38 protein-coding genes (1 of these 38 running past the window's edge) are annotated in these 57,671 nt (G+C 39.5%); 6 read left to right on the plus strand and 32 right to left on the minus strand.

The genetic code is table 11. The features are described from left to right. Positions 1 to 402 precede the first annotated feature (402 nt). The 7 genes from BMX11_RS06305 to BMX11_RS06335 form a co-directional block, all read right to left on the minus strand. A complete protein-coding gene (locus BMX11_RS06305) occupies positions 403 to 1,653 on the minus strand; it encodes a sulfate adenylyltransferase subunit 1 (protein WP_090882591.1) in 1,251 nt (416 codons plus the stop codon). A 73-nt stretch (positions 1,654 to 1,726) separates the two neighbouring features. Next, the gene (cysD, locus tag BMX11_RS06310; protein WP_090882593.1) at positions 1,727 to 2,632 is read right to left on the minus strand and encodes a sulfate adenylyltransferase subunit CysD; all 906 of its coding nucleotides are present in this window, start codon (positions 2,630 to 2,632) and stop codon (positions 1,727 to 1,729) included. A 220-nt stretch (positions 2,633 to 2,852) separates the two neighbouring features. Then, positions 2,853 to 3,572: a phosphoadenylyl-sulfate reductase gene (locus BMX11_RS06315; RefSeq protein WP_175474495.1), complete on the minus strand. Its 720-nt coding sequence runs from the start codon at positions 3,570 to 3,572 to the stop codon at positions 2,853 to 2,855. A 3-nt stretch (positions 3,573 to 3,575) separates the two neighbouring features. Next, a complete protein-coding gene (locus BMX11_RS06320; RefSeq protein ID WP_090882595.1) occupies positions 3,576 to 5,087 on the minus strand; it encodes a TSUP family transporter in 1,512 nt (503 codons plus the stop codon). Continuing rightward, positions 5,071 to 5,847, minus strand: a complete 777-nt coding sequence (cobA, locus tag BMX11_RS06325) for a uroporphyrinogen-III C-methyltransferase (RefSeq protein WP_090882597.1) — start codon at positions 5,845 to 5,847, stop codon at positions 5,071 to 5,073. The genes BMX11_RS06320 and cobA (BMX11_RS06325) overlap by 17 nt, the downstream gene beginning before the upstream one ends. 2 nt (positions 5,848 to 5,849) lie before the next feature. After that, a complete protein-coding gene (locus tag BMX11_RS06330) occupies positions 5,850 to 7,940 on the minus strand; it encodes a HEPN domain-containing protein (RefSeq protein ID WP_090882599.1) in 2,091 nt (696 codons plus the stop codon). An 877-nt stretch (positions 7,941 to 8,817) separates the two neighbouring features. Then, entirely contained in the window at positions 8,818 to 9,255 is a 438-nt protein-coding gene (locus BMX11_RS06335; protein ID WP_090882600.1) for an RrF2 family transcriptional regulator, read from the minus strand. 445 nt (positions 9,256 to 9,700) lie between these two features. On the opposite strand from BMX11_RS06335, the gene BMX11_RS06340 reads away from it, so the two are divergent. Further along, positions 9,701 to 10,735, plus strand: coding sequence for a metallophosphoesterase (locus tag BMX11_RS06340; protein ID WP_245738591.1), 1,035 nt, complete (start codon positions 9,701 to 9,703; stop codon positions 10,733 to 10,735). A 55-nt stretch (positions 10,736 to 10,790) separates the two neighbouring features. Then, positions 10,791 to 11,417, plus strand: a complete 627-nt coding sequence (locus tag BMX11_RS06345; RefSeq protein ID WP_090882602.1) for a M23 family metallopeptidase — start codon at positions 10,791 to 10,793, stop codon at positions 11,415 to 11,417. 618 nt (positions 11,418 to 12,035) lie between these two features. Here the strand turns inward: BMX11_RS06345 and BMX11_RS06350 are convergent. The 12 genes from BMX11_RS06350 to BMX11_RS06405 all read right to left on the minus strand — a co-directional run bounded on the left by BMX11_RS06350 (position 12,036) and on the right by BMX11_RS06405 (position 32,495). Further along, entirely contained in the window at positions 12,036 to 13,730 is a 1,695-nt protein-coding gene (locus BMX11_RS06350; protein WP_090882604.1) for an alkaline phosphatase family protein, read from the minus strand. 17 nt (positions 13,731 to 13,747) lie between these two features. After that, positions 13,748 to 15,685 carry a M60 family metallopeptidase gene (locus tag BMX11_RS06355; protein ID WP_090882606.1) on the minus strand — a complete coding sequence of 646 codons (1,938 nt, stop codon included), beginning with the start codon at positions 15,683 to 15,685 and terminating at the stop codon, positions 13,748 to 13,750. A 17-nt stretch (positions 15,686 to 15,702) separates the two neighbouring features. Beyond that, positions 15,703 to 17,436, minus strand: coding sequence for a LamG-like jellyroll fold domain-containing protein (locus BMX11_RS06360; protein ID WP_175474487.1), 1,734 nt, complete (start codon positions 17,434 to 17,436; stop codon positions 15,703 to 15,705). A 26-nt stretch (positions 17,437 to 17,462) separates the two neighbouring features. Beyond that, positions 17,463 to 19,136: a DUF5008 domain-containing protein gene (locus tag BMX11_RS06365; RefSeq protein WP_090882610.1), complete on the minus strand. Its 1,674-nt coding sequence runs from the start codon at positions 19,134 to 19,136 to the stop codon at positions 17,463 to 17,465. Between the two features lie 29 nt (positions 19,137 to 19,165). Then, positions 19,166 to 19,915 (minus strand): fasciclin domain-containing protein, encoded by a 750-nt coding sequence (locus tag BMX11_RS06370; RefSeq protein WP_090882612.1) that lies wholly within the window; start codon positions 19,913 to 19,915, stop codon positions 19,166 to 19,168. Between the two features lie 6 nt (positions 19,916 to 19,921). Then, complete coding sequence (locus tag BMX11_RS06375) at positions 19,922 to 21,466, minus strand: RagB/SusD family nutrient uptake outer membrane protein (RefSeq protein WP_139180133.1); 1,545 nt, start codon at positions 21,464 to 21,466, stop codon at positions 19,922 to 19,924. Positions 21,467 to 21,482: 16 nt separating this feature from the next. Further along, entirely contained in the window at positions 21,483 to 24,644 is a 3,162-nt protein-coding gene (locus BMX11_RS06380) for a SusC/RagA family TonB-linked outer membrane protein (RefSeq protein ID WP_090882921.1), read from the minus strand. 35 nt (positions 24,645 to 24,679) lie between these two features. Then, positions 24,680 to 25,720, minus strand: a complete 1,041-nt coding sequence (locus BMX11_RS06385) for a DUF5007 domain-containing protein (protein WP_175474488.1) — start codon at positions 25,718 to 25,720, stop codon at positions 24,680 to 24,682. 10 nt (positions 25,721 to 25,730) lie between these two features. Then, positions 25,731 to 26,405 (minus strand): fasciclin domain-containing protein, encoded by a 675-nt coding sequence (locus BMX11_RS06390; protein WP_090882618.1) that lies wholly within the window; start codon positions 26,403 to 26,405, stop codon positions 25,731 to 25,733. A 150-nt stretch (positions 26,406 to 26,555) separates the two neighbouring features. Beyond that, positions 26,556 to 28,154, minus strand: coding sequence for a RagB/SusD family nutrient uptake outer membrane protein (locus BMX11_RS06395; RefSeq protein WP_090882620.1), 1,599 nt, complete (start codon positions 28,152 to 28,154; stop codon positions 26,556 to 26,558). A 17-nt stretch (positions 28,155 to 28,171) separates the two neighbouring features. Continuing rightward, positions 28,172 to 31,165 (minus strand): TonB-dependent receptor plug domain-containing protein, encoded by a 2,994-nt coding sequence (locus BMX11_RS06400; RefSeq protein ID WP_090882622.1) that lies wholly within the window; start codon positions 31,163 to 31,165, stop codon positions 28,172 to 28,174. 931 nt (positions 31,166 to 32,096) lie between these two features. Beyond that, positions 32,097 to 32,495, minus strand: a complete 399-nt coding sequence (locus BMX11_RS06405; protein WP_090882625.1) for a hypothetical protein — start codon at positions 32,493 to 32,495, stop codon at positions 32,097 to 32,099. Positions 32,496 to 33,301: 806 nt separating this feature from the next. On the opposite strand from BMX11_RS06405, the gene BMX11_RS06410 reads away from it, so the two are divergent. Then, complete coding sequence (locus tag BMX11_RS06410) at positions 33,302 to 35,440, plus strand: PAS domain S-box protein (RefSeq protein WP_090882627.1); 2,139 nt, start codon at positions 33,302 to 33,304, stop codon at positions 35,438 to 35,440. Positions 35,441 to 36,004: 564 nt separating this feature from the next. On the opposite strand, the gene mobA is transcribed toward BMX11_RS06410, so the two are convergent. The 8 genes from mobA to cobA (BMX11_RS06450) all read right to left on the minus strand — a co-directional run bounded on the left by mobA (position 36,005) and on the right by cobA (BMX11_RS06450) (position 45,853). Continuing rightward, entirely contained in the window at positions 36,005 to 36,568 is a 564-nt protein-coding gene (gene mobA / locus BMX11_RS06415) for a molybdenum cofactor guanylyltransferase (RefSeq protein ID WP_090882629.1), read from the minus strand. Then, on the minus strand, positions 36,568 to 36,846 hold the full coding sequence (locus BMX11_RS06420; RefSeq protein ID WP_090882631.1) for an Rdx family protein: 279 nt from the start codon (positions 36,844 to 36,846) through the stop codon (positions 36,568 to 36,570). Before BMX11_RS06420 ends, mobA begins: the two co-directional genes overlap by 1 nt. A 185-nt stretch (positions 36,847 to 37,031) precedes the next feature. Further along, complete coding sequence (locus BMX11_RS06425) at positions 37,032 to 38,528, minus strand: rubredoxin (RefSeq protein ID WP_090882633.1); 1,497 nt, start codon at positions 38,526 to 38,528, stop codon at positions 37,032 to 37,034. Continuing rightward, complete coding sequence (locus tag BMX11_RS06430) at positions 38,525 to 42,037, minus strand: nitrate reductase (protein ID WP_090882635.1); 3,513 nt, start codon at positions 42,035 to 42,037, stop codon at positions 38,525 to 38,527. Before BMX11_RS06430 ends, BMX11_RS06425 begins: the two co-directional genes overlap by 4 nt. 43 nt (positions 42,038 to 42,080) lie before the next feature. Beyond that, positions 42,081 to 43,391, minus strand: coding sequence for an MFS transporter (locus BMX11_RS06435; RefSeq protein WP_090882637.1), 1,311 nt, complete (start codon positions 43,389 to 43,391; stop codon positions 42,081 to 42,083). A gap of 25 nt (positions 43,392 to 43,416) precedes the next feature. Further along, on the minus strand, positions 43,417 to 44,604 hold the full coding sequence (locus tag BMX11_RS06440; RefSeq protein WP_090882639.1) for a molybdopterin molybdotransferase MoeA: 1,188 nt from the start codon (positions 44,602 to 44,604) through the stop codon (positions 43,417 to 43,419). After that, positions 44,598 to 45,032 (minus strand): cyclic pyranopterin monophosphate synthase MoaC, encoded by a 435-nt coding sequence (locus BMX11_RS06445; protein ID WP_090882641.1) that lies wholly within the window; start codon positions 45,030 to 45,032, stop codon positions 44,598 to 44,600. Before BMX11_RS06445 ends, BMX11_RS06440 begins: the two co-directional genes overlap by 7 nt. Positions 45,033 to 45,082: 50 nt before the next feature. After that, positions 45,083 to 45,853, minus strand: a complete 771-nt coding sequence (gene cobA, locus BMX11_RS06450) for a uroporphyrinogen-III C-methyltransferase (RefSeq protein WP_090882643.1) — start codon at positions 45,851 to 45,853, stop codon at positions 45,083 to 45,085. 253 nt (positions 45,854 to 46,106) lie between these two features. Between cobA (BMX11_RS06450) and nirB the strand changes: the two genes are divergently transcribed. Genes nirB through BMX11_RS06465 form a run of 3 tightly spaced genes read left to right on the plus strand, consistent with a single transcriptional unit; the run spans position 46,107 to position 49,450 of the window. After that, a complete protein-coding gene (gene nirB / locus BMX11_RS06455) occupies positions 46,107 to 48,623 on the plus strand; it encodes a nitrite reductase large subunit NirB (RefSeq protein WP_090882645.1) in 2,517 nt (838 codons plus the stop codon). Beyond that, positions 48,608 to 49,003, plus strand: a complete 396-nt coding sequence (nirD, locus tag BMX11_RS06460) for a nitrite reductase small subunit NirD (RefSeq protein ID WP_245738592.1) — start codon at positions 48,608 to 48,610, stop codon at positions 49,001 to 49,003. Before nirB ends, nirD begins: the two co-directional genes overlap by 16 nt. Positions 49,004 to 49,036: 33 nt before the next feature. Then, positions 49,037 to 49,450, plus strand: a complete 414-nt coding sequence (locus BMX11_RS06465; protein WP_245738593.1) for a DUF3187 family protein — start codon at positions 49,037 to 49,039, stop codon at positions 49,448 to 49,450. A gap of 44 nt (positions 49,451 to 49,494) precedes the next feature. Here the strand turns inward: BMX11_RS06465 and BMX11_RS06470 are convergent, their stop codons facing one another. The 5 genes from BMX11_RS06470 to BMX11_RS06490 all read right to left on the minus strand — a co-directional run. Continuing rightward, the gene (locus BMX11_RS06470) at positions 49,495 to 50,184 is read right to left on the minus strand and encodes a Crp/Fnr family transcriptional regulator (RefSeq protein WP_090882647.1); all 690 of its coding nucleotides are present in this window, start codon (positions 50,182 to 50,184) and stop codon (positions 49,495 to 49,497) included. A gap of 662 nt (positions 50,185 to 50,846) precedes the next feature. Continuing rightward, positions 50,847 to 52,580, minus strand: coding sequence for a RagB/SusD family nutrient uptake outer membrane protein (locus BMX11_RS06475; RefSeq protein ID WP_175474489.1), 1,734 nt, complete (start codon positions 52,578 to 52,580; stop codon positions 50,847 to 50,849). 10 nt (positions 52,581 to 52,590) lie between these two features. Beyond that, entirely contained in the window at positions 52,591 to 55,680 is a 3,090-nt protein-coding gene (locus BMX11_RS06480; RefSeq protein WP_090882651.1) for a SusC/RagA family TonB-linked outer membrane protein, read from the minus strand. Positions 55,681 to 55,727: 47 nt separating this feature from the next. Further along, positions 55,728 to 57,347, minus strand: coding sequence for a RagB/SusD family nutrient uptake outer membrane protein (locus BMX11_RS06485; RefSeq protein ID WP_175474490.1), 1,620 nt, complete (start codon positions 57,345 to 57,347; stop codon positions 55,728 to 55,730). A gap of 81 nt (positions 57,348 to 57,428) precedes the next feature. After that, positions 57,429 to 57,671, minus strand: the final stretch of a protein-coding gene (locus tag BMX11_RS06490; RefSeq protein ID WP_090882655.1) for a SusC/RagA family TonB-linked outer membrane protein. It continues 2,775 nt past the right edge of the window; 243 of the gene's 3,018 nt are visible here — the last part of the coding sequence; its start codon lies off the right edge, out of view; its stop codon occupies positions 57,429 to 57,431.

The raw sequence follows: 57,671 nt of genomic DNA on the forward strand, positions 1-57,671 counted from the left end.
CCTGTAATCGCGCTTACTCTTGACAGAACTCATTCAGATCTCCCGGGGTAAAACAATCTACTTCCTATGGATGTGGCCCCTGTATTTACGTAATAGTCCCCGTGCAGTATTGGGCTTCTGTTTGTATGGCAACATCACCCGGACTAAATCCGCCTTATATACAGTTTCTGTTCGTAAGCCCCCATATTTGCCGCGGACTTCCTTCAGATTCGCAGTCACCCACGACACCCTTGTCTATAGCTAACACTTCCTACTGCAAAGCGTGTTCGGGACTCTAACCCTATAGTCGATTGCCATGCCCGGCGCACCATAAAAAAAGCAGGTATCCGTAGATATCCTGCTTTACTCATTACCCTCAATCCCTTAGGATATAAGGCTTCATTATATTTGGTTGTGGTTTACTTATTCAACTACAGCCCTGAACATCAACGCACCCACAGTAAGGTTTGTGCGGCTATCAACCAAAATTGCAGAACCGTTACTGCGGTTCTCATCATAAAGGTCGAAGGCCAATGCATCAGCTGTTTTCAATATTACTCTACCAATATCATTTAATTTAAATTCTTCCGCAGCATGCTTCTCTAAGGTATTGATATCTACCTTGTGAAGTATTTCGCTAATTTTTGTTTTAGTAACCTTGCTATTGTGCTGAATGAGATACATAATTGAGGTATCCAAAGCACGGGTATCCATCCAACATAAATCGGCCTCAATTAATTTAGATTCCTGTGGTAAGGCCGAAGCATTCACGATGGTATCTCCGCGGCTAATATCTACATCATCGCTTAAGTGAATGGTTACCGATTGGCCTGCATGAGCTTCTGCAGGTGCCTGATCAAAAAATTCGATTTTTTCGATGGTGGAGCATGCACCTGAAGGCAAAACAGTTACCCTGTCGTTTACCTTAAAAGTACCACTCAATACGCGACCTGCATAACCACGATAATCATGTAGTTCGTCTGTTTGCGGACGAATAACCCACTGAACAGGCATTCTGGCTTGTTGAGATTCGTCTAAATGATCGGTATCTACCTGTTCTAAAAAGTGTAACAAGCTTTCACCTTCGTACCAATCCATCCGCTCCGAAGGCTGAACAATATTATCGCCCTTTAAGGCGCTAACAGGTATATAAGTTACGTCTTGAAGCTTTAGTTGTTGGGCTAAAACCTTATATTTTTCTATGATGGCATCAAAAACAGTTTCACTGTAATCAACCATATCCATTTTGTTTACGCAAACAACGATATGCTTAATTCCTAGTAAAGAAACCAGATAAGAGTGTCTGATGGTTTGTTCTACCACACCATTTCTGGCATCTATTAAAATGATAGCTAGATTAGCCGTAGATGCACCAGTAACCATATTCCTGGTATATTGGATATGCCCAGGGGTATCTGCAATAATGAATTTACGCTTATCCGTTTGAAAATATTTGTAAGCCACATCAATGGTAATGCCTTGCTCGCGCTCTGCACGTAAACCATCGGTGAGAATAGCTAAATCAATTGTTCCATCATCGTTTTTATGGTTTGAGCTTTGCAATGCTTCTAACTGATCGGCTAAAATGGAATCTGTATCGTATAACAAGCGACCAATGAGGGTACTTTTACCGTCATCTACACTGCCCGCTGTGAAAAATTTTAATATGTTCATAATTGAAAATGATTGAATGAGTGAGGGTTTGAATTAATGAATTGACTCAAGACTAAAGACTCCCGACTCAAGACTAAAAATATCCTCCTTTTTTCCTATCCTCCATGGCAGCCTCAGAAACTTTATCATCCAAACGTGCACCACGTTCTGAAATCTTGGAAGCGCTGATTTCTTCAATAATATCATCTATTAAATCTGCATCAGATTCTACTGCTGCTGTACATGACATATCCCCTACTGTTCTGAACCGCACCTTTTTACTTACTACAATATCTTCATCATCCATATTTAAAAAGGGCGATGCAGCCATTAATTGTCCATTTCTGGTGATACAATCGCGCTGATGCGAAAAGTATATACTTGGCAATTCTATTTTCTCTCTGCGGATATAATTCCAAACGTCAAGTTCGGTCCAGTTGCTGATTGGGAAAACACGAACATTTTCCCCTTTATGAATTTTACCGTTGTAGATATTCCAAAGTTCGGGGCGCTGGCGTTTAGGATCCCATTGGCCAAACTCATCACGAACAGAGAAAATACGCTCTTTTGCCCTTGCTTTTTCTTCGTCTCTTCGCGCTCCGCCAATACAGGCATCAAATTCGTATTTAGCAATGGTATCTAATAAGGTAACGGTTTGCAGTGCGTTTCTACTGGCATTCTTTCCTTTTTGTTCTACCACCTTACCCTGATCGATTGATTCTTGCACAGAGCCTACAATTAGTCTTTCACCAATTCTTTCGATCATTCTATCACGATAATCGATGGTTTCTTCAAAGTTATGGCCAGTATCAATATGAACCAAAGGAAATGGAAATTTACCCGGGCGGAAAGCTTTTTCGGCCAACCGCACCAAAGTTATAGAATCTTTACCGCCAGAAAATAGTAAGGCTGGCTTTTCAAACTGCCCCGCTACTTCACGCAAAATGTGAATCGCTTCGGCCTCCAGCTCGTCTAAATAATCAAAATTATATGTACTCATTTCGTATTGTTGCAAGTTTACACTGAAGTTTTGAATGAGTGATGGAGTGAATGAGTGAATTATGCGCTATCCGGTTCCGATCTATTCTAATTCAGTATGTTATATTTATTTGTTGTTTTGTTTAATGTTTAACTGTTTAATTGACCAAACTGAGTAATCGTTAAACTGTTTAATTGTTGAGTTGGTGAGTTGAGAAAAGCCAACTGTCAACTGAAAACTGCTAACTCCCCACGCTCTTTACCTCAGTAGCATGCAAGCCACATTCCTTTTTACTTTGCTCTTCCCACCACCATCTTCCAGCTCTAAAATCTTCTCCAGGTGCAACAGCTCTTGTACAAGGAGCGCATCCAATACTTGGGAAGCCCTTATCATGAAGGGTATTATAAACGATGTTATTTGCTTTGATATAGTTTTTTACATCAGCTAAAGTCCAATCGAAAATCGGGTGGAATTTAACCAACTGATTGCCTTCGTCCCATTCTAAATCGTGCATATCTTCCCTGTTCGGACTTTGTTCCGCTCTAATTCCGGTAATCCAGATTTTATTACCTGTTAAAGCTCTTTTTAAAGGTTCAATTTTACGAATGTAGCAGCATTCCTTCCTGTTTTCTACCGACTCATAAAAACTATTTGGTCCTTTGGTATTCACCATATCCTGCAATAATTCATTATTAGGATAATAGGCATGGATAGGTTTATTATAAATTTCTAAAGTCCTGTTCCACACGTAGTAGGTTTCGGGGAATAGCCGTCCGGTTTCTAAGGTAAAGACTTTTATAGGAATATTATTGGCAAAAATGAGATGGGTTATGGCCTGATCTTCCCAGCCAAAACTGGTAGAGAAGATAATTTCACCGGCATATTTTTCTGCCAGGAGCTTTAATTTCCCAATTACATCTAAACCTTGCAGTTCATTTTTTATCTCTTCCAGATTCACCATCACCTAAAATAATTTCAATATAAATAAAATAACACTCCTTAAACTAACTCCCATTACAATAATCCCTACGGCCACCATAATGGTTTTTGCAGAGATTTTATTGGAAACCTTCGCTGCAATAGGAGAAGCTAAAGCACTTCCAATAATTAATCCAAGAACAGCTTCCCAATACTTTCCTCCCAACATGGTGAAAAAAGTAAGAGAGCTTAATGTTGCAATAAAAAAGCGGCTAATTTTCACTGTTCCTAAAGAAAACAGCGGATGTCTGCCACCGGCAATTAGACTAGACAATACGATTGATCCCCAACCACCACCAAAGGCAGCGTCGATAAACCCACCAACAAAACCTAAAAATCCGATTCTTTTAATCTTGTGTTCTGCTTTTTTTCTTTTGATGTTGAAGGCTTTCATTAAGATGATTCCGCCTAAGAATAAAGTATAAACCGCTACTACAGGTTTTACATAAGCGCTATAGTGCTCTAAGGAAGATAAAATGTAAGCACCCAGAACTGCTCCGATAATTGCGGGGATAATTAAAATTTTAAAAAGTTTCCAATTTACATTGCCCATGCGATAGTGCATCCACCCTGCAATACCATTACTCATTACTTCAGAAATATGAATGGCCATACTGGCTGATGCGGGAGGTAAACCCATGGCCAATGAAAAAGAGGCTGATGTTACACCGTAAGACATTCCGATAGCCCCATCTACCATGGCAAAAACAAACCCGGCACCTAAAAACCAATAAAATAAAGGATCGATATTGATAAAGAAGGTTTGAAACTCGGGTTCAGTATTCCATAACGTCACCCCTACTCCTCCAATAAACAATAAAGCAACCAGCCAAATCAGCCATTTCATGTTGGCCTCAACAAAGCTCTTTTTAGGGTTAACCAGGCTTTCGGTTACTTTATTCAGCTTTTTTACCTTAGCAGAAAAATCGCCATTTAAAGTTTGGCGTAATGCACTCATGTTTTGAAGTGTAGCATCTAGTTCTGCTGGAATTCCTTCACTTAAAATCTGTTTCAACCTTTTAGCAATGGTTGGAGATTTACCGTTGGTTGAAATGGCAATCTTTAAATCGCCCTTCTGCACAATAGATCCCAAGTAGAAATCGCAAAGATCAGGCTTATCGGCAACATTAATTAAGAGGCCTTTATCATGCGTTACCCTTCTTATTTCTTCATTTAAGATATTATTATTAGTAGCGGCAAAAACGATGTCGACATCCTGAAGATCAGACACATCGAAACTCTTTTGCTTTACCTTTATGCGAGGATAATCAGCAATAAGCTTATAAACCTCAGGAGAAACAATTTCGGCCACGATAGTAATCTGTGCCTGGCGACTATTACTGATAATAGCCGTTAATTTCTCCAAACCAATATTACCTGCTCCAATTAACAACGTACGCAACTTATTCAGTTTAACAAAAACCGGAAATAGCTGGTTACCCTTTTCTTCTTCTGAGAAAACGACTGCGTTGTTGTCTGGATTAGGCGATTGTTGCATATTGTTTAATAATGTTCTTAAATGATGGATGTAAAGAAACTACTTCTCCGAAAATTAACAAAGCTGGTGCCTTAATATTTTCTTGAACAACTTCTTTTTGAATGTTTTCTACTGTAGATATTATCAATTTCTCTTCTTCGGAAGAACCGTTTTGTATTACAGCGGCAGGTAAGTTTCTTTTCCCTGCGGTTTTAAAAATGTCTACAATTCTATCTAATTTTTTCAGCCCCATTAAAACCACAACAGTTGCATTTGAATGTGCGGCCTGATAAATATCGCTTGACACTTCTCCAGAGGTGGTGGTACCGGTAATTACCCAAAAACTTTCGCTTAAGCCACGATGGGTTACCGGAATTTGCTGCAAGCCGGGTACACCTATAGAACTAGAAATACCTGGAATTACACTTACCGGGATGCTATAAGATGCGGCATAATCTAATTCTTCATATCCCCTACCGAAAACAAATGGATCGCCTCCTTTTAAGCGCACCACATGGCCGTAATTTAAGGCATAATCTACCATGAGTTTATTAATGGTATCCTGAGGGTAAGAATGTTCACCAGAACGCTTACCTACGTATACTTTTATGGCCGCTTTTGGTGCATGTTCTAACAAAGCTTCATTGGTTAGGGCGTCGTAAAGTACAACGTCTGCAGCTTGCAAGGCTTTTACGCCTTTCAAAGTTAACAAGTCCGGATCTCCCGGGCCTGCACCTAAGAGCGTAATTTTGGGTTCTTTATTTAAATTCTGCTCAGTCATAATTATACGGTTGCTAAACTCCTTTTAGCTTTAATCTGGTTTAAAAATTCACCTGCCTCTTCATAGTACTTTTGTGCAAACGCCGCTGTTGGCTCATTTTTATTAATTTGCAAAACGAAGTCGGAGAAGCTGCTTCCTAAATTAAATTCTCCTGTTTCCACATAGTGATTATCAAACTCTCTGATCACCCCTGCCTGTGTGCTGCTGTTTACGCCTTTATCGAGAAGTAAAGATTTTGCTGCGCTTACCAAGGTACTGTAAGTATGGTAAATCGAATCGGCAAAAGCACCTTTATCTAAATTCTGTTTTGCCCAACCGAATTTCTCATCAGCCTCTAATAATAAAGTGGCTACCAAATCAATTACTACGCCTGCACATTCACCCACTCCAATAGCGGTTGCAAATTGTTCTACATGGCCCCAATCTACAAACTCTTCATCCTGTAAGTTGGTAAGGTCTGCCAATGGCTTTAACAGCTGATAGAAGTAATCTTTACCTTGTTTATCATAATACTGATGAAAATTCTCTCCAGTTAAGCTATTCTCTTTAAAATCATTTAACAAATAATGAAGCACACTCGTTGCTCTTTTAGAAGGCACCTTAATTACGCGTTCTGCTACCCTGCCTACACCGTCACCTACTGTTCCGCCGCCAAGCATAACCTGTACTGCAGGAACAACTTTACCAACTGCTTTTAAAGAGCTGCCATGGAATCCAATTTCTGCAAGACCATGCTGCCCACACGAGTTCATACAGCCGCTAATCTTGATATTAAGATTCTTTTCGTAAATAAACTCTGGAAAATCATTATAAATTACATCCTCTAATACTTCTGCCAAAGTCATGGAATTAGATATCCCTAAATTACAGGTATCTGTTCCCGGACAAGTGGTAATATCGGCCAGGCTATCAAAGCCAGCGGTAGTAAAGCCTATTTTATTGAGGGCAACGTATAAAGAAGGAATTGCTTCTGCCCTTACATATTTCAATAACAAGCCCTGGTTTTGCGTAATTCTGATTTCGTCGGCCACGTATGGTTTAATCGCTTCCACAAAAGCACGTGCTTTATCAGTTTTGATATCACCCACCTTTACTTTGACGTATACGCCGTAAAATCCGCTTTGTTTCTGTTCTATTACATTGGTTGCGAACCAGTGCTTATAGTGTTGCTCATTTTCAATTTCAACATCACCATAGTTTAAAGCTTGTGGCAATGCGGGTTCAACAACTGTATTGCGGTCAATTTCAAAAGTTTTAACCTTATTGGCAATGCGTTCTTCTGCTACCAGGCGCAATACTTCTTCCAGGCCTAATTTCTGAACCAGATACTTCATTCTGGCTTTGTTGCGGTTACTTCTTTCACCGTAACGATCAAAAACACGTAAAACAGACTCTGTAAACGGAATCAATTGATCTTCAGGTAAAAATTCGTGCACGGCATTGGCGAGGAAGGGTTGCGCACCCAAACCACCTGCAAAAAGAACTTTAAAACCTCTTTCCCCCTGCTCATTAATTTTCGGGATAAACCCTAAATCGTGAATGTAACTGAATGCTGTGTCTTTATCACTGGATGAAAAAGAAATTTTTATTTTTCTTCCCATTTCCTGACAAATCGGGTTGCGAAGAAAATAAGCAAAAACAGCTTGTGCATAAGGAGAAACATCAAAAGGCTCTTCTGCATCTATACCCGCATTCGGCGAAGCGGTTACATTACGAACAGTATTTCCGCAGGCTTCTCTTAAAGTAATATCATCCTGTTCCAGCTTAGCCCAAAGTTCAGGGGTTCTATCTAAACTTACATAATGAATTTGTATATCCTGACGAGTAGTGAGGTGCAAATTACCACTGCCATATTCATCGGCAATATCGGCAATACGCAATAACTGTTTAAAGGTTACTTTACCAAAAGGCAATTTGATCCTTACCATTTGTACTCCTGGCTGTCTTTGTCCGTAAACTCCTCTAGCCAAACGTAAACTTCTAAACTTTTCCTCATGAATGGTTCCATCCCGAAAAGCCCTAATTTTCTTTTCTAGATCAATAATATCCTGTTCAACTATCGGATTTTCGAGTTCTGTTCTGAAACTTTGCATGTTTTGTTGTTGTTGTTATTATTCTAAAAATGCCTCTCTTATAGGAGAAGCATTTCCATTTTATACCTAAAAAATGTTAATACGCTCTCTTCTACCTTGTTTTTTTACAACAACGCATCAGGTTACACATCTGATAATTAGCTATAAATTCTAAATTCATCCTTCAAATATATAAAGTATATAGGAATAGTCGTAATTTATTTTAAAAAAATTTTATTTGGTAGCAAGCCTTTGGATTTTAAGAATACCAAATTTAATTATCCTGAAATGATGTAAGATGGGGAGAGGTGAGATGGATTTGATAGACGATTGCACCATTTTCCGTTACAACATTTCACGTTCCTTATGATGTAAGATGGGGAGATGTAAGATGGACTGACTAAACCGTTGCAGCAATTTCCGTCAAAACATTTCACATCCCTTATAATGTAAGATGGGGAGATGTAAGATGGACTTTAAAGGCGGTCGCAAACCATTTTCCATCAATACATTTTACATCCCTTATGATGTAAGATGGGGAGATGTAAGATGGACTTTAAAGGCGGTCGCACACCATTTTCCATTACTACATTTTACATCCCTTATGATGTAAGATGGGGAGATGTAAGATGGACTTTAAAGGCGGTCGCAAACCATTTTCCATCAATACATTTTACATACCTCTAAATTATGTAAGATGGTTAAATGTAAGATGGACTTGACTAAACTGTTGCAGCATTTTCCATCAATACGTTTTAAATCCCGTATGATGTAAGATGGATTTTAAAGACGGTCGCACACCATTTTCCATTACTACATTTTACATCCCTTTAGATTGTCATGTTCCAACATTACATTTCACCTCTTAAAGAAGATGGCAGAAGTACAATGAAATGTTTTAAAGAATGATTTTTAGACCGTCTTCTCTAGCTATGATGTCTGCGATACTGGTTTCGGTTAAAATTTTGAGGGTTGCGTCTCTCACATCAATAAAAGCGCTCCTGATACCGCATGTTTTTTCGTCAACACATTCATCACATTTATGATAAAAGTTTAGACTTGCACAAGGTACCATGGCAATTGGACCGTCGGTTATGCGCATTACATGAACCAATAAAATCTCTTCTGGTTTCTTATTTAAACTGTAACCGCCTCCGGCACCTTTTTTACTGTATAAAAAGCCAGCATTTCTTAGATCAAGTAGAATCTGTTCCAGAAATTTTTTGGGGATATGCTCTTCCTCTGCAATTTTAGAAATCTGCATGGGTGGTTTTTCAACATTCTTACCAAGAGCAACAAGAGCTTTAATGGCGTATTTAGTCTTTTTTGATAGCATATATCCTACAAAGCTACTAAAAGTTAATATAATTTAAAATATGGTCACCTTACTCCTATCTCATTATAGTGTAATCGTTACTCTAAAATAAGTTAAATATTCATTCAAATGACTTTTTCACCCTATTTCTTCAGCTCATACTTCTTATTTATGCTTTAAAGCTCTATCAATGCATCGTCAAAATATACTACCGGGTGTAACATTGTCTGTTTATCAGGGTTTAAATTTTACTTTTATCATATTATTGAATTTAAACATGAAAAGGAGATTTTCCCTAATACCCCTAATTATACTAGCGTTGTTTTTTTTCGCAGTCAATGCTTATGTTCTCGGCGGATTCCAGCTCATTATACAATCGACTTTGCTCAGTCCCCTATTCTGGACCTTCATTATTGTACTTATAGTGGCTTTATTCATTTCCATTAGCAGATTTCAGCAGCGCGGAATGAACACGTTTTTTCAGGTGGTGAGTCATTTATTTTTAGGCGTGCTGATTGCAGAGGGTATCTTTTCAGTCTTTCTGCTACTTGGCGACCTCTATCGTTTTGCGGGTAGCTTATTAACCAACTTTCAACCTGCCGGATTTCATTGGATTGCCAGAAGCCCGTATTGGATAGACTTTTCCTTTCTGATGTTAATAGCCACCATCTTGCTATTTATTTACGGCATCACTAAAGGGAAATATGCTTATAGGGTAATTAAACACACTTTATATTTTGACGATTTACCGGAAAGCTTTGATGGTTTTACTTTAACCCAAATTTCTGATGTACATGCCGGGAGCTTTACCAATCCAAAGGAAGTGCAAAAGGGGATTGATTTAATTAATGCGCAAAAAAGTGATTTATTTGTTTTTACAGGCGACCTGGTAAATAATGCGGCAACGGAAATTGCGCCCTACATCGGACATTTTGCACAGATTAAAGCGCCTTATGGCCAGTTTTCTGTTTTAGGTAATCATGATTATGGAGACTACATTAAATGGCCAAGCGAGGAAGCGAAGATCAAAAATTTACAACAATTGAAGCAGTTTCATGCCGAAATTGGCTTTAGGTTATTGTTAGATGAACATGTAGAGCTACATAAAGGAACTGAAAAAATCATTTTAGCAGGAATCGAAAACTGGGGAATAGGTTTTGGCGAACGAGGAGATTTAGAAAAGGCATTGACCAATACAAAGAGGGATGATTTTAAGATCTTACTCTCCCACGATCCTTCTCACTGGGATGCGCAGGTTAAAAATAACCCCTCCAAAATTCAGCTTTCATTAGCCGGCCATACCCATGGGATGCAATTTGGAATTGAGGCATTCGGCATTAAGTGGAGTCCGGTGAAATATCGCTATACACATTGGGCGGGTATTAAAGAAGAAAATAACAGATTTTTAAATGTGAACCGGGGCTTTGGATTTTTGGGTTTCTCGGGTCGTATTGGTATTTGGCCAGAAATAACAGTTATTGAGCTGAAAAGAAAGAAATAAAAATCAACTAACAAGATAGTTTATTTTCTTAACTTGTGTTTCTTAAAACCTGCTTATGAAAATTATTATTTTATTATTATGCTCAATGTTTGGACTGGTAACTCCCACCATTGAAAACGACCGCGATCGCTGGAAGCCTTATTATTTAGATGTAGCACCAAACAAAGTTGCCGACAACTGGTTTCTGCCTTTTGAAAGCAATAACCGAAAAAGTGTTAAAAGTATTAAAATCATCAGCATTTTTGGCGATCACAGGGATAGTTATTACAAGGGGCATATCCATACGGCTATAGATATTAATCCCGCTCAACCCAAATCTAGATTGATTCCGGTATTGGCCATGGCGGCTGGAGTGGTATGCTCTATACATTTAGGAGAAAACCAGAAAACGGTTGTGGTTAAACATAAGCTGAAGAATGGTTCAACCATGTTTACAAGCTATAAGCATTTAAAAGAAGTTTATGTGAAAAACGGGCAGCAGGTGGATGAAAAAACCAAGTTGGCCAGGTTATTTACCTCGGCAGAAAGCAAAAAATATGGTGGCGACTACCATCATCTACATCTAGAAATTAGAAAGAAATTTGACGACTATGGCTGTGGGAGCTGGCTTACCATGAACAACACACAGTTGAATGAGCGCTTTTATAATCCACAAAATTTTATCAAAGCAAATATAAAATAGCATTTGAAGTAGAAAGCCCTTTTCACATCCGTGGAAAGGGCTTTCTGATTACAAAACTAACTAACTATTTATTTAAAAAACTCAATTCAAAGTTCTTGAGGTTTACATGTTATTATCGAAATCACAGCCAGCTATGTCGATGATTTCCTCATTAATGTGGAATTTTATATTCCCTGCCTTTTAGATTCCAGATCCAAATTTACTGATGATTAACTGATGTTTTTTAAACTGTTTTAGCGCAAACGTTTGAGCTTTAAAGATGTTACGAATGCGCTCTTGTCCGAAATAATGATTTGCATTCGATCAAATTGATTCACAAGTAGCCTTAATCATTAAAAAATGTATTTCGATGGGTTATATAGATCTTTATTGGTAAAACGAATCACCCTGGAAATCTATTGGACAGGAATTTAATTCTGCCAGGCATTTCCTTACAACCCTTTACATGGTAGAATCCGGATAAAAACCCGCTGTCTTAAGTTGATCCTACCTTAAAAGCAAAAAAATCAAACGTTTGCGCTAAGTTAATTTAAGCAGGCACCACATTTACAGTGACGATGCAAAATAAAATGCCCTTACCAAACCTTGGCAAGGGCACTTTTACTACCAACAAACTATTTATTTTAAAAATTCTATTTCAAACTGATTAAGGAAAGGGTTACCGTCTATGCCGAAATCAGCGAGGATCTTAATATTCATCCAGTACAACATATTAGCACTTACTGAGGCTGATGTGAGTGCGATAGATTTCCCTGCTGCATCTGAGTCGGCAGTTACAGACGCAGGAACATCGGTCCCCATTGATTTCCAGGTAAATGGCCCGTATAATGACATATCATATCCACCCGGAGCCTTGTTAACCAAATAGCCATCAGTACCTTCATTATTTTGCCAATAACCAATTAAATTGGCATAATTTGGATGTTTCGTGATATCCTTTAGTGCAATATTGGCTTTAACAACAGCAGGATCCAGCGCGGTATTAAAGTATGAAAGTTCAGCACCCTGGAAACTCAACCCCGTGCCTCCAGAAAATTGCTTGTAGCCCAAAGTTAATTTCTCTGAAGTTGACAAGCTTTTATGATTACTGATGTTCAGCGTAGCGTCCTGATTTCCATCCGTATAAGTAGTAACTGTTCTTGTGGTAGCATTAACATATTTAACTGTCATGGTTATGGTATGCCAGTTTCCATCGAAAACTACTCCACCAGCACATTCGGTCCTTCCAGTACCTGATCCATTATTCGTTCCGCCAAATGATGTTTTCCATTTTTGCGAGTCACTTTGAAAGAACATCCAACCAGTTTGCGTTGAGCTGCTAATAATTGTACTTTTAGACAAAAAGCCTACATAAAATGTATTTACATTAAATTTAGTCTGTAGTTGTACGGTGAAATCTTTATTAGAACCTGAATCATATAATCCATTATCATTATTAACCTGAGCACCAACCCCTGTGTTGTTAAATAAAACGGTATTAAAGCCCCTCTTCTTCACCTCTTCTTGTTTAATATTTTTATTCGATGCAATTAAAAATCCCGATTGAGGATTGGCATTACTGCCTCCATGATTGGTGGTAACAATAACGAGCCAATCTTCTGAAGCATAATTTTTTCTGGCTTTTAGCGCGGTAATGATATTTCCCACATATTCATCTGCCTTTACAATTGCATTTTTATAATTATTATTACTTGCCAGAAAACCTCCATTTGCTCCTGCAGCTTCTACCTCTCTAAAATTTACAATTAGTGCACCAATATTATTTTCCTTACTCAGAATACTAATTGTACTGTCTTTAGTGGCCAAATCGGTACTCACCACTGGTGAGAAATCAGCATTTCTCAAATATTTGCGTAAACTCTCCCATGGTGTAACTACAGCTGTTCTTGTAGCTTTATATTGGGTAATGTAGTCTAATACATTTCTATAGGATTTAATTTCTGCATGGTCATCAGCGTTTGGATCCTGCAATCTTTCAAAATTATCAGCACCAATACTATGTTTCGCATAGCTCACTCCCGTTGTCATGGTTGCCCAGGATGCTACATCATTTCCAACTCCGCTCTTCTGCACCTCAAAAGAATATTTTGAGGTTTTCTGTAGTTCAGTAATATGGGTTGGGACAATGGTTTTAATCTCGCTACCCGTAACACCATCAATACTGATTACTAAAACCTTTCGCTGTGAATTGTTAATTGGCTTTAATTCCTCGAATACAGAAGCTGGGTTATTGTATTTTTTACAAGCTGATACAACTGCGAACAAGGCGAGTGCAGCGGCTATGAATATTTTAGTTTTATTATTTCTTTTCATTTCTTAGCTTCTAATGGTTATTTAATTATGCCCATTTCTGATAGTGATGCCAATGTATTATTGGCTGTCCAGCTGTTTTTAAGCACAACCCTATAATATTGGGCATTAACTGCCCCTGCAGGAAATAAGAATTCGTACCTGGCAAATGCGTTTGGTATCTGTGCGGTACCTACACTAACGAAGTTTGAATTGTCATTACTTACGAAAACCTCAATATCTTTCGGGCGTTGTGCAGTAGAGTTTCTTGGAAAAAAGTACATGCCTTTAGCCGACACCCTGTTTCCTTGATTGAGTACTATGTTAAAAGGATAACTTTGTGCAGCAGATGGTGCAGGAGAGTATTGCGAATGCCAATAGGTAGCTGTGTTTCCATCCAACATATTTGCCGGCGAGCCTTCAGTAGATTGGTTAGAGCTTACAGAAAAAATCTGCGGAACGATAACAGCAGTACCTCCAGTTTTATTGAGCGGGTTGTAAGTCCATAGCTGTGTATTTAATTGTGGATACTTTGCAGCTACTTTATCTCTTACTGCAATACTGGTTAAGATACCCCAGGCATCAAAAAATGGCCCCAAATCCGTTTGCGTATAATCGGAAAGCTTTTCATATACGAAATTATGTTTGGTGATATCGTTACTATTTAAACGCGGGGCATGACGTGCTTCTATGTACAAATGTGTCATGGCACCATAGCCATATTTCTCTAAAATCTGAACGAATGGTGTCATCTTTCTAAAAGGGCCTTTATCCTTATCTGTCATGAAAGCATCGGTATCAAAGTTTTTTGCGCCTGCTGCACTTGCATAGGCAACAGCCTCTGGAAAGCCGCTTGAAACTGCCGGATGCAGAATGTTGTAATTTGCCCCAATCCTGTTTGCAACTTTAAAACTGAACAAGTTGTTAGTGGTTTCGCCTAATGAACTCCAGCTCCATATACTCCCCTGTTGGCAGTTGTGACCGAATTCGTGGTAGGTACCCCATTGGCCAGAACTTGTAGTGATTGATTTTAAGCTGGTAAAACTAGCAAACCAATAAGCGTCGTTCAAGCCTACAAAAGGGAAACCCGAATGGCCATATCCAACGCTAAGCTGAATATCAAGTATTCCACGCCATTGGCTTTGTGGTGCACGGTCTCTAATATCAGCGGCATTTTCTGATAAACCCATCCAGGCATTATAATCGAGATCGAAAACATCGTTCCAACGGGTAAATACTGCTGTGGGATTTGTAAATGGCTCGCTTGAATTAAATGTAGCCATCACTTTATCCCTGGGGATAGTAAAAATAACACTTTTAGCTCTTAATTCTAACCAAGGCACTTGGGAGGCCTTAACCTGGGCTACCCATTCGGCATCATTGCTTTTACCCAGAATAAAATCTGGAGACACCACAGCACCTGAAATGGTAAAAGTTATGGGATTAGGATAAGCAAAAGAGGCAAGAATATAGATATGTCCTCCATACAGGTTACGCACATAATTTACACCAGAAACCAATTGTTTTCTACTATAAACTACCGGATCACGTAATAACGGAAATTTTCCTGCAAGGTTATCGGTATGCGCACCAATCTGAACCACCAATCCCTCTATTCCCGCAGGCACGATAATTTTAATCAACTCGCCCGGTGCGGCATAATACCCTGTACTATACTGCGGAGATGGTGCTACAGATATTCTTAAATTTTGTGCGGTTTGATCGGTAAAGTTAAGATCAAGTGTAAACTGAGCGTCTTTTACCCTAGGTTCTGCTTGATCTACCAATCCTGGGAATACCCTGGCCTTTGCATACATCGATTTATCGATTACCTTCATATTGGTATCAATAGTACCTTCAGCGGTATTCTGCGAATCATCCGGATACCCATCCTCAATTTCGTAACCATACTTTTTACAGGCAGTAAATGCAAGTAAAACAGACAGTCCAAATATTTTAGTTAACTTAATAAATTTCATCTTATTAATATTTAAAGTTAATTAGTTGGCAATAAAACAGTTGGATTATACAGTCTACCTGTCAAATCCCATTGAGGAGAAACAGCGATATTTAACCAATTGTAAATAAGCAAAGGGATATCAACACCATTTGGAACAGAAGTGTAAGCTGCTGGAGAAATATCTGGTGAGATATTAGGAGAAATTTCTTCGAATGAAGAAAAGGTTACATTGCTACTATAGGTAAAATTATTTCCTTTACCTGATTGATCAATCATGGTTGTACCACTTGTTTCATTTCCAGGCCAGAAGCCTAACAAATTGCTATAAAAAGGTGTAGTAGGTTTAATTTGTGTTCTCATAACTGCCGCAACATCATTAGCAGACATGGTAACATTAAACAAAGCAACATCTCTTATTAAGACATTGGATTGGGTATTTCCGTCGGTTCCAATATCACCGCCCAACCTAAGCGGAGTATTATTGTCTATATTTCTTCCACTAATAGAGCCTGAATACCTGGTTAATCCATCCACATATAGAGTAAGTGTTCTTAAGTTATTAACTACGCCAATGGTGAAAGCCACTGTATGCCAGCGTCCATCGCGGATATCGATACCAAAGCCAGGGCGAGGAGTACCTCCCCAGTCTAACTGGGCAGAGTTAGAGCCAAACAAGAAACCCCATCCTACAGATGAAACGGAGTTAAAAGCATTCCTTTTTGCCAGGAACATTGGATAAAAATTGCCTTGGCCGTAATCATCTCTAAACTTAAACATAAAGGTAAAATCGCCGGTAGTACCAAAATTTCCCAGTGTAGGATTCTTTTGAATCGCAGTAACGTTTGAAGCTGTTGTAGCTATAAAACGAGGCGCAGTACCTACAAAAGGATAACTGCTAGGATCTGGCTGCGAAATTTTGACCGACATAAATCTGGGGTTATAGAAGGCGATATAAGCATTTCTTGAAGCATCATTAAAGATATTTGAACCCTGAACACCACCAGAAGGGCCACCGCCTTTATTTGAAGCAATAATAACCAGCCAATTCTCTCCCGAATAGCCTTTTCTTGCTTTTAAGGCAGTCAGTATTTCACCAATATAGCCGTCGATATTCTTTATGGCTGTGGCATAGGCGGGTGTGCTTGCCGTATAGCCATTTGCAGCGCCAGCGGTTTCGGCGCTGTGAAACTGGGCTACAACTAATGCCGGGTTACCACTGGTTAACTCGGCAACTACTCCAGCTTTAACGGCAGCATCATCAGATACCGTTTGTTTTACCGTTGCATCTGCGGCAAGTTTATCACTAAAAACAGCTGTAGATGCAATCGAAACCGTTCTTGCAGTGTTCAGCAGGCTGTTAATACGGGTAAATATAGTTGGTGTAGCCTGCAAGTTTAGGCCCGCAAAATCTTCTGAAACAACATTGTGTTTGGTGTAATCATAACCAGTTAGCATAGTTGTCCAGGCCGATGCATTGGTGATAACGTTATATTTATTATCGGCCAAACCATCAAAAGTATAAGTAGCCCTGGCATTTATTTGAGTGATGTTTGGGGGAGCAATTGTTTTTACTGCTGTACCTGTTACGCCATCCAAAACAATGTAAAGTACTTTTTTCCCGGCACCTATGCCTGCGGTATCGTTTCTAAAGCCCTTTGGCAATGTATTTTCAAATTCCTTATTACAACCAGTGGCCATAAGGAAAAGCCCAAATATCAAGGCCATGCCTAAATATTTTAGGGATGTGGTTAATGTAAATCCTTTTTTCATATTCATTATGTTTGAAACTATGCTGATCAATTAGAAAAATTTAGGCGTAAAAGATTATGTGGCAACGTACTATTGAAGCGTAAGATATCTCCTACCAGTATTACCTGCGAACCCGTAGCGATAGTAGTTTCTACCATATCATAAATTTTGCCTTGAAAACCTCCAGTATTGTTATACCCAACCGCTAATTGCCCGCTGGCTTCCAGCACCATGAATCCTTGGCGCAGGTAGTCGCCATATTTACTGAAAGAACCACTAACCAGGATTTTTCCGTTGTTAAGTTGACCCGCAAAAGTTACTACTCCCCCAGTTATGGCCTGGCTGTTAAAGGTTGTTACATTAGAACCATCGGCGTTTAGCAGATTAATACCTGAAGAAGCTTTGCCGTTAAAGGATGTAAATGTTCCACCAATTACAATTTTATTGGTAGTGGCATTATATCTGATCGAAATAATATCACTGTTAGCACCGGTTCCAACATTAAAGCTATTATCTACACTGCCATTCAGATTCAGCCTCACAATTTTATTGGCCTGGCTACCATTAAATGTGGTAAAAGTGCCTACTAAGATTAATTTTCCATCGGTTTGCATCATGGCATCTAAAATTACTCCATTCGCTCCTGAGGCACTTTGACGGGTAGAAGCATTATAATGAAATGTCGAGTCCATAGAACCATCCATATTCACCCTAACCACCTGCCGCATACGTGTGTAATCATAAACCTTTTCATCATAACTGGAATTAGGCAGGTACATGCGTTTGTAATTATTGAAGTTTCCTATAATGTAAACCTGTTCGTTAAATACAAAGGTTTTTCTAACAATTCCATCTACTCCTGCATTAAACGCACTCACGGTGTCGCCATTTTTATAGGTCTCTTGTGGCTTTGGATTAATTACATCTCTAAGCACTAAACTATCGAGTGAGCCATTTGCATTTAAACGTGCTATACTGCCAAGGGTTTGGCGATTTAGCCTTGTGGAGTTGAAACTGGTAAAACTTCCGGCAATAATAAACTTACCAGCTTGTGCGCCGGTTGCAATACGATTAATGGAAGTAATCATCTTTCCGCCCCCTCCAACACCTTTACCAAATGATACCCCACTGGTGGAGTAAGCACCATCACCTAGAATTTGGGCAATCCCACCAATAGGCAGTTTTTCTGTTCCTTTTAATTCAAAATCATTAAATTCTCCACCTACAAAATAATTGCCGCCAGGCAGGCCTTCAATATCATATACCGTGCTAAAACCTGTCGTGTTTGTTGATCCGTTTATTACTTTCCAACCCGCATCTACGCTTATCTTACCTCCAACTTTAACAATTGGGCCAAAGAAACTTTGCCCCTGAGAGGTAATCCACATGCTACCGGTACTGGCAGTTACCGGAACTTTGAAGGTTAAGGTCGTGTCGTTTGTTGATCCCGTAACTACTTCAGCCTCAATTTCATTTACATATACCTTAAAGTCGTTGATGTATTTATTCAATCCCTTAACCCTCACACTTAAAACATCACCAGGATTTACCACGTCAGGATCTATGGTTTTCGAAACAAAAGTTAGGTCCAGTGGTTTCTTTCCTCCTGCATAGGGATCTTCTGTAAGCCCTCGTTCTTTTTGGCAGGAAACAAAAGCCGTTGTTAAGCAAATTGCGCCAAGCAAAAACAGCTTAAATTTATATTGTATGTTCGTTAACATTCTTTTCAATTTACGATGATAAAATAAACTTATGGTGTTGCCGGATCAATGCCCGCGGATATAGCCTGCTCAATAAACACATTGGTATTAAATCCGAAATTATGATCAAGCTTATTTAGCACGTGTAAAACGCCATTATTAGGCTGTATATCTGAAGTTGCAACAGGAATATTGACTAATGAAACCTGCGGATTAGACAAATCAGGAATATAGGCCAGGTACAGCTGGCGATAACCGGCATATGCTACTCTTGATATTTCTGCACCCTTATCATTATACACTACCGCATCATTAAAGATTACGCCAACATTCATAATTCTGCCACCGTAAGAGGTATAACCCTGGCCCGGATAAGCGAGGTATGATAATGTGTCGCGCTGTGGATAATCCTTTAGCCGATTTGAGCCCTTAAAAATATATTGAGAAAGTATATTCCTCCATACCTGAGACTTAATCTGTGTCAATTTTGAAACGGTATCTTTTCCAGTTGCCCTTAACTCTACATTTAATCGTTTAACAGATTTAAAGACAGATCCGCTTGGTGGAGCAAAAAACGTTATATTTTCTTTACTAACCACATCGGCTAAACCGGCGAGTTTAATAATTGTTAAAGTAGAATCAAAGAAGGGCTTTCTCCCTTCCATGTACTGCATAATATTGCCTTCAAATTTAGGATCATGAACTTCAGTTTCTATGTAGTACTTTTTACAGCCAGCTAATACTGCTAATAAGCAGATTATTGAAAGTAGTAACGTTTTAGGTTTGTGTAGCATCATCATATCTTATTAATTCCAGAAGTTATTAGCAATTAAATGGGGGTTTGCGCTTCTTTCAGCAGCGGTAATGGTAAGTGGCCATGTCCAGGCACCTGCATTTAGGTTGGCAACAGACATAGGTGCTTTCGTAAAATCGGAGTTTACTACCCTTTTTGTTCTTACCAGATCGAAGAAAAAGTGTCCTTCACCAATGAGTTCACGACATCTTTCTTTATAAATCTCATCCTTTAAATCCTGTCCGCTTTGTATAATAAGCGGTGCATTGGCTGCTGCAGTTACCCTGTTGGCATAATCTCTGGCCTCGCTTTCCTGTCCAAGCTCAGCAAGTGCCTCAGCCGTTAACAGATAACAATCAGGTAGTCTGAAAATGATGGCACTGTCATCACTTGTTACGTATATTGCACTTCCCGATCCGGTTGTATAGGTATTGGCAAATTTCTTAAACTGAAAAGTAGTGCTCTGAGAATCGAAATTTTCAAACCAGGTGGATAACCTTGCATCCGAACCTCCTGCAGGATAAAGTTTTGTAATGTATTCTTTAAGATAAGCCATGAAGCTTGATGCCTTACTTACAGTACCCTGATAAGGATAATGCGAGAAATAGTAAGAAAAACCTGATGGTAATGAGAAACCCTCACCGTAATTGACATCTTGTAGAATGCCAAATAAATTTTCTGAGCTTCTGCCTTTAAAAATTCTCAAGGTATTTGCCGGAGTGATCGGTAATAATTTATATACACTATAGGTATCCAGCTCGGTAGCTAATTTTGCCACTGCCTCATAATACGGTGTTTTTACGCCAGTATCCCAGGCGGCAGCCCACATATTCAGGTGCATTAAAAGGGCAACTGCCGAAGCTTTGGTCGGCCTGAAACCATTGGATGAAGCATCATTGTAAAAAGCAGGTAAATCATCTTTTACGGCAGTCATATCAGCAATGCATTTGTTCATTACAGTAACCTGTGATGTTCTGGGTAGTGGATCACTATGATATGCATCTGTATAATAGATTGCATCACCAAATAGTTTACAGATAAACATATAGCTTAGGTTACGCAAAAAAACCGCCTCGGCTTTGTAGCGCTTTTTATCTGCCTCAGGTAAACTTGAGCCAGGAACCTTGTCAATTTCGAAATAAAGAATATTGGATGCCGCCACCACATCATACCATTCTTTCCAGTTCATAATATTTTTCATCATGCCGTTGTAACGGCCAGTACTGTTCACAATTGATTTCATATTGTTACCGCTAAGCGCTGTAAACGTTGCCACTCCATCATTATCCATACTACCGGTAGTTACCACGTTGTTTCCACGGATTTCCAATGCCGGGAAGAATGCGCGGTCGTCTCCGTTAAAGAACTGCGGTGTACCTGCTACTTTCGATCTTAAGCGTGAATAAATGCCGTTAGTAAACCCTTCTACATCTTCACGTGTCTTCCAAAAGTTATTCCCGCTTTGCGCTTCTATTGGCGTTACATTCAGGAATTTTTTGCAGCCCAGGTTGGTAAAAACCAGTGCGGCAATAAGGATCATATATGTTGTATTTTTCATCTGTCTGATTTTGATTTTAAAACTCAATATTTAAACCCAATGTAAATTGTCTTGGCGAAGGATAACCTCCAGAATCATCTCTACCTAAACTCGTTACGTTCTCGGGATTTGGCCCTGTGTAACGCGTTATAAAGCCAAGGTTGGCTGCAGTAGCGTTTATACTAACCCTGTTCATACCAAATTTGCTGGTAAACTTTTTATCAAAGATGTAGTATACTTTAACTGAATTTAATTTAAAGTAGGAACCATCTTCCTGAAAGGCCGTTTGATTCAGTCTGAACGGATCGATAATTCTTGAGCGTAAGAAATCTAAAGGATTTGCATAAGCGGCAACATCACCGTTTGCACGCCAATAGTTAAGCTGATCTAAAGGCACCAGGCTACCAAGAGAACCATAAGGTGAATAATAGTTACGCAACTGGTTGGCTAAAGGGTTGTTGAGAATATCGCGAACCAGGGTAAATGAAGTATTTACCTCCAAACTCCAGTTTTTCCACTGTAGGTAAGAAGTTATACCACCCGTTACCTGTGGCTGGGAATTACCAGCAATAACCCTATCATTAGCGTCGAGCACATAATTTCCATCAACATCGGTAAAAATAGGATCACCTGCTCTAAAATAATTTAAGTAGCCATTTCCACCTACTCGGTAAGGTAAACCTGTATTGGGATCAACCGGAACCTGTGCATTTGTAGAATAAACGCCTTTTGTATTAAACAAGTAATTAGACAACGAATTGGTACCCAAACGATAGTAAGTATCCTGACCTAAATCCTTGTCGTAATAAATCAGATCTCTTAAACCGTCAGGAAGTTGAGCCAATATTTCTCTATTGATGGCTAAATTCGCAGAGATTGTCCATTTAAACTGGCTATTGGGATTTAAAGGGCGCGCTGTAGTTTGAAACTCCCAACCATAGTTAACATTACTAATTTCGTTAGAGGCAACCGTTCCAAATGAATTCGCACTGGAAATATCTTTATATCTAAAAATATTATCGTTTTGCTTGTAGTAAGTATCAAAAACGAATGAAAAGCGGTTTTGGAATAAACTGAAATCAAAACCTGCGTTGTAAGTTGTTGCTTTGGTAGGTTGTAAATCCAGATTGGGTAACCTCTGTAAGTCCAGAATAATAGAATTGGCGTTATTGTAGCGACTTCCTCCTACATATTTACCATAGGCATCAAAAATACCCCCTACTGGCTGAATGTTTGAACCGTAACTTAAGCGGATATCTGCATAATCAATCCACTTTATGCTTTCCATAAACTTTTCTTTGTTAAAGTTCCATTTTAAGGCTACGGATGGATTGGCAATATATCTTGCGTTTGCTCCATTGGCAGAATTCGCATCTAAACGGTAATTAAGATCTAATACGTACCGCTGTCTGTAGTTGTAAGAAAATGCCCCGGCAAAAGCCACACTTCTCGCATCGTTGTAATCAATCGTTCCACCCAAAGAGGTTAAGTAATCAGTCATATTCGTCAAAGGACCTCTCAACTGGTCGTTAACACCCTTTTCATTTAAAATAGCATCAGCTTTAAAAAAACTAGAGTTAATTTCTGTAAAGGCGAACAAGTTAAAAGTATGTGAATCTTCTCCGGCAGCATCCTGCAAACCATATACATAGGAGAATTGACTACGGTTGTATAACTTGGTAGCGCGATCATTGTAAGTGTAATACTTAGATTGATTACCATTTAATGCCGCTGGCGAGAAATTATCCTTCGTGTTGGAGCTGTTGGTGTAGTTTAAAAACGTAGCAACTCTGAAATTCTTAAAAATTTCGTATTCTGCATTAATGGTGGCAAAAGTCTGCAACGTTTTATTGTCATTATCAGTTTGGAGTTGTGCCAGCAAGCCACTTTGTGCTGAGTACAATGAAGGTGAAGGCAACAATGTAGAGGCCGAACCTGTTGAGGCAAGACCGCTGTTTAATAAGCCATTTCCACTTCCTGTTTGTTGTTTTTGGATAGAGTTTTGTAACTGTCCAACCAGCTTAAATTTAGGGGTTGGGTTATACTGCATATTCATGTTCAGGTTATACCTGGAATAACCGGTATTTTCCTGGATCCCCGTCTCGTCATAAGCCCCTAACCCTACTTTGTAGTTAAAAGCCATATCCCCACCAGAAACACTTACGTTATGGGTTTGATTAAAGGTGTTTCTGTAAAAATAAGATTGCCAGTCTGTAGAGTTATTAAAATAGGCATTCAAACTGTCTGCTAATAGTGGGGAAGAGTTAATCAAATCAATGGCATGATTGTAAGTACTGTCATTTTGCAAAATCTGCGATATACGAAGTTGCCTTTCACCCTTTCCGCCAATAACCGTACGGAGTTGGGGAACCATAGAAAAGAATGCTGCACCATTGTAACGCACCACTGGCACTTTTGAGTTACCACGTTTAGTTGTAATCAGGATAACACCATAAGCTCCTCTGGATCCGTACAATGCAGTAGCTGCTGCATCTTTAAGAGTGGTAATATCTTCTATATCTTCTGGTGGGATTTGAGATATTGGTGATACACCCGGACCAGCCTGTTGAAATCCATATGAATAATTGGTATTATCATCAACAGGAACACCGTCAATTACAAATAAGGGAGAAGTTGGAGTTAAGAAACTAGAGCTTCCTGAGCCCGATACGTTAATATTTGAAATACCACGTAAGGTAATAGATCCCCTAAAACCTGGCGCTCCGGTATTGTTTTGAATATTAAGACCTGCCACTTTACCCTGTAAAAGCGACATCACATCACTTGCGGGCTGTCCTTGAATATCCTTACCAGATATACTTACGGTAGAACCTGTAGACAAGGTTCTGGTTTTGGTCTGGTATCCCGCAGTAACAGTTACCTCTTTAAGGGTAGTATTATCACCTTGAAGTGTTATACTTATATTGGCACGGCCGTTTACCTTAATAGTTTGCGTTACATAACTTAAATATTTAAAGGTAAGTTCTGCATTAGAGGGAACAGTTACCCTGAAGCGGCCATCTCCATCTGTCTGGCCCAAAACCTTGCCATTGCTTAAAATGCTTACGCCCGGCATGGTTTCCTTCTTTTTAGATTCGCCGTCGTAAACAGCACCTGAAACAGCAATTTGCTGTTGTGCAGAAGCAATATTGTGCAAACCAAAAATCAATAAAATTACTATACTGTAAAAATACTTCATGGGAAATATATTTTGTTTTGATTTAGTTAGTTTCATCAGTCGTTATCAAATTTTGGTTTGTCATTCTTGAACTGAAAGATTATTTCCCAATCGCCCTCCTCGTATATCTTAAAATTTAAGGCCAGATAACAATGTTGCAAAACGGCACCGAAAGCCTGTCTGTCAAACCTGAATACCACCCTTGCCGCAGCACCATCTAGTGTGGTAAATTTTGTTGGATATGCTGTTAACGGAATGGGGTAAGCGATATCGAATTTTACTTTGTTGGCGTCCTTAACCATGTTAAAACCATGTACTAAGTTGCCCCAATCGGTTAACGCAAACTTATTTGGATCAATAGCCTGGGCCAAAGTATCTACAAACTTGAAACTGATGCTATGCCCCGAGTAGCCTGGTGTGCCCTTTGGAATTTTGTTAAATACCACACGTACATCACTTGAAGTTAAAAACTGATTGGTTTTAACCCCTGTGATAAATATACTCGACGGGCTAATTGATGTGGTAGTTCCCTGCCCGGTAATCGGATCAAGCGGTGAAGGCTCGTATGGTCGCTCGCGCAGTGGGCTCAGGCGAAAATTTTGAAAATATTTTCTTCCTCCTGAATTTGACATTTCCACATCGAAAACATAACCAGAATCAGGCTGCGCTTTAATCATGTTGGAATTGGCTTCTGCCCACATTAAAAATTCGCCAGAATGCGGACGAATCTCGAATAAAGGGTGATTCTCAATTACACGTTTGGCTTCAATTTCTGCCAATGATTTTTCTGTACCATCATAGGCGGTTTTCCAAACTTTTACCGGGTATAATTTGGTGAGTTCTGGAGCAGGTTCACCACCAAAAGTGCGCATATTTACTATTTTAAAATCCAGCGGTCTGCTCGAATTTCCATAAGTAAAGTTGTTGGCAAACAAAGTACTTCTCCCTAAAGTTGGCTGATACAGATACTGGGTAAACTGACTGTCGTTAGCAATAGATAATCTGTTATCAGGTAAATTTTTCTTACACGATACCAGCATAAGCATGATGCCACATAGCATTACAAATGCGCTAAGTAAGTATTTATTCGTTTTCATCTTCATAAGGCTATTGGTCTAATCTGGCTGTAAATTCATCAAATCCAAAACTGTGTAATGGGGTTATGATATTGATGGTGGCATTATTAGTTTTAATGTTAACAGCGTTAGTATTGGTGGTTACCCAGTTAAGCCTGATGGTAGAACCATACATATCGCTGAACTCGAGCGTTGTTGCCCCGCCGTTAACAAATCCTGATGCATTTGATTTAACTGCCTTAATATGCATTGGGTAATCTGATAGTATGGTGTTTAAAGAAATACCATCAACATTTCCAGCATAAGCACTAGTTGTTTTGTTCCCCCTGATGATATACTTCGAAAGCATATATAAGAGTTGTATTGGTTGGGCAGTATTAAGATAGATAGGTGCCTTTCCTGCTGCTTTTCTGGTTTGGTTTAAATACTTTACCGAAGCGGCAAAGTTTTCGTTTACGGGTGCAAATAAGGTTACTTGCTGATTGGTTAATGAATCTTTCAGCAAGGGGAAACGATCCAATACCAGTAAAAGTGAATCAAAGGTATTGGGCTTCGATTTTAAATAATCCATCGCCGACCCGTTAAAGGACTGTACTGTATTGCTGTAGTCGTAATATGGCGAATCGCTTTTTTTACAGGCGCTAACATAAATGCCAAACAGGGCTAATAATAATACCAGACTGCGCTTATATAAATTCTTTCTCATCCGTATAAATTATTGAATTATATACATTGTTATTTATCGTATCATTGAGCTTTCAGGCTCGGTTTGTTTAAATGATGATAGATAATGGCTGGTTTGCTTATGCTAAAAAGCTATTTACATCATCAATCTTATTCATCATTCTTTTACTAATTATTGCCAATATGGATTTTGCGTAATCAGTGGGTTGGCATTGATCACATCTTGCGATACTGGCCAGTAAATGCCCCCGGCGTTCTCAAATTGTCTGAAAGTGAGTGGTGTACCATTTTTCCTAATGAAGGTTCCAGTAGAGTTTTTAAGCCTGTTGTATCTTACAATATCGTACCATCTCCAACCCTCAGCCATTAACTCTCTTCTACGCTCTTCAAAAATGGCATCAATCAAATCTTTGCCAGATGCAGGATCATAGGTAATTGGGCCTCTTAAATTGGCTGCTTTATTTAAGGCTGCAATAGCCTCATCTCTTTGTCCAAGTACTGCACACGCTTCAGCCCGAAGTAAAGTAACTTCCTCTATACGGCTAAAAAGCATAGTAGAACTAAATAGTGTTAAATCTCCAGAGGTTTGGGCCGTATAAATAACTTTAATCTTGTTAAAAATGGGTTGCTCGGAAGTGAAATTGTAAAAGTAATTTGTCCGGTATAAGCCGGTAACAGGATTAAAACTGAACCTTAAATCTCGTGGATCTGTAAATATTTTAATAATACTATCCTTTGGAACAAACATTTCCGGTTGTGCCTTTGGAATGAAGGGTGATGCCAGGGTCAATTGCTCAATATGTCCATTTGCCGTTGATAAACCATTACCTGCTTCAAAAGGAAAACCAACTAATACAGTAGCCCGTTTAAAGGCAAATGGGCTGTAATAATTTAGATTTTCTGTTAGGGCATCCATTTCTAAATACACGATTCCATTAGAACCACTTCCGTTAGATCTGGTATAATTATCCAGCACAAATTTGGTATAGGTTGCCGCATCCAGGTAATTCCCTTGCCAGGCCGCAATGTGAGCTAAAATAATATAAGCAGATAGTCGGGTAAATATGTTCCCATTCCAGCTGGCCCAGCCTGCACCATAATAAAGTCCGGGCAGGATTGGATCATCACCTCCATATTTGAAGGGCACTACTTGCGCCGCAGCCAGTAACTCTGCTGTAGCAAACTGTAAAACCTTTTCTCTGCTCGTTCTCGGTAGCTTAATAAAATCTCCGTCATGAGAGGAGGTTAGCAATGGAACATCTCCCCAAATTCTTACCATGTAGAAATAGGCAAATGCCCTTAATATTCTGGCTTGCGCTATATCTACATTGTTATTAATTGTTGTGTAACGAGAATCTAAAGATGAAATCTGTTTAGAACGTTCGATAAATAAACTTGCTGCATTTACTACAGCATAAAATCTACGCCAGTTTGTAATCCGGTTAATTACCGGATATTGTGCATTTAATTGCCCTGAAACTATAGATTTTAAATCTGCACGGTTAGTAATCTGAAAATCGCCCTGTCTTAAATCGCCCATTAACCAATGGGTATTATCAGAAACAGTAGCCGAACGCATTAACCCATACACCGAAAGGAGGTTTGCACGCGCATCTTCCAGTGTTTTCCAGTTGCTTTCTTCGGTAGCTAATCTTGTTGATTGTACATCTTCAATTTTCTTGCAGGAAAAGTTACTTATACCAATTAGGGCAAGTACTAAAGCAAGGCTAACCGACCTGTAGATACTGATTTTATAATTAGAATAATTCATATCAATTTGGTAATATTTTATAAATCCAGTTTGAATCCCAAAACAAACGTTCGTGGAATAGTGATATTTGCTCCATCGTAAATTCCATTGTAGTTGATCAGTTCTGGATCTACTCCTGAAAAATCAGTTAATGTAAATACGTTTAAGGCTGTAGCATATAAATAAGCTCTTCTAAATTTCCCACCTGCCTTTTTAAAGAAACCTGCTCTACTAAAATCATAACCTACTGTAACCGATCTTAATTTAACATAGGAGGCATCCTCCAAAAACAGATCCTGATCGATACGGTAAGCATCAACGGGGCTCCATGGGTTGTATACCGGATATTTTTTCTCATTATCGAATGATTGCCATGAAGAAACTTCTTTAACAGAGTTGATATCATTCCCTGCTTCCCGGTTCACAAAACCATATCGGGTTGCTTCATACTGATTAATTGCTTTTTGTCCGGCTGCGAAAATGAAATTTAAGTTCAGATCAAAATTTTGATAAGAAATGGTATTATTCCAGCCGCCAACAAATTTGGGTAACCTATCCCCTGTTAGGACCTTATCTTTGCTATCTACCCTGTTATCATTATTGTAATCAACCCATTTTGGATCTCCGGCTTTTAAAGGAATTCCATTAAAAGTTCTACCTACGGGTACTTCAGAATCGCTGTTATAAATGCCTTCATTGGTATACAACCAATAACTTCCTACAGATTTACCAAGGGCTAACTTGTTATCATTCTGATAAATTAATTCGCTTAAGCCCTCTGGCAAAGCCGATAATTTATTCTTATTATAACTAAGATTCAAACCTGTACTCCAGTTTAAACCATGCTGTTTTTGCAAAACAACGCCATTAACCAAAAGCTCAACGCCTTTATTGTTGATGTTCATGCCCGATTTATATTCTGTGGAATAGCCGGTTTCTACCGGTACAGGCAAACCAATCACATTGTTTTTATCTTCGCGGTTGTATACTGTTAATGCCGTATTAATGCGGCTATTTAAAAAGGAGGCATCCAGGGTTACACTTGTTCTATCGCTAAATGGCAAGCTAATGTTATAACCAATAAAGCCACTGTTATATGGCCTGTTAATGCCCAGTAGACCACCATATCCTGGTATAGTAGGTTCTTCCTCCCAGCCATTTTCCGAGCGGTACTGTGGCCCCGCAGCAAAGCGGTCATCTTGAAAAATCCGCAGAGTTCTACCCCACGATGCACTTAAATGTAAAGCATCAATAGATCTGCTTTCTTTTAAAAACTGTTCTTTTAAGTTTAAGTTCGCATTAAATGCCGGAGTAGTTACCCAGCGGCTGTCGGGCTGGCCATTAGAAGTACCATCTCTTCTTAATAGCGCACTTAGGGTAAGTAAATTTTTATAAGCATATTTAGCAGAGCCATAAAAAGACATTAAATTATTTCGCTCCTTGTCGATATACCTGAACACATAAAAATCACCTTTAGCCAATACATTTAAGTAATCTGGATTTTCAATCCCGCTGATGGTTGGTCGGGCATCTACAAATGATAATTTCACATAATCATTCGGCCCATTGTATGCTCTGGCATAGTTATATTTATAGGTATCGCCTTGTAAGCTTTGACCCAGTTCCAGGTCAAGGGTATGATTTTTATTAATCTCATATTGATAACTAACACTGTTATTGATGGATACCCTTTGGCTGTAACCGAAGTAATTAGACACATAACTTATCCCCGCCAGCAAAGTTGAGGGAATAAAATAATCTCTAACGCCTTCATTGTAATTAAATAGGCCAGTGCTTGATATCACGAACTTATTAACCTTTGCACTTAAGGTTAAACTTCCGTTTAATACCGTAGACCGGTTATTGTCTACATTTCTATCATTTTGAGTGAGGTATGCAGCGTATGATTCTGCATTTGGAGAAAGTGGGCTGCTTAAATCGGGAATGTAGCGCGTTTCCGCGAAACGATCACGTAAACTTTTGTTCCTTGTGCGGTCTAAACGTGCAGTATTTACCGTGCTGGATACGGTAAGCCATTTAAAAGGTGCCATGTTTATGCCGAAAAATAAGTTATACCGGTTAATTCCAGTATTATCCGCATTCCCGGCATTCTTTGTTCCAGAACCAAAAAATCTAAAATTAGCTCTTTCAGTACCGCCAGTAATACCTAAATCAGCAGAAAAAGTTGGTGAATTTTGATAATATAAATCTGTCCAGTTAGATGGACCAAAATAATCAACATTGGTAGAATCCCTTAAATAAGATGCTGGACTACCAATAGGATTGTATTTCTGATAAAATTGATTTCTGAAGTTGTTTTCATAGGCTCCGTTAACTGTATTCACTTGTGGAGCGGTTACATACCCGAAATAAGAATTTAAACTAATGTCTCTAAGGCCGCCCTTTGCATTTTTGGTTGTAATATATATAGCTCCATTTGCTGCATTGGGCCCCAACTTAGCCAATTCAAAAGGATCTTTGATTACGGTTATAGACTGGATATTATTGATATCTATCTGAGATAACAAATTGGTTGCAGGCCCAATCCTATTGTAATCGTACTTTTGAACATCAAATGCAAAAGGATTATCGGCCACCAAAGGAACACCGTTAAGGTATATAGCAGGCTGTAAGGCATAAATATCTTTCTTATTAAAAAGTAAACCTGATGCACCCTGAACAATCATACTTTGCTCTGTTCCTGGCTCACCATTAGGCTCCTGAACATAAACACCGGCCAGATTACCTTTAACAATTTGCTGCAATGACAAATTAGGAACGGGTGCTGCAGAACGGATATTAATGGTATCACGAACTGTTTTAAATTTCTGCAATGCCTTAATCATTTGCCCGATGGTATCGGTTTTTACTGAATAGACCGACAAATCTTTTTTAGACTTAGTGGTATCCTGTTGAAAAACAAAATAGCGCTTATCGATAGTGCTAAGCCATGCTTTATGGGCATATAAAGATTGTAATCCAAAAACAGATAAAAACAAGGCAATACAAACGCTTGTATAAATTTTAACCATTTTATTAGTTTAATTAAGTTTTTAGTATTTAAAGAAGAAAATGCTAGCCCTAAAATTGAACCGGTATTTAAGTGTAGTTGAACTTCTTGGGCATGGCGATGCCTGGGGACAAAGCGTAAATTTTTTGAACATAGAGATTAGGTTATGATTAGTTTATAATATTAATAAGCCCTTACAGCCTATGTATTTGGTGCTAAGTAAAAGGGATTACCGCTTAAAGATTACCCGATATGTGAACATATCTGAACTTCTTGGCCACGGCGCTGCCTGGGGACAAAGTGTGTGTGTTTTGAACATAGAGATTAGGTTACGATTAGTTTATAATGTTATACCAGTCAATTCCGACCAGTATTTTAGTTAGTTTGTTGCCATCAACATCTTGGTTAGAGATGCTTTTATTTTATATCACACAATGTATTGTCTAGTCAGAATCAATAAATTGCTTTGGTTAATGTTCAATAAAATATTTTAGTTTTCCTTGTTTGTTGATACAAGGTATAGATAAGAATTAAGCAATTTTATTTTTTCTTAACGCAAACGTTTGCTTAATTTTCAGCATATTAAAGCATGTAATTAAATGATTAACAGCTTGTACAAACAAGATAGAGAACAATACAATACCATTTCACACCACAGGTTACTGCACAAAAGCCATTTATAACGAGATTACCATCAAATAGAATTTACTTTACAAAAAACTGGCTTCACAAATTATATTGTGTGTATTTTTTTAATTGCCAGAAAGACCAAAAGTAAATGAATGCAAATGGCTTATCTTTTTTTTAAGCGCAAACGTTTGATTTTTAATAAAACCCTGAAAAACAATATATTAACAAGCGTATAATTAAAAGATATTTTATACGCTGACGAGAAATTCTAAATAGATGTTAACAGAAAATAACAGGCATTATTGGTGTTTTATCCATTAGGTTTAATATTGTAGTTTAGGCTTGCCATTTTCGCAAATTACCCCTGTAGGTGGAATAATAATACTGCAAGGTGAAATCACTCCCCACTTCTGGTTATATTGATATTGATGCGCTGAGTATAGCTTTATGAGATCTAAAAAGGCATTTACATCAATTTTGGTAGAGTAAGCAATATAAGAAGCCGGCCCGCCACAAGCTCTGGACCCGATTGATGTAAAAGTCCAGTCCTTTGCATCCTCACAATTTGTACTTAATGAAAGACGCTGAATTTCGGCATATTCTTCCGCTAACTTTTGTTCATCGCGCTCTTTATCCCTCAGCTCGGCAGTATCCTTACATGAAAAAATAATGACTATAAACGATAGAATTATCAATTTTGACTTTTTGACGAAGGTTTGCATAACTACTGGTTTTATTTACAAAACGTTTAGAAGTTGGATTCTGCTACATTAAAAAATCTAAAAGAATTACTTAAACTAGTATTACACAAACCAATAGGATCAATTACACATAAATTATGGGAAAAATGCCTTTAAACTTGTTCAGCCAGGGCTTATTTTAAAACCAGCAAAGCAGGCATTTGCATAACATTAGCCATAGTTATATATTCGTTTAAGGAGCGTTAATTTAGATTCGGGGGACCAGCCGTGAGGTTAGTTCCCCGTTCTTCATTTTAACCCTTTCTAACCCACCAATCATTTTATCCCATTACAATTACACCAATATAGTTTACCTCCAATACGGATCTGGCAAATTACCCGCCGTTAAAATAATCGATGGTATTTTTTTAATCATAAGCTAGATTTTCGCAAATAAAGCCATCAAGCAGTATCTGATGCTTAAAATTAAGAGCTAAAGTAAAAATTGACTTTTCTGCACACTTTTACTATCCAAATTGCACAATATTCGATAAAAAGATCATCAGCTTTCAGCACTCAATATATAGTTTTCAGCTCCATTTTGTCATTACTGGTCAAACTAAAACAGTAATCAAGCATTCCTCCACGCAACTTCAAGTTAGCGTACTTGCTTTCCAAACATCACATTGAAAACTTATAGCGCTGCTTATATTCGCGAAAGGAGTAATCTAGAGTCAAATAAGCACGTACTAATGCCTATATTTCTAAAAAGAAAGCTGAACACAAAAACTTATCAGATGTAGCTTTGTTCTTAGTAATTATAATTTCAAAATTCACCCCCTGTTTCTATGAATTCAAGTCCCTACTTTTTGAATAATGAATCGCTACTGCAAGTAATCCAAGTTACGCCTACTGCTACAGCCATTCATGTATCGGAAGATGCCATTATTCAATTTGCAAACGATTCTATGCTTCAGATTTGGGGAAAAGATAAAAGCGTAATTGGTAAATCATTAGAACAAGCGTTACCCGAACTCAGAGGACAACCTTTTATCGATATGTTCAAAAGAGTTTGGAATGAAGGGCTAATCATAAAGGGGACAGATACAGCTGCTACATTAGAAATTGAGGGTATACTCAAAACCTTCTACTTCGATTTTGAATATAGAGCAATTAAGAATGCGGAAGGTGAGGTGATTTGTATCCTACATACTGCAATTGATGTTACGGATCGGTTTCTGAAACAAGAGGCCGAAAGATTATCAAATGAAAAACAGGAAGCCCTGGAACGCGAACAGGCATTAAATGAAGAGCTCGCAGCTACCAATGAAGAACTGAGTGCAACCAATGAAGAACTTCAGAATACTCAGGAAATACTATCACGATGGAACTCAGAGTTAGAATATAAGGTAAGCGAACGCGTAAAGCAACTTTCTGAAAGTGAAGGTAGGTTTAAAACCATGGCAGAGGGCACGGATATTTTAATTGCTGTTGGCGATGAAAATGGAAATGCCATTTATTTTAATAAAGCATGGACCATGCTCACAGGCAGACGGATGGAAGATTTATTGGAGTTTGGCTGGGTAGACCTGATCCATCCTGATGATAAAGAAAGATACGTACAAATTTATCTGGATGCTTTTAAAAAACGAACAACTTTTACAGGTGAGTTTAGGATCTTAACTGTTAATGGCCATTACAATTGGCTTCTTGCTGTGGGCCCACCCAGATTTCATGCAGATGGAACATTCGCAGGGTATATCAGCTCCTGCACCGATATTACTATCCTAAAAAAACAAGAAGAAGATCTTCAGGCGCTCAACGAAGAATTAGCAACCACCAATGAAGAGTTAATGTCTTCAAATGAAGAACTTTCGTTAACCAATGAAGAACTGGGGAAAACGCAAAAGCAACTGATTCATTCACTCAATAAACTTACTGATAGTGAGGAAAAGTTAATGCTAGCCATTGAAACAGGGAAAATGGGTACCTGGAGTATAGATCCTGAAACTAAAAGCGTGAGTTTGTCTGCTTTCGTGAAAAATATGTTAGGCTTTCACGAAGATACAGAAGTAGAGATTGATGACATCATGAGAGCTGTTGATCCCAACTATCATGAAATGTTACTCAATGCTTTAGATAATGCATTGACCAGTCACGGTAGCAACGATACCGAATATCCCGTTACTAATTTAAAAACAGGTAAAACAAAGTGGGTTAAAGCTACAGGAAGGGTATTTACTGACGGAAATGGTAAGCCTTTAGAATATTCAGGTTTGCTTATGGATATTACAGAACGTAAGCTGGATGAAATTAGAAAAAATGATTTCATTGGCATGGTAAGCCATGAGTTAAAGACTCCCCTCACCGCTTTGTATGGTTATGTTCAGGTTCTTCAGCACCGTGCCAACAAATCAAAGGATGAATACTTTAGTCATGCCTTAGCTAAAGCCAATATTCAGATTAAGAAAATGACTTCTATGATCAATGGCTTCCTGAACGTTTCCAGGCTGGAATCGAGCAAGTTACAGATTAGCAAAAGTGTTTTCAGATTAGATGAATTAATCAGCGAGATTGTAGAGGATAGTTATATATCACCTTCCACTCATCAGGTGATACTGAAACCCGCCTGCGAGATTTCTGTAAACGCAGATCGCGAAAAAATTGGCAGTGTAGTGAGTAACTTAATCAGCAATGCCTTTAAATATTCTGAAAATGGTACAGCGGTAGAAATTAGCTGTGAAATTATTGACGATTATGCTCAGGTGAGTATTAAAGATCATGGTATTGGTATAAGCAATGAAGATATGAAAAACCTTTTTCAGCGGTATTATAGAGTAGAAAGTAATCATACGATTTCGGGCTTTGGGATTGGCCTTTATCTCTCCTCAGAAATTATCCAAAGGCACAATGGTAAAATTTGGGTAGAAAGTGAACCAGAAAAAGGCTCTACGTTTTATTTTAGTTTGCCGCTGAACGAAAACTGATCAATTTCCTGCGAGTTTGATTTCGGTCACCATGGTTCGTGACACACGAACCATGGTGGATATTACCCTATTTCCGACTCGGTGGCTCACAATCCGCGGGATTGGACTGGGCTATCCCCGATCCATCCACATGTTCAAGCACGTATAAAGGTATTAAACCCATACACTAACCTATATAAGTACAACGGAAAAGCAGGGCATGTCCACCTTTTAACAGGAAAACGTGGACTTCAGGTGGACATGATGTGGACTTACCTCACTTGGGATGCTATAGAGGAAATTGAATTAGGCGCAATAAGAGTAATCTTTTAAAGTTAAGCTAAATCAACTGAAAATAAAATGTTTTCTGCTAATTTCCCTAATGGTTGCTGTCCCCAGCAATGCTATTAACTTAAGGAGAAAACTAAAATGGATTGTCAATCCTGAGCCTGTCGAAGGGTAATCCATTTTAGTTTTCGACTTATTAAGAAGGTCTTCGACAGGCTCAGGACAGCATTTAGTTCAACTCCATGGTTCGTGACACACGAACCATGCTCCTACTGGTTGCTGTCCCCAGTCAAACAACTAAATCTGATTCAAATTTTTAAATGCAGCAGCATAGCTACCTACCGGAAATGGGAAAACAGCAGCCTGCTTAAATACGCTTTGCATACTAAATCGTTCGAGGCTTCCCTCCCGGTACTGTTGAATTAATTTTTTCAATCCCCGGGCGGAGTAAATCCCACAAAAAGGTTCATAGAAAATCTCATTCTTGTAAATCCAATAATCGTAATCAGGATGATTGGCTGCTACTTTAAGGATGTTTTGCATGGCCTCTTCAGTCATCTCAATCATATCGCAGGCTAAAATAAGCCAGTTGGTTTCCGGAAAAGCCAGATGTGCAGAGAATATTCCCCGTAATGGGCCCGGTACCTCAACGGCATCAACAATAAATAAATCAGGATTAAAAAACTTGCTGTAAGCCTCCATCTGAGTTGCTTTAATACTCAAATGATAGTTTAAGCCCATACCCCTGAACAGGTTGGCCAGGAGTTTTACCCAGGGCTCCTCCTGTTTCAGCAACAGGCCCTTATCATTGCCCATCCGCTTACTCTCTCCACCACAAAGTATGAGTCCCGATATTTCCATCACTTATGATCGGTATGACCTAAATCCATTTCCGGGCTCACGATATCACGAACCAGTTTTTTCAACTCTTTAATCTCCGGAAACCGTTGCATTTCCTTTCTGTCAAATACAGATTTCCCATTAATTGAAATAATGAAGGTTCCTCCCGTCTCACTTGGCATAAGGGTAACCCCTTTAACTTCCTCCGAAAAAGTAGTCAATAACTCTTGCGCCATATATGCCGAACGCAACAACCAACCACATTTCGGACAATATTCTATGGTTATTAGTGGTTTCATTTTTTTAGTATCAGGTAATTAGTATCGAGTAGCAAGTAGTTAGTATCGAGTATTAAGTAGCAAGTATTAAATATCTAGTATCAAGACCTTAAACCTTTAGCCTTAAAGACATCATATCTAATTACTAACGACTAAATACTACATACTTACACAAGCATCAACGCACTTGGAGCTTTTGCCTAGACTCAAGCCAAGGTAGCTAAAGTTTGAAAATTAATGGTTAAAAAATCTCCTTTTCCTGCATCACAAACCGGGCAGGTATAAGTTGCTGGTAGCGCATCAAAAGGAACACCGGGCATAATCCCATTTTCCTGCTCGCCATATTGCTCGTCGTAAACCGTAAAGCATTTCTGACATTGTTGCACCCAGTAAGTGGTAGTCGTTGCCGATTCTTGTGCAGATTCTTCTGCTTTTAGCTCCGTACCGATCAAGTTATTTAAGCCAAGCTGATCGTAATAAATATTGCTTAAATCAGAAAGGTGCTGATCTAAAACGGTTAACGCAAGTTTCCGTTTGTAAACGATATAATTTTTAGAGTTGGGGTTAAAGTCTGGGGTATACAGAATATCAAATCGATCTGTTGCCTTTTTAGCCGTTTTGGTATAATTGATTAGTCGCTTAATCACTACAGATCCAAACAATCCGCTTTTAGGCTGCGTTTTAATGGCAAAACAAAGTCCATGCGTTTTTAAATCCATGCTATCAAAACGCCTAACCAGATAACGCTTAATCACCAGGCCATCGGCTGAAAGATCTTCTACCTGCCAGTTCAATTCATTTGAGGCATGGCGAACATTGATGTGATTTTTACCCAATACATAACTCCAGTATTTTTGATCATCGGCATCAATCCCCTTAATGAGCATAGATTTCCAGGGTGTGGTATAAATCTTACCTATCTTTGTTTTTAAACAAATGGCACAAACATCCTTCAAAAATGCCAGCGGAAATACCTCATCCCTTCTGTAAACGCCTAACCAAAACTTTTGTCCATATTTATTTAACCCTTCATAATAGGGAATGGTAAATTTTGGCAATTGCAATTCCTCAATAACAGGCTGATGAAAAAACTGATAATTCTCCTGAACCCGCGCTCTTAAAAGACTTACACTGGCAGTTGTTTTACTGTAAAAAGTCTTTTCATCCTCCAAAATAACCGTCTCAATAGCCTTGGCCATGGCCGGAATATCGGCAGAATAAACCAAGCTTCCCCAATGCTCACTTTCTGTCATTTTAGGAAAACGAATAAATAAGTACCAGTAATTGGCAGTGGGACTTGAAATAAAGTTAATGTTTCCTGTAAAAAAAGGCACTAAATTTTGAGTGCTGTCAATAATATTAACTTTCAGTGCGGGTTGATAGGCAAAAGCATCCAACACATCGGCATACACACCCTCTGTTAACCAATTAGATCTGTTAAACAATTCGTCGGTCACATAAGAACTTACAATATTGGGATGTTCATCAAAATTAACCTCAAAATTGATCCTAGCTTCCTGAAGCTCCTGCGTAAACTCTTCCAGTTTTGGGTCGGCAACGGTTAAATACAATTGCTGGCGCGTTCCTAGTTTAATGTCCTTCGCCTGTGCAGATTCTGCGGCCTTAACAATACTCAACAAATCTCCGGTAGATACAATTCCACCCGATAAATTAATCTTTACAATATTTTTCTGCTTGTTCATCCTGCTACCTCCAATTCATTTATTTCTTGTGATAACAAACGCTGCACTTCCGGCTTGCAAGAACCGCAGCCAGTTCCGGCTCCTGTTAAACTGCAAATCTCTTTAAGGCTGCTACATCCCTTTGCAATCTCTTGTTTGATATTTCCCTCACCTACATTGTTGCAACTACATACCAACTTACCTATTACGGGTACTGCAGCCTTTCCGCTTCTTAATAATTGAAGACGTTTTTCACTCAATTCTGTACGGTTGGCTATTAGCTCCTTAAATTCCAAAAATTCATTTTTATCGCCAATTAAAATGGCACCCACCAATCTATCGTTGTGAATAATACACTTTTTATAATATCGCTTGGCCTGATCTATAAAAACGATCTCTTCATAATCAGTTGTATTTGGCCGCTCGGATAATCCCATGCTACACAAATCGAATCCATGTACCTTAATAATATTCATCAGTAAAGTACCTTGATAGTAGCTGGCAATGTCTCCGTTAAGGTAATGCGCCAAAACATCAGCCTGTTGCTCTGCAGCAGCTGTAATACCAAATAAGCGGCCTTCAAATTCCGCAATTTCTCCTATTGCGTAAATATCCGGATCGCTGGTTTGCAGCTTTTCATTAACAATAATGCCCGATTTAAAATCCAACTGACATTCTCTACCCAATTCAATATTAGGCACTGTACCAATGGCGAAAACAATCGCATCACAATTTAGGGTTCTCCCACTTTTTAAACGCAATCCTGTTACCTTATCCTGCCCATTTACCAGTTGCACTTCGTCGTTGTAAAAAATATCGCAACCCTGGTCTATCATCTCATCATGCAACATCTGGCTTCCTAAAACATCCAGCTGTCTGTCTAAAAAACGAGAAGAGCGATGAATTACAGTTACCCTGGTATCCCCTTCGCAAAGCGATGCCGCCAGTTCGAGGCCCAGCAAGCCACCTCCAACAATGACCACATGCGCACCCGGAGATAAGAAAGTTTTAAAATTATCCGCATCCGGTCTGCTTCTCATGGTAAAGATCCCGGGAAGGGGATAAATATTTTTGGGAAATGCAGATCTGCTTCCTGTTGCCAGGATCAGTAAATCATATGGTGTAATCTTACCTTCGGTATCTGTTACTGTTTTATGCTCCCGATTGATATGGGTTACGGAAATCCCCTTCTTCATCTCAATCTGATAATCGGCTTCCTCTTCCTCATGCATTTTTACCAGCTGATTCCATTGTTGCGTACCCGATATATAATCCGGAAGCATTACACGATTGTAAAAAGGCAAATTCTCCTTGCTAAAAATGGTAATTTCGTCATTGCGATTAAGTTCACGATAAGATTTCACGAAACCACAAGCACCGGCACCGGCACCAACAATCACAATCTTTTGTTTAGGCTTAATAAATTTCTGAACGCTTACTGCACAATATTTAAAATCGGGCTCCTTAGAAATCGGATCTAACAAACTATTAGTCAGATTATTTGCACGGTTCAAATCATTATTTAACAATTTACCCCAATGCATGGGCAAGAATACCACGCCAGGCTTTATACCATCACTCAATTTAGCTTTTAACCGTACATCTCCCCTCCTCGATCTAACTTCTACCACGTCATCCTCTTTAATGCCCAGTAAAAAAGCATCATCCGGATGGATTTCAAGCATCGCTTTAGGAATGTGCCTGTTTAATTTATTCACTTTCCCGGTTTTGCTCATGGTATGCCATTGATCTCTGATCCGGCCGGTAGTGAGTACGAAAGGAAAATCATCATCTGTGCCTTCACTGGTATTTTGGTCGGCAACAGGATGAAGAATAGCTTTTGAAGATGGGGTATAGAATTGTTTATCGGTAAATAACCTCTTGGTTTCTCCCGATCCCGCAACTTTTGGATAAGGCCATTGCACCGTTTTTTGAGTTTTTAAAACCTCGTAATCTACCCCAGAAACATCAATATTGGTTCCTGCGGTCAGGGCCGCATGTTCTTTATAAACTGCTTGATCATCTTTATAATCAAAACCCTGATACCCCATTTTTTGTGCAAAGCGACAAATAATTTCCCGATCGGGAAGCGCTTCACCCGGTGCATCAATTACTTTAGAAAGGTGGCTGATCCTTCTTTCAGAATTAGTCATGGTGCCCTCTTTCTCCAGCCAGGTAGCAGCCGGCAGAATAACATCAGCATAAGCTAAAGTTTCGGGTTTGTTGCTGATGTCTTGAACCACCACATATTTGGCTTTTCTTAATGCTTTTTCGGCCTTTCTTACATCTGGTAAGCTCACCAAAGGATTGGTACACATAATCCAGATGGCCTTTAATTTCCCGCTTTCCAAAGCTTCGAACATTTCTGTAGCGGTAAGACCGGGTTGTGCCGAAATACTTCCACCTCCCCAAAATTTTTCAACCTCTGCCCGGTGTTCCGGATTATTCAATACGCGGTGGGCAGGTAAAAGGTTAGATAAACCACCTACCTCTCTACCCCCCATAGCATTGGGTTGTCCGGTTAATGAAAATGGCCCTGAGCCTGGTTTCCCAATATGTCCGGTAATCAGGTTAAGATTAATCAGACTTAAATTTTTATTAACTCCAACTGCACTTTGGTTCAATCCCATGGTCCACATGGTTAAAAAACCCTTTGATGCGGCAATATATGCTGCAGCAAGTTCAATATCCTTAGCAGGTACACCACAAATCTCTGCCGCTTCTTGCACACTGCGTTCAAAAACAGATTGTTTGTAACGCTCGTATCCTTCGGTATGGTGCGCTACAAAAGCGTAATCAATGTTCCCCTGCTCAATCAGTATTCTTCCAATCGCATTGTTTAGCGTAATATCAGTTCCCGGGTTAAGTTGTAAATGTAAATCTGCAATACTACAGGTATCCGTTTTACGGGGATCAATTACAATAATTTTCACATTCGGATTCGCCGATTTATGTGCCTCTACCCTTCTCCAGATAATGGGATGGCACCAGGCTGGATTGGCTCCCGTAACCATAAAACAATCGGCCAATTCGATATCGTCATAGCAAATGGGTACGCTATCTTCCCCAAGCGCCATTTTATAGCCCACTACCGCACTACTCATGCAGAGCCGGGAATTAGTATCGATATTGTTGCTCCCAATAAAGCCTTTCATTAGCTTATTAACTACATAATACTCTTCCGTTAAACACTGACCCGACATGTAAAATGCCACAGAATCAGGACCATATTTATCAATAAAAGTCTTAAATACAGCAGCTGTTCTTTCTAATGCGGTATCCCAGTTTACCCTTTGGAGGGGCATATTTTTGTTAAAACGCATTTGAGGATACAGTAACCGGTCTGAAGTATCATTAGCAGTATGATGCAAATTCATTCCCTTGCTACAAAGCATTCCTTTATTCACAGGATGATCTGCATCACCTTCCAGGCTTACTACTCCTTTTTTATCTTTACTAACCAATATACCACATCCCGTACCGCAGTAGCAGCAGGTAGAGGAGTACGTTTCTTTTCTATTCGTAGACATGAGTTAGGCTTGGGGAAAATTGATTAGCGATTTGATCTTTTGATTAAGATTGAGCCACAAGAGGGGTATCTAACACCTCTTCATCCTCGGTAGAACCCTTCGTTGTAAAACGGGTGATTAATACCAGTGCAGCAACGGCAATTACTACATACCCGATATATTGGAAAGCTTCAACATAAGTAATCGATTCAGATTTGAATAAAAATCCAAAAAGCATACCGCCAACATTACCGCCAGCACCTACAATTCCACTCACCATACCCGCATTTTTTTCATTAATAAATGGTGTAATGGCATAAGTAGTTCCATTGGCCATTTTCAAGAATAATGCAAAACCCAACATCGAAACAATGGCCATCGTTAATGAACCTGAATAAGCGAAAAGGATAATCCCAATACCTTCGAAAATCAGCAAGCCTGCCAATAGCAAGCCTTTTCCCCTCATGCCATATTTCTGACTCACCTTATCGGCCGCAATTCCGCCTAATGCCCTGGCAAAAAGATTCATGAACCCGAAGATCCCGGCTAAAAACCCGGCAGAAGATTGAGAAAGGCTGAATGTATCTGTAAAGTGCAGTGCTGCAATACCATCGAAAGTAATTTCCATACCAAAGCAAACTGCATAAGCCAGGGCTAGCGACCATATTCTCCAGTCGGCCAAAAGGCTCCAGTCTGTTTTAGAAGAAGTTTTCTTCGCCCTGTCTATTTCATCGAAGTTACCTGCAGGCGTATCTTTAGTATATCGAAAATATAACCAGGCCATTACCAGTAATAATACCCCTGGAAATACCATCGCATAGCGCCAGGCTTGTGCGTTAGTATAGCCAAAACCTACAATTACAGAGAAGATTACCGGCATCAGCATATTGGTAATTCCACCACCTAAATTTCCCCATCCTCCGGCAACTGCATTAGCTGTTCCCTTTATTTTAGGGCCGAACATCATAGAAGTATGAAATTGGGTAATCACAAATGAGGCACCAATTACACCTATTGCTAACCTGAACAATAAAAAAGTTGTGTAAGATTCTGCCAAACCAACTAACATTACCGGTACAGCCCCTACCAGCAATAATCCGGTGTAAGTTTTTCTGGGCCCAAAAGTATCGCACAGCTTTCCAATAATTAACCTGGCAAAAATGGTTGCCGAAACGGCTGCAATAATTGTATTTCCAACTTGCGATTTGCTTAACCCTAAATCAGCACGGATACTGGGCATGAGTGGGGCCAAGCCAAACCAGCCAAAGAAACACACAAAAAAGGTAAGCCAGGTAATGTGGAAGGTACGCATTTGGGTACCCTTAAAAGAGAATACGTTTAGTTTTTCAAGTGGTTCTAGTTTGTTTGAGGTCATAACGAAATAAATTTAATTGGTACAATCAGTTAATTGGTAAGTAATAAATCTCTTCTCCCTTTGCAATCTCCATCTGATTGGCAGCTTGTATGGCCAATGCATTTGAAAATGTTCCTAATCTTATATCTCCAGAGCCATTGAGGGCTGTAAGTTCCAGTGTTGGCTGTGGTCCTTTTATCGACACTGGAAAAAACTCGTCAAAGCCTGTTCTTTTTTTTCTGTTAAAATCTGCTGGTAGTTTGAATACGGGGCTGGGCGCCAGGCTTAAGCAGGTTCTTAGGTAGGTATCTACAAAAATTTTGAAGGTTACCAAACAGGAAAATGGATTTCCCGGTAAGGCAAAAACCATAGCCCCACCATTAATTTTACCACACAGAATAGGTTTTCCTGGTTTAATGGCTACTTGATGAAACAAAATCTCCACTCCTAAATCCTTTAAAATTTCGGGCACATAATCGGCATCACCCGCAGAAACCCCTCCTGTTAAAATCAGGATATCCTGATGCAGGTTTTGAGCAATAGCCTTTTTAAGCTCCGCTTGATCGTCTAACACATGCGCTGCTGTGGATACTTCGATATCATATTCAGCTAACAAGGCTTTTAAAACAGATAAATTACTATTGTAGATCTGAAAGGCATCAACATGTTCTCCAACTGCCTTTATTTCATCTCCCGTGGTGATGATGGCTACCTCGGGTTGTTTATGCACCGAAACTTCAGCTTGCCCCAAAGAAGTCAGAAAGCCAATTGCCGAGGCATTAATTTGATAACTGGCCGGGATTCCAAGGGCACCTTTTTTCAAATCCTGACCTTTAACTGCAATGTTTTGCCACTCAAATCCCTTTTCAGTATTTAAAATAACCTGATTATTAATTTCAGTGGTATCTTCTCTCCTGAAAACAGTATTGGCCGATGCCGGAACAGCTGCTCCAGTCATTATTTTATAACATTGACCAGCCAAAAGTGCTTTTTTCTCCCTTTCACCAGCAAAAATCGTTTCCTCGAGTTCAAAAGTCCTGATACCTTGTTCAAAATCTACAAAGCGGATAGCATAACCATCTACTGCTGCCCTGTTAAAAGGAGGCAAATCCCTGGGCGCAAATACGCCATGCGCCAAAACCCTTCCTAAACTCGCTTCCAGCCTTACTTTTTCTATCCCAAAGGATTTGGCTTGAGCCATAATCACCTCTTGTGCCTGCCTGTAACTCAGCATATCAATATCCCCCTCCCCTTATCTTTTTTCTGGTAAAAACTGTTAGCTGGTAAAACAGCATACAGACATTCTGCTACGCCATCTGAACTCCCAATCAAAGCTACCATCAGCTTTTTAACGATTGATTTCCCCTCAGCCCAGATACTAATTCCAGTTTCACCTTTAAGGTTTTCTGGAACAGTATCATCAGCAGCACTAAAAAAACCGAATTGCACCTCCATACTATCAATACAAACCAGGTGGCAATGCGGCAAAAGCTGAGGCGTTGCTTTTGTACCCGGAAATGCTGCCGCTCTAGCCACATCAAAGAAATTTCTTTTCGGCAAAAGATTGTTCTCGATCTTGTCTGTTGTTTCGGCAACACGAAGCACATAAGCAGCCGCCTGGGCTGTTAGAAGGGAAAAGGCTTTAAAACTAATATCTCTCATGTTAGCTATAACTTTGGCCGATATATTCTTAACCGAGTTGTTTTGTATAATTACACTGCTATTGCATGTTCATTAAATTGTTTATTGGCAATAAATGCCCTGGCCTGAACCACGTCTCCTATTATAATAATTGCGGGATTACTTAAGCCAGCTTTAAAGGCCGCCTCCTGAAGATCTTTCACTTCACAGGTTGTATGTTTTTGATGAGGCGTGGTTACCTGCTGTATAATGGCCGCAGGGATATGTCCCAATCCGGCTTCATTATAGGTATTGGCTATCTCGGCTAATTTCTTCATCCCCATATAGATTACAACTGTCGCCGAACTCTTCATCGCGCACTTTAAATCGTTAGATAAACTGCCATCTCTCTTAGTACCGGTAATTGCCCATAAGCTTTCACTAATGCCACGGTGTGTTAAAGGAATATCTACAAAACCTGCACCTTGCATACTGCTGATTCCAGGAATGTATTGCGCCCTGATGCCATGTTCTTCTGCAAAAAGCAATTCTTCAAAGCCTCTGCCGAAAATAAAAGGATCGCCACCCTTTAAGCGCACAACCGTACTATATGCTTTGGTATACTTAACTATTAAGTCGTTTATTTTTTCTTGTGGGGTACAATTTCTATAAGGTTGCTTACCAACATATACCATTTTACAGGTTTTTGGAGCAATTTTTAGCAATTCATCGTTACTTAAGTTATCATAAAGTATAACATCAGCCTTTTTTAACACTTTAAAAGCCATCAAAGTAAGCAATTCAGGGTTTCCCGGACCCGCACCCACCACATAAAGACCAAAAGGAGATAATTTTCTACTCATTTTAATTAAGATTTAAATTAACATGGCATAAAAGTGGTAATTATTTCTCAAAAAATTAAATATTTTATGATAAAAATCATAGATAATGTTGTTTTTAATTTAAATAACTCTATTTTTGAATATCAATTATCACAGAAACAACACTTTCAACAAATAAAAGACTCAAAAACGAAAGAAAAAACCTAATAAAAAGACATAAAATTCAAAATAAACCGAAAATTCAGACCAAAAACTAAAAAACAACCTAAATTTTATGAAAAAACAACAAATAATAGTCATTGGCAACGGAATGGTGGGATACAAATTCTGTGAAAAGCTAAAATCCAAGACTTCATCATTTAATTTGATTGTTTTTGGAGAAGAACCTAGAAGAGCTTACGATCGTGTTCATTTAAGTGAATACTTTAATGGTAAAACTGCTGAAGACCTTTCCTTGTCAACCGAATCATGGTATGATGAGCAAGAAATAACCTTATATCTTAATACACCAGTTACAGCAATTAACAGAACAGAGAAAAAGGTTTACACCCCAAACGGGTTAAGCTATGATTATGACTTTCTGGTTTTCGCCACTGGTTCTGCCGCATTTGTACCTCATATAGAAGGTATAGAAAAAGAGGGCGTTTTCGTTTATCGTACTATAGAAGATTTAGATCTGATTAGTAATTATGCTCAAAAGGCACAAACCGCAGCGGTAATTGGCGGTGGTTTGTTAGGTCTGGAAGCTGCCAAAGCCCTGATTGATTTAGGCATAACCGAAACCAGTATTATAGAATTTGCCTCACGATTAATGCCGAGACAAATTGATCCGGCAGGAAGTGACATGCTTAAATCTAAACTGACAGACCTGGGCCTTAAAATATTACTCAATAAAAATACCAGCCTGATTGAGGGAGAAGAAAGCATTACTGCACTAAAATTCAGTGACGATTCTCACCTTGCCGTAGACATGCTGGTTATTTCAGCCGGGATTAAACCCCGAGATGAGCTGGCAAAAGCATGCGGTTTGGAAGTTGGACCTCGTGGTGGCATTGTTGTAAACGAAAAAATGCTCACCAATGATCCTTCAGTTTTCGCCATTGGTGAATGTGCTTTATACGATGGAATGATTTACGGATTAATTGCACCTGGCTATGAAATGGCTGAGGTAGTAGCCACACATCTGGCCGAAAATGGAAATAAAACTTTCAATGGCTTTGATATGAGCACCAAATTGAAACTCATTGGTGTTGATGTAGCCAGCTTTGGAGACAACTTTATTAATGAGCCAGATTGCAGAACCATCGTATTTGAAGATAAACATAAAGGAATTTACAAAAGAATCAACATCAGTAACGATGGGAAATATCTGCTAGGCGGAATCCTCATTGGAGATGCTGCAGCCTATAATATGTTGCTACAAACGGCTACCAATAATATTCCATTACCAGAACATCCAGAGGAACTTATCCTGGGTTCACGTGGTGGTGCGGAAGGTTCCGCTTCCGGAGGTTTAGAAAACTTACCCGATTCGGCATTAATCTGTAGCTGCGAAGGCATTACAAAAGGCGGCATATGCAGTGCTGTTACCGATCAGGATTGCGAAAATATAGACCAGATTAAAAAATGTACCAAGGCCGGAACAGGATGCGGAGGCTGTATCCCAATGGTTAAAGATTTAATGCTTTATACCATGAAGGCTCAGGGAAAATATGTAAGAAACGTAATTTGCGAGCATTTCAACTACAGCAGACAGGAACTCTATGACCTTGTTCATATCCATGAGATTAAGAGTTATGATGAAGTATTGGATAGCTTAGGCAAGGGAGACGGATGTGAGGTTTGTAAACCATTGGTTTCTTCTATTTTGGCCAGCTTATGGAATGAAATGATCCTTCAAAAAGGTAATGATACGGCTCAGGATAGTAATGATCGTTTCTTAGCCAATATCCAAAAAGGCGGATCTTACTCCGTTGTTCCGAGAATACCCGGAGGAGAGATTACTCCAGAGAAATTAATCGTAATTGGCGAGGTTGCTCAAAAATATGGTCTTTACACTAAAATTACCGGAGGCCAAAGGATTGATTTATTTGGTGCCCACTTAAGCGATCTTCCTAAAATATGGGAAGAATTAATTAATGCCGGATTTGAAAGTGGTCATGCCTATGGTAAAGCCCTACGAACCGTTAAAAGTTGTGTTGGAAGCACATGGTGCAGATTTGGATTGCAAGACAGTGTAAGTTTTGCCATCGAGGTGGAAGAGAGATACAGGGGGATACGCGCACCTCACAAAATCAAATCGGCCGTAAGTGGGTGTATCCGCGAATGCGCAGAAGCACAAAGTAAAGATTTCGGCATCATTGCCACAGAAAAGGGATGGAACTTATATGTATGCGGTAATGGTGGTAGCAAGCCTCAGCATGCACTCCTCCTGGCAACCGATTTAGACAGTGCAACCTGCATTCGGTATATCGACCGCTTTTTAATGTTTTATATCCGCACGGCAGATCCATTAACAAGAACTGCTACCTGGTTAAATAAAATGGATGGCGGCATAGATTACCTCCGCAATGTAGTGGTAAACGATAGCTTAGGCATGGCCGCAAAATGGGAAGCTGAAATGGAAGGCTTAGTAGCTGCTTACCAGTGCGAATGGAAAACTGCTATCGAGAATCCAGCCATCAGAAAAAGATTCTCACACTTTGTGAATGCACCTGAAGAAAAAGATCCAACAATTCAATTTGTCGACATGCGCGGCCAAAAACGTACAGAAGAATGGAAAACAGTTTAGAAAATCAGACCTCAACCTTAAACGGAACTGACAATAACATGGAAACAACAATTAACTGGCTAGCTGCGTGCCGTGTGGAAGATGCAGTAGAAAATGGTGGAGTATGTGTAAAACATGGAGAAGAGCAGATTGCCTTATTTTATTTTACCCGTAGAAATGAGTGGTATGCTACCCAAAATGAATGCCCGCATCGCAAGCAAATGGCATTAAGCCGGGGCATGATCGGATCAAGCACTGACGAACCTAAAGTAGCTTGCCCCTTTCATAAAAAAACATTCTCACTCAGCACCGGAGAATGTTTAAGTGGAGATGAGTGCGCCATCAAAACCTACCCCGTAAAGGTAGAAGACGGGACGGTTTTCATTGGATTAAGTGCATGAACCAACTTTAACCCCAAATAAACAACCTAAATTATGAAAGTTAAAACCCTTACTCCATTAGCTATTGCATTAACATTTAATTTTTTCAACTTAAAATCAAGCGCACAAACCACTTCATCTACTCAAACCAAAGTAGTACTTTTTGAAGGAATTGTTGCCGCAGGATATGTAGATCATGGCGCCTATATCAACTGTACGGGCCCTGGCTTAAAAGTAACTAAAAAGCCTTACATGCTGATGGTTGGCTTATTACCAAGCTTAAGAATTAAGGAAGACCAGGTTGCCGCAGGGGCAACTAAAAACTCGATGGTTACTCCTAATTTAGGATTTGGCTTAACGACCGCTTTCAAACACATTGCATTTCAATTACCATTCTATTATAATACTAAAACGAGCACTAAAAACGGTTCCTGGAAGCTAGGTGTGGGACTAGGCTACAAACTGTAACGATTTACATGGGCGTGTCCATCCAGCGCGCCCATTTCGTTTTTTTATATACCTTCTTCGGTTAAGGTTCGCAATTTATCTTCATTGATAATACTGATTCCTTTGCCTTTCAAAACGATTAAACCTTCCTGCACTAACTCATTCATCGTTCTGAATACGGTTTCATATGTTGCCCCGGTATAAGCTGCCAAATCCTGACGGCTTAACTCCACTGCAATACAATCTTCCTGGTTTACGCCAAACTGTGCCCTCAAGCTAAACAAAGCTACCGCCAACCTGCTTTTTACAGACATTAAGGCTAAATTTCTCATTTTCCTTTCTGAGGTATTCAACTCATCTGCATAAAACAGCAATAATTCGAAGGCAAATGCATGGTTTACCTTTATGGTTGCCATGAAAAAATCGATATCTACATAACAAAGTGTCGTATTCTCTAAAGCTGTTGCCGAAATAGGATAAACAGCCTGCTCACTCTGTATCCCTCTATGTCCCAATATGGCTCCTCCCCTCGCAAAGCGCAAAATCAATTCCTTGTCGCCCCACTTTTTATGCACCTTAACATTACCACTCGTTACAAAATAAACTCCGGTAACAGGGTCGCCCTCTTTAATAATCACCTCTCCCTTTTTCGCAATAAAGTTTTTTCGATGTCCATCAATAGCTGGCAACCATTCCTTCAGAACAGTTTGACACATGAAACAACTTTTATGATCGCAACTTTTATCTTTCTTCATTATTTAGGGATTAAGGTTGGCAAAATTAGTATTAATTAGTGTAAAGTATCAAGTAGCGAGTATAAAGTATCGAGTAGCTAGTATAAAGTAACAAGAAGCGAGTATAAAGTATCAAGATCGAAATCCAAAGTATACTTCCAGACTATGTACTAACGACTAAGGACTAAGTACTGAAAAACAGTATCAAGTAACAAGTATAAAGTATCAAGACTGAGCGCTTACCCCCAACTTCCGGACCTCTGACTTTCGGACTGTAGCAAAAAGTATCAAGTAGCTAGTATAAAGTATCAAGACTGAGCGCTTAAACTTCTGACTTTCGGACCTCTGACTTTCGGACTGTAGCAAAAAGTATCAAGTAGCCAGTATAAAGTATCAAGACTGAGCGCTTAAACTTCTGACTTTCGGACCTCCGACCTCCGGACTGTAGCAAAAAGTATCGAGTAGCCAGTATAAAGTAGCAAGACTGAGCGCTTAAACTTCTGACTTTCGGACCTCCGACCTCCGGACTGTAGCAAAAAGTATCGAGTAGCCAGTATAAAGTATCAAGACTGAGCGCTTACCCCCAACTTCCGGACCTCTGACTTCCGGACTGAAGCAAAAAAAAACCAGACAACCGATAAAGATTGCCTGGCACTACTAACTAACCATAAAGATTTTATCTTTTAGTATCCCGGATTTTGAACCATTGCCGGCATTTTATTAATCTCTACCTGAGGGATGGGCATCAAATAATTAAAGGGTCTAAATACGTGAAGGCGAATGGTATTAACCACTTCATAGGTAAATGTACTTCCGCTTTGCGTAATTTTCATGGCCTTGTTATAACCGTTATTTACAGCTTCTGCAATTTTCCATCTTCTGATATCATTCCAGCGGTGGTCTTCATTCATTAATTCAATTCTCCTTTCATTCTGAATTAAACTGCGCATATCTACCTGATTAATACCGGCAGCTATGCCGTATCTTCCATTTGCGCCGGCAATGATGCCTGCTCTTTTTCTGATTTTCACAATTTCATTTACTGCCAGTTCTGTACTTCCAAGTTCATTGAGTGCTTCGGCATAGTTGAGGATAATTTCTGCGTAACGCATTAAAGGCCAGCCCCGCTCCGAATTAAAAGAGCTGTTTGCCGATATGTTTACATCGCACATTTTCCTGCTGTAATATCCGGTGGTTGTTGGCCCGGTACCGGCAGCGGTATAACCATCAGTTGCTGCATTAAGGAAAGTATTAACTACAGCCTGCCCATTTGCCGTAGTAGAATAATACCTGGAGCCATTGTGAATAATGGAATAATAAAAGCGGGGGTCGCGATTAACATAAGGGTTGGCCGGGTTAAAAGAGGTTCCAGCCTCATAGGTAGATTTCCCATCGTTCATTAAGAAAGCCCTTGCCAGTTGTTCTGTTGGCTGGGAATTTTTCGCTCCACCTCTGGATGGAGGATTATAGTAGCCTTCAAAATCGCGGTTTGGAGCCCTGTTATAAGAAAAAATATACTCAGTATTTGGATATCTCACAAGGAAAACATTGTAAAAACCATATCCCGCAGCGGTGGTATTATCTTCAAGAAGGTTATAATAACCAGCATTAATTACCGCTGCTGCAGCATCGGCAGCCTTTTGCCAGTGGGTTACGCTGTATGCAGGATAACTAACCGTGCTGGCTAAATTCCCTGTAGCAATAGAACCTCCGTTAAAAAGCGGGCTTGCAGCATATAAGAGCACCCTTGATTTTAACGCCAGGCAGGCACCCTTAGTCGCACGCCCATAGTCTTGCTCAGGATAGTTCACCGGCAACACATTGGCTGCAGCATCTAATTCGGCGCTGATATAATTAATGGTTTCGGCAAAACTGGCGCGGGGCAGGTTAATTACATCGGTAATGCCATAAACATTATCGCCAACTAAAGGAACACCTCCAAAATTGATCACCAAAAAATGATAATACCAGGCCCTTAAGAACCTACCTTCAGCAATCATTCTGCTCTTTGTAGCGGCAGCAAGTGGCGAATTGCCTATTTTAGCCATCATCAGGTTCACCTTACGGATATTAGCATAAGGGGTAGACCAAAAATCGGGAACGGCACCAGTTGAAAAGAAATTATTGGGTGAAATCGTCCCATTATACATGATTACCGCATTTTGCGTTACCCCAGAATAAGCATATTCTGCATCATCTGTAGCCATCTCTGTGTTTCCATGACTGCTAAAACGGCCCTTGGTAAAGCTGTAAGCTACTCCGTTGTAAATATTGGATAGAAAACCAACCGTTTTTATACTATCTGTAAAAACCGTTTCCTCCGTTTCACCACTGGTTTGATTATCTAAAAAACTTCCTGATTTTTTGCAGGAGCTTATTGCCACTACGGACAATAATATATAAAGTATCTTTTTCATATTACAAGCCTTAAAAAGTAACATTAATCCCAAAATTGAACATGCGCTGTGGTGGATATTCAATACGATCCCTCCCGGTATTGGCCTCTGGATCAAACTGATACCTCGAAGAGAGATTGGACCAGGTAAGGAGGTTGTAACCATTTACATAGGTCCTGATGCTCTGAACTTTTATTTTGTTCAAAAATTTCTGTGGAAGGGTATAACCAAATTCAGCATTTTTCAATCTCAGGTAGTTTCCTTTTACCGACCAGAATGTTGATGGAAAGGCCGAAGGGCTGCTAATACCAGGGTTGAATGACAGGAGTGGATATTGTGCCGCATCGCCCAGTTCCGGGTTCCATGAATTTTGGTGAATAGACATAAAGTTCGAGCTAAAAGCCTGTACAGCCTCTGCTACCGCGCGGATATTATAATTTAACGCACCCTGCAAAGAAACCGTGAGTGAAAAGTTCCGGTAATTGAAACCCAGATTTAAGCCATAATAAGTATTAGGCAGATTCGGCAGGCCAATGTAAGCCATATCATACGAGTTAATTTTACCATCGCCATTTAAGTCTTCGTATTTTAAATCGCCCACACGCGGAGTAACAGTTGGAACAGGGCTGCTGGCAATATCGGCGGCAGAAGTATAATAACCTATCCATTTATATAACAATGATGAACCGATGGCATTCCCTGTAGCCTGCTGGTAAGGATAGGCCGCAGTAGGCTCGTCCTGAAATAGAATTTTGTTTTTCGCGATAGAAACGTTTCCCGAAACGGAAAGTCCGAACTCACCAAAGCGGTCCCGGTAGGTCAGCTCCAACTCTCCACCCTGATTTCTCACCCTTCCTAAGTTAACCGGCGGTAAACCAACCCCGAATACAGATGATACCGTGCCCCGGGTGGTCATGATGTCATATCGCTCATTCCTGAAAACATCTATGGTACCGGAAATCTTATTATCAAAGAGACCGAATTCTAAGGCCACATCAAGTTTTTTCTCTTTTTCCCAGGATACTTCGTTGTTGCCCAAAGTTCCTTCATAAAAGCCATTGTAATTATTGCTGCCAGATCCGAAATTGGCGTTTCCGCCCTGGTAGTAATTTTGCAAGTAGTAATAAGCGTAATTATCACCCAGTTTATCGTTACCCACTACACCATACGATCCCCTCAGTTTCAGAAAATTGATAAACTTCAGGTTATCTTTCATGAATTTCTCGGAGGAAATGTTCCAACCAGCAGAAACCGCAGGAAAAAAGCCATATTTTTTATCACCGAAACGATCCGATCCGTTGTATGCCGCATTAAACTGAAATAAATACTTGTCATCGAAATCATATCCAACCCTACCAGAATAACCCCTGAAATTGGCAGGTATAAAGTTGTACACATTATTAGAATTGTATTTCAAAACGGTATTCCTGTTCATCAAGGCAAGTCCATAAACGTGATGTTTAGCAAAGTTCCTGTCGTAATTTAAAAACAACTGTGTATTGAGCTTTCTTACTGTACTTCCTGGCGCATAACCAATAAAATACCTTCTCACCCGGTAAATATTGGCATCCCTCGGCGCATAGGTGTTGGTATTGGGATCATAAATAAAGGATGGAAACTGATCTCTGGTCATGCTCCGCGTATAGGAATGCTCACTGGCATAAGAAACAACCCCCTTTAACGACAATCCCTCGGTGATGAAATCAAGTTTCTGATTCCCACTTCCAACAAAGTTCATGTTATTATCAAAGGTTCTGTTATAACCATAATGGGCAATCCGGCCAACCATGTTATTCTGGTTGTAGTTGGGATTTTCATCCCTTTGCCAGGTACTGTAGCCATAACTTCCATCCGGATTATAAATGGGATAGTTCCATGGAGCCAAGGAGTAAAAACTTACATAATCATAAAAAATATCATTGTAACCAAATGCACTGGCGATGTTATTCCTATTGGTTATCCCAATGTTACCATATAAATCTATCCTTAAATCGAGTGTTTTAGTAGCCTTAACATCTAAATTTGAGCGATAGTTGTAGCGGTTATAAAAGAAATTAGAATTTACGCCATTAGTTTCATTACCATATTCATTTAAAATACCATCTTGCGACAAATAACCCGTAGAAATGAAGTATTTTACCTTTTCTGTTCCTCCGGAGATATCAAAATTACCCTTAATTTGCTTACTAAAGTCTTTAAATAAGATCTCTTTCCAATTATTATTCGGATGCCCGTATGGATCAGATCCGTCCTGGTACTTCTGAAGGTCATTTGGTGTAAACCGAGGGGTCAATCCATCGTTAACACGCGCCTGGTTATAAAGGAGTGCTGATTCGTAAGAATCCAAAAATTCGGGCATCATGGTTGGCTGCATGACGCTAAATTCGTTACGCACAGAAATCTGCGGCCGGCCCAGTTTACCTCTCCTGGTGGTAACAATAACCACCCCGTTGGCTCCCTTTACCCCAAATATTGCAGTTGTTGAAGCATCTTTCAGGATACTTAAACTTTCTATTTCGTTAGCATCTATGAGCGAAAACTGCTCGTAAGTATATTCAATATCATCAACCATAATTAATGGTGCATTGGATCCCGAATTGTAGGAACTTACCCCCCGGATAAAGAATTCGGCTCCATCCGCCCCCGGTCTTCCGGAGCGTTGTTGTGATGAAAAACCAGGAAGTTTACCTACCAGGGTGTTCTGCAAACTGGCAGAAGGGTTTTGCCTGATCTGCTCACCCGAAATGGTACTTAATGAGCCCGTAGTTGTTACCTTCTTTTGCTTGCCAAAGGCCAGCACCACCACTTCTTCTAAGTCATTATTTTCGGGTACAAGCTCAATATTTATTACTTTACGCTCGCCAATTACAATTTCTTTGGCCAGATAGCCTACAAACTTCACATCCAGAATTCCTGTTTTGCCCTTCAATGTTATCCTGTATTTACCGTCGCTATTGGTAACTACCGTATTGGCGAATCCCCGCTCCTTTATGGTTACGCCTACCATAATTCCATCTTTATCTCTAACCGTTCCTTCAATCGTTTGACCCTGTGCTAGGGCCAGGTTAATATTGAGGATACATAGGCAGAAAGTTAAGATCGCATATATATTTATTTTCATCTTCTGTTTTTTTAGGGATGACTCTTTAAATCGCTTTTGTTGACTGATTACCAACCTTCATTTTGAATCAATTGGTTATTTTTGATCACTTCATCGTACGGAAGTGGCATGTGATAGAGTTTATTACTAAAACTTACCGTTGCTACATTCACATCCTGAAAGTTCAATACTGTACCGTTTAAGGTGATTTTGGTACCGCTAAGGCTGCCATTTAAAACATCTGGTGCTGTTTTCCACCTACGGATGTCCCAAAAACGATGTTCCTCAAAGGCCAGTTCTATCCGGCGTTCGTTTTGAAGAAGAACGCGGAAGTCTGTTTGTGAAATTCCACTTGGTACGCCATACCTGTTATTAGTTCCTGCGAGGATACCTGCTCTTTTTCTGATCAGAATAAGCTGGGCTACAGCATCTTCGGTCCTACCCAATTCGTTTAACGCTTCTGCGTAGTTTAAGATAACCTCTGCATACCTGAAGAGTACGAAATTGTGATATTGGTTACTATAAGCAGTATTGGAAGAAAAATCGGCCATGAACTTGCGCAGGTAATACCCTGTTTTGGTTTGCACAACAGAACCACCTGGCTTGTCTAAACCGCCGTCATAAGTTTGAATATTTCTGTTTAACCATTTGTAGCCATTATAGAAAACGGTTAAGGCCAAACGCGGATCCCTGTTGGTATAGGGTGATTGTGCATTATAACCACTTCCCGCTGCTGTGATGGCCAAACCGTTGTTCATCGGAAAAGCGTTTACAAATTGTGCTGTCGGACTGGTACGCCCAAAGCTTACCGGATTACTGAATCCAACGGGAGCATTATTGGTTTCGACACTAAAGTTTGTTGCGCCCTGTTTACTTAAGATTACCTCGGTGTTTTTGTTAACAGTAAATACATTACCAAAAGAGGAGTTAAGTGCATAATAATTCAGACCGATAAGTTCCTGCGCGGCATTCACTACCAACTGCCAACGATTGACATCATAAGCCGGGTAGCTGGTCAGTATTTTCTTAGCAAGATCGCCTTCAACTGCTCCACCATTAAACAACGGACTGGCAGCATACAGATAGGTACGGCATTTGAGTGCAATTGCAGCTCCTTTAGCAATGCGGCCCCAGTCTGAGGTGGTGTAATTTGCACCCGTTTCTAACCTCAAACTGTCCTTAATGGCATCACATTCGTTAACAATGTAATTCACACAGTCGGCATAGCTGTTTCTGGGTAGTTCGAGCTTATCATCTACCGTAAGTACCTTATTTCCTACCAATGGAATGCCCCCATATCTTTTCAGCAGTTCGAAATACATCAATGCCCTCACATACCTGGCTTCAGCTTTCCAGTATCTTTTGGTTTGAGCGGCCATTGGCACCCGGTCTATGTTAGACAGAAAAATATTTGCAGCCCTAACACCAGCGTAACTACTTGCCCAATAAGGATCAGGATTATTAAGTACACTGATTTGTCCATTGGTATAATATTCTACAGTTTGGTTATTTCTTGAGGGAATTGCATCACCTGAAGCGGCATCCAGGTAGTCGCCTCCAATCCTGTTAAAGCCCGATGGAATATAAGAATAAACACTGTTGAGAAAAAAACCGGCTACAGTGGCATTCAAGTCTTTCTCATCCCAAACCAAATCCTCTCTAATCCAGTCGCGAGGTTCCGTTTCCACTCGTTTGCAAGAAGTTATTGACACTATTAAATATATGCTTAATAAAAGCATTGTTATATGTTTTACAGATCCGCTCATGTTCTAGAATTTAATGTTTACGCCTACATTTAATAATCGCTGTAATGGATATGTGCCATTATAAACCTCGGGATCAACCCGGTCGTAAGCAGAGAAAGTTAAAAGGTTTGTTCCGCTGGCAAATACCCGAATAGTGCTGAGTTTTATGCGGTTTAATAATGATTTTGGCAAGCTATAGCCGATTTCAATATTCTTTAACCGAAGGTAATCACCTGATTTCATCCAAAATGTAGAGGTTGCTTCGTT

This window comes from Pedobacter rhizosphaerae (assembly GCF_900111155.1).
GTDB classification, from domain to species: Bacteria; Bacteroidota; Bacteroidia; order Sphingobacteriales; family Sphingobacteriaceae; genus Pedobacter; species Pedobacter rhizosphaerae.

What these genes read in the sequence shown, in the direction of transcription:
- BMX11_RS06385 (WP_175474488.1), bottom strand. Translation starts at nt 25,720, where the DNA reads ATGAAAACGAATAAATACTTACTTAGCGCATTTGTAATGCTATGTGGC.
- BMX11_RS06445 (WP_090882641.1), bottom strand. Translation starts at nt 45,032, where the DNA reads ATGAGAGATATTAGTTTTAAAGCCTTTTCCCTTCTAACAGCCCAGGCG.
- BMX11_RS06420 (WP_090882631.1), bottom strand. Translation starts at nt 36,846, where the DNA reads ATGAAACCACTAATAACCATAGAATATTGTCCGAAATGTGGTTGGTTG.
- BMX11_RS06395 (WP_090882620.1), bottom strand. Translation starts at nt 28,154, where the DNA reads ATGAATTATTCTAATTATAAAATCAGTATCTACAGGTCGGTTAGCCTT.
- BMX11_RS06425 (WP_090882633.1), bottom strand. Translation starts at nt 38,528, where the DNA reads ATGAACAAGCAGAAAAATATTGTAAAGATTAATTTATCGGGTGGAATT.
- BMX11_RS06350 (WP_090882604.1), bottom strand. Translation starts at nt 13,730, where the DNA reads ATGAAAAGAAATAATAAAACTAAAATATTCATAGCCGCTGCACTCGCC.
- BMX11_RS06465 (WP_245738593.1), top strand. Translation starts at nt 49,037, where the DNA reads ATGAAAGTTAAAACCCTTACTCCATTAGCTATTGCATTAACATTTAAT.
- nirD (WP_245738592.1), top strand. Translation starts at nt 48,608, where the DNA reads ATGGAAAACAGTTTAGAAAATCAGACCTCAACCTTAAACGGAACTGAC.
- cysD (WP_090882593.1), bottom strand. Translation starts at nt 2,632, where the DNA reads ATGAGTACATATAATTTTGATTATTTAGACGAGCTGGAGGCCGAAGCG.
- BMX11_RS06380 (WP_090882921.1), bottom strand. Translation starts at nt 24,644, where the DNA reads ATGAAGTATTTTTACAGTATAGTAATTTTATTGATTTTTGGTTTGCAC.
- BMX11_RS06345 (WP_090882602.1), top strand. Translation starts at nt 10,791, where the DNA reads ATGAAAATTATTATTTTATTATTATGCTCAATGTTTGGACTGGTAACT.
- cobA (WP_090882597.1), bottom strand. Translation starts at nt 5,847, where the DNA reads ATGACTGAGCAGAATTTAAATAAAGAACCCAAAATTACGCTCTTAGGT.
- BMX11_RS06340 (WP_245738591.1), top strand. Translation starts at nt 9,701, where the DNA reads ATGAACACGTTTTTTCAGGTGGTGAGTCATTTATTTTTAGGCGTGCTG.
- nirB (WP_090882645.1), top strand. Translation starts at nt 46,107, where the DNA reads ATGAAAAAACAACAAATAATAGTCATTGGCAACGGAATGGTGGGATAC.
- mobA (WP_090882629.1), bottom strand. Translation starts at nt 36,568, where the DNA reads ATGGAAATATCGGGACTCATACTTTGTGGTGGAGAGAGTAAGCGGATG.
- BMX11_RS06370 (WP_090882612.1), bottom strand. Translation starts at nt 19,915, where the DNA reads ATGATGATGCTACACAAACCTAAAACGTTACTACTTTCAATAATCTGC.
- BMX11_RS06355 (WP_090882606.1), bottom strand. Translation starts at nt 15,685, where the DNA reads ATGAAATTTATTAAGTTAACTAAAATATTTGGACTGTCTGTTTTACTT.
- BMX11_RS06335 (WP_090882600.1), bottom strand. Translation starts at nt 9,255, where the DNA reads ATGCTATCAAAAAAGACTAAATACGCCATTAAAGCTCTTGTTGCTCTT.
- BMX11_RS06430 (WP_090882635.1), bottom strand. Translation starts at nt 42,037, where the DNA reads ATGTCTACGAATAGAAAAGAAACGTACTCCTCTACCTGCTGCTACTGC.
- BMX11_RS06375 (WP_139180133.1), bottom strand. Translation starts at nt 21,466, where the DNA reads ATGAAAAATACAACATATATGATCCTTATTGCCGCACTGGTTTTTACC.
- BMX11_RS06470 (WP_090882647.1), bottom strand. Translation starts at nt 50,184, where the DNA reads ATGAAGAAAGATAAAAGTTGCGATCATAAAAGTTGTTTCATGTGTCAA.
- BMX11_RS06480 (WP_090882651.1), bottom strand. Translation starts at nt 55,680, where the DNA reads ATGAAAATAAATATATATGCGATCTTAACTTTCTGCCTATGTATCCTC.
- BMX11_RS06440 (WP_090882639.1), bottom strand. Translation starts at nt 44,604, where the DNA reads ATGCTGAGTTACAGGCAGGCACAAGAGGTGATTATGGCTCAAGCCAAA.
- BMX11_RS06320 (WP_090882595.1), bottom strand. Translation starts at nt 5,087, where the DNA reads ATGCAACAATCGCCTAATCCAGACAACAACGCAGTCGTTTTCTCAGAA.
- BMX11_RS06360 (WP_175474487.1), bottom strand. Translation starts at nt 17,436, where the DNA reads ATGAAAAAAGGATTTACATTAACCACATCCCTAAAATATTTAGGCATG.
- BMX11_RS06390 (WP_090882618.1), bottom strand. Translation starts at nt 26,405, where the DNA reads ATGAGAAAGAATTTATATAAGCGCAGTCTGGTATTATTATTAGCCCTG.
- BMX11_RS06400 (WP_090882622.1), bottom strand. Translation starts at nt 31,165, where the DNA reads ATGGTTAAAATTTATACAAGCGTTTGTATTGCCTTGTTTTTATCTGTT.
- BMX11_RS06330 (WP_090882599.1), bottom strand. Translation starts at nt 7,940, where the DNA reads ATGCAAAGTTTCAGAACAGAACTCGAAAATCCGATAGTTGAACAGGAT.
- cobA (WP_090882643.1), bottom strand. Translation starts at nt 45,853, where the DNA reads ATGAGTAGAAAATTATCTCCTTTTGGTCTTTATGTGGTGGGTGCGGGT.
- BMX11_RS06410 (WP_090882627.1), top strand. Translation starts at nt 33,302, where the DNA reads ATGAATTCAAGTCCCTACTTTTTGAATAATGAATCGCTACTGCAAGTA.
- BMX11_RS06475 (WP_175474489.1), bottom strand. Translation starts at nt 52,580, where the DNA reads ATGAAAAAGATACTTTATATATTATTGTCCGTAGTGGCAATAAGCTCC.
- BMX11_RS06365 (WP_090882610.1), bottom strand. Translation starts at nt 19,136, where the DNA reads ATGTTAACGAACATACAATATAAATTTAAGCTGTTTTTGCTTGGCGCA.
- BMX11_RS06435 (WP_090882637.1), bottom strand. Translation starts at nt 43,391, where the DNA reads ATGACCTCAAACAAACTAGAACCACTTGAAAAACTAAACGTATTCTCT.
- BMX11_RS06305 (WP_090882591.1), bottom strand. Translation starts at nt 1,653, where the DNA reads ATGAACATATTAAAATTTTTCACAGCGGGCAGTGTAGATGACGGTAAA.
- BMX11_RS06405 (WP_090882625.1), bottom strand. Translation starts at nt 32,495, where the DNA reads ATGCAAACCTTCGTCAAAAAGTCAAAATTGATAATTCTATCGTTTATA.
- BMX11_RS06315 (WP_175474495.1), bottom strand. Translation starts at nt 3,572, where the DNA reads ATGGTGAATCTGGAAGAGATAAAAAATGAACTGCAAGGTTTAGATGTA.